49 protein-coding genes (1 of these 49 cut by a window edge) are annotated in these 56,698 nt (G+C 71.2%); 19 read left to right on the forward strand and 30 right to left on the reverse strand.

Annotation, left to right across the window (positions count from 1 at the left end):
• Window positions 1-335: hypothetical protein (locus ACGFZA_RS26835; protein WP_393682416.1), on the forward strand; the 335-nt coding region annotated here is incomplete at its 5' end.
• A gap of 233 nt (window positions 336-568) precedes the next feature.
• Here ACGFZA_RS26835 and ACGFZA_RS26840 read toward each other — a convergent pair.
• Window positions 569-1,576: a stage II sporulation protein M gene (locus ACGFZA_RS26840; RefSeq protein WP_385289190.1), complete on the reverse strand. Its 1,008-nt coding sequence runs from the start codon at window positions 1,574-1,576 to the stop codon at window positions 569-571.
• A 120-nt stretch (window positions 1,577-1,696) separates the two neighbouring features.
• Between ACGFZA_RS26840 and ACGFZA_RS26845 the strand changes: the two genes are divergently transcribed.
• Window positions 1,697-2,704: an RDD family protein gene (locus ACGFZA_RS26845; protein WP_393682419.1), complete on the forward strand. Its 1,008-nt coding sequence runs from the start codon at window positions 1,697-1,699 to the stop codon at window positions 2,702-2,704.
• Window positions 2,705-2,881: 177 nt separating this feature from the next.
• Here ACGFZA_RS26845 and ACGFZA_RS26850 read toward each other — a convergent pair whose 3' ends face one another.
• Window positions 2,882-4,087 carry an IS701 family transposase gene (locus tag ACGFZA_RS26850; RefSeq protein WP_393682872.1) on the reverse strand — a complete coding sequence of 402 codons (1,206 nt, stop codon included), beginning with the start codon at window positions 4,085-4,087 and terminating at the stop codon, window positions 2,882-2,884.
• 284 nt (window positions 4,088-4,371) lie between these two features.
• Between ACGFZA_RS26850 and ACGFZA_RS26855 the strand changes: the two genes are divergently transcribed.
• A complete protein-coding gene (locus ACGFZA_RS26855) occupies window positions 4,372-4,593 on the forward strand; it encodes a hypothetical protein (protein WP_371604729.1) in 222 nt (73 codons plus the stop codon).
• A gap of 9 nt (window positions 4,594-4,602) precedes the next feature.
• Here ACGFZA_RS26855 and ACGFZA_RS26860 read toward each other — a convergent pair.
• From ACGFZA_RS26860 to ACGFZA_RS26900, 9 genes are all read right to left on the reverse strand, one after another.
• Window positions 4,603-5,534, reverse strand: a protein-coding gene (locus tag ACGFZA_RS26860) for an IS5 family transposase (protein ID WP_393682421.1) whose coding sequence is annotated in 2 segments (ribosomal slippage) — window positions 4,603-5,138 and window positions 5,138-5,534 — 933 coding nt in all. Because the reading frame shifts where the segments join, the coding sequence is not laid out codon by codon here.
• A gap of 239 nt (window positions 5,535-5,773) precedes the next feature.
• On the reverse strand, window positions 5,774-6,385 hold the full coding sequence (locus ACGFZA_RS26865; RefSeq protein ID WP_393682423.1) for a hypothetical protein: 612 nt from the start codon (window positions 6,383-6,385) through the stop codon (window positions 5,774-5,776).
• A gap of 214 nt (window positions 6,386-6,599) precedes the next feature.
• Complete coding sequence (ahcY, locus tag ACGFZA_RS26870) at window positions 6,600-8,057, reverse strand: adenosylhomocysteinase (protein WP_385285087.1); 1,458 nt, start codon at window positions 8,055-8,057, stop codon at window positions 6,600-6,602.
• A 252-nt stretch (window positions 8,058-8,309) separates the two neighbouring features.
• On the reverse strand, window positions 8,310-9,368 hold the full coding sequence (locus ACGFZA_RS26875; RefSeq protein WP_385285089.1) for a cation diffusion facilitator family transporter: 1,059 nt from the start codon (window positions 9,366-9,368) through the stop codon (window positions 8,310-8,312).
• 88 nt (window positions 9,369-9,456) lie between these two features.
• Complete coding sequence (manA, locus tag ACGFZA_RS26880) at window positions 9,457-10,647, reverse strand: mannose-6-phosphate isomerase, class I (RefSeq protein WP_393682426.1); 1,191 nt, start codon at window positions 10,645-10,647, stop codon at window positions 9,457-9,459.
• 227 nt (window positions 10,648-10,874) lie between these two features.
• Window positions 10,875-12,011, reverse strand: coding sequence for an SIS domain-containing protein (locus ACGFZA_RS26885; RefSeq protein ID WP_385285092.1), 1,137 nt, complete (start codon window positions 12,009-12,011; stop codon window positions 10,875-10,877).
• Window positions 12,012-12,062: 51 nt separating this feature from the next.
• Window positions 12,063-12,245 carry a Trm112 family protein gene (locus tag ACGFZA_RS26890; protein WP_359142944.1) on the reverse strand — a complete coding sequence of 61 codons (183 nt, stop codon included), beginning with the start codon at window positions 12,243-12,245 and terminating at the stop codon, window positions 12,063-12,065.
• Between the two features lie 335 nt (window positions 12,246-12,580).
• Window positions 12,581-13,960 (reverse strand): phosphomannomutase/phosphoglucomutase, encoded by a 1,380-nt coding sequence (locus ACGFZA_RS26895; protein ID WP_393682429.1) that lies wholly within the window; start codon window positions 13,958-13,960, stop codon window positions 12,581-12,583.
• Between the two features lie 84 nt (window positions 13,961-14,044).
• Window positions 14,045-14,422 carry a DUF3499 domain-containing protein gene (locus tag ACGFZA_RS26900; protein ID WP_206309556.1) on the reverse strand — a complete coding sequence of 126 codons (378 nt, stop codon included), beginning with the start codon at window positions 14,420-14,422 and terminating at the stop codon, window positions 14,045-14,047.
• Window positions 14,423-14,744: 322 nt separating this feature from the next.
• Here ACGFZA_RS26900 and ACGFZA_RS26905 point away from each other — a divergent pair, with 322 nt between their 5' ends.
• Window positions 14,745-15,173, forward strand: a complete 429-nt coding sequence (locus tag ACGFZA_RS26905; RefSeq protein WP_385285096.1) for a metallopeptidase family protein — start codon at window positions 14,745-14,747, stop codon at window positions 15,171-15,173.
• A 301-nt stretch (window positions 15,174-15,474) separates the two neighbouring features.
• Here ACGFZA_RS26905 and ACGFZA_RS26910 read toward each other — a convergent pair whose 3' ends face one another.
• From ACGFZA_RS26910 to ACGFZA_RS26920, 3 genes are all read right to left on the reverse strand, one after another.
• The gene (locus tag ACGFZA_RS26910; protein ID WP_393682431.1) at window positions 15,475-17,007 is read right to left on the reverse strand and encodes a DUF5719 family protein; all 1,533 of its coding nucleotides are present in this window, start codon (window positions 17,005-17,007) and stop codon (window positions 15,475-15,477) included.
• Window positions 17,004-20,942: a glycosyltransferase gene (locus tag ACGFZA_RS26915; protein WP_393682433.1), complete on the reverse strand. Its 3,939-nt coding sequence runs from the start codon at window positions 20,940-20,942 to the stop codon at window positions 17,004-17,006. The genes ACGFZA_RS26910 and ACGFZA_RS26915 overlap by 4 nt, the downstream gene beginning before the upstream one ends.
• 436 nt (window positions 20,943-21,378) lie before the next feature.
• The gene (locus ACGFZA_RS26920) at window positions 21,379-21,642 is read right to left on the reverse strand and encodes a WhiB family transcriptional regulator (protein WP_018103995.1); all 264 of its coding nucleotides are present in this window, start codon (window positions 21,640-21,642) and stop codon (window positions 21,379-21,381) included.
• A 703-nt stretch (window positions 21,643-22,345) separates the two neighbouring features.
• Here ACGFZA_RS26920 and ACGFZA_RS26925 point away from each other — a divergent pair.
• From ACGFZA_RS26925 to ACGFZA_RS26935, 3 genes are all read left to right on the forward strand, one after another.
• On the forward strand, window positions 22,346-22,837 hold the full coding sequence (locus tag ACGFZA_RS26925) for a cysteine dioxygenase (RefSeq protein ID WP_385285100.1): 492 nt from the start codon (window positions 22,346-22,348) through the stop codon (window positions 22,835-22,837).
• Window positions 22,838-23,036: 199 nt separating this feature from the next.
• Window positions 23,037-23,993 carry a 2-phospho-L-lactate transferase gene (cofD, locus tag ACGFZA_RS26930; RefSeq protein WP_385285102.1) on the forward strand — a complete coding sequence of 319 codons (957 nt, stop codon included), beginning with the start codon at window positions 23,037-23,039 and terminating at the stop codon, window positions 23,991-23,993.
• A complete protein-coding gene (locus tag ACGFZA_RS26935; RefSeq protein WP_385285104.1) occupies window positions 23,990-25,309 on the forward strand; it encodes a coenzyme F420-0:L-glutamate ligase in 1,320 nt (439 codons plus the stop codon). Before cofD ends, ACGFZA_RS26935 begins: the two co-directional genes overlap by 4 nt.
• A 99-nt stretch (window positions 25,310-25,408) precedes the next feature.
• On the opposite strand, the gene ACGFZA_RS26940 is transcribed toward ACGFZA_RS26935, so the two are convergent.
• The 3 genes from ACGFZA_RS26940 to ACGFZA_RS26950 form a co-directional block, all read right to left on the reverse strand.
• On the reverse strand, window positions 25,409-26,392 hold the full coding sequence (locus ACGFZA_RS26940) for a DNA-3-methyladenine glycosylase family protein (RefSeq protein WP_393682436.1): 984 nt from the start codon (window positions 26,390-26,392) through the stop codon (window positions 25,409-25,411).
• A gap of 89 nt (window positions 26,393-26,481) precedes the next feature.
• Window positions 26,482-27,573: a sugar phosphate nucleotidyltransferase gene (locus ACGFZA_RS26945; RefSeq protein WP_385285108.1), complete on the reverse strand. Its 1,092-nt coding sequence runs from the start codon at window positions 27,571-27,573 to the stop codon at window positions 26,482-26,484.
• Window positions 27,574-27,874: 301 nt separating this feature from the next.
• Window positions 27,875-29,227: an N-acetylmuramoyl-L-alanine amidase gene (locus ACGFZA_RS26950; RefSeq protein ID WP_393682439.1), complete on the reverse strand. Its 1,353-nt coding sequence runs from the start codon at window positions 29,225-29,227 to the stop codon at window positions 27,875-27,877.
• 138 nt (window positions 29,228-29,365) lie between these two features.
• Here ACGFZA_RS26950 and ACGFZA_RS26955 point away from each other — a divergent pair, with 138 nt between their 5' ends.
• The 4 genes from ACGFZA_RS26955 to ACGFZA_RS26970 all read left to right on the forward strand — a co-directional run bounded on the left by ACGFZA_RS26955 (window position 29,366) and on the right by ACGFZA_RS26970 (window position 35,547).
• Window positions 29,366-30,115 (forward strand): TIGR03089 family protein, encoded by a 750-nt coding sequence (locus tag ACGFZA_RS26955; RefSeq protein ID WP_393682441.1) that lies wholly within the window; start codon window positions 29,366-29,368, stop codon window positions 30,113-30,115.
• Window positions 30,116-30,385: 270 nt separating this feature from the next.
• Entirely contained in the window at window positions 30,386-31,771 is a 1,386-nt protein-coding gene (locus tag ACGFZA_RS26960) for an LCP family protein (RefSeq protein WP_385285115.1), read from the forward strand.
• A 223-nt stretch (window positions 31,772-31,994) separates the two neighbouring features.
• Complete coding sequence (locus ACGFZA_RS26965; protein WP_385285117.1) at window positions 31,995-33,785, forward strand: LCP family protein; 1,791 nt, start codon at window positions 31,995-31,997, stop codon at window positions 33,783-33,785.
• A gap of 49 nt (window positions 33,786-33,834) precedes the next feature.
• On the forward strand, window positions 33,835-35,547 hold the full coding sequence (locus tag ACGFZA_RS26970) for an LCP family protein (protein ID WP_393682444.1): 1,713 nt from the start codon (window positions 33,835-33,837) through the stop codon (window positions 35,545-35,547).
• Window positions 35,548-35,745: 198 nt separating this feature from the next.
• Here the strand turns inward: ACGFZA_RS26970 and ACGFZA_RS26975 are convergent, their stop codons facing one another.
• Entirely contained in the window at window positions 35,746-36,777 is a 1,032-nt protein-coding gene (locus ACGFZA_RS26975) for a glycosyltransferase family 2 protein (protein ID WP_385285121.1), read from the reverse strand.
• 284 nt (window positions 36,778-37,061) lie between these two features.
• Between ACGFZA_RS26975 and ACGFZA_RS26980 the strand changes: the two genes are divergently transcribed.
• Window positions 37,062-38,426: an LCP family protein gene (locus tag ACGFZA_RS26980; protein WP_385285122.1), complete on the forward strand. Its 1,365-nt coding sequence runs from the start codon at window positions 37,062-37,064 to the stop codon at window positions 38,424-38,426.
• A 180-nt stretch (window positions 38,427-38,606) separates the two neighbouring features.
• On the opposite strand, the gene ACGFZA_RS26985 is transcribed toward ACGFZA_RS26980, so the two are convergent.
• Entirely contained in the window at window positions 38,607-39,155 is a 549-nt protein-coding gene (locus ACGFZA_RS26985; RefSeq protein ID WP_385285124.1) for an acyl-CoA thioesterase, read from the reverse strand.
• 119 nt (window positions 39,156-39,274) lie between these two features.
• Here ACGFZA_RS26985 and ACGFZA_RS26990 point away from each other — a divergent pair, with 119 nt between their 5' ends.
• Window positions 39,275-40,570 (forward strand): LCP family protein, encoded by a 1,296-nt coding sequence (locus tag ACGFZA_RS26990; protein WP_393682447.1) that lies wholly within the window; start codon window positions 39,275-39,277, stop codon window positions 40,568-40,570.
• A gap of 187 nt (window positions 40,571-40,757) precedes the next feature.
• On the opposite strand, the gene ACGFZA_RS26995 is transcribed toward ACGFZA_RS26990, so the two are convergent.
• The 4 genes from ACGFZA_RS26995 to ACGFZA_RS27010 all read right to left on the reverse strand — a co-directional run bounded on the left by ACGFZA_RS26995 (window position 40,758) and on the right by ACGFZA_RS27010 (window position 43,389).
• Window positions 40,758-41,564 (reverse strand): class I SAM-dependent methyltransferase, encoded by an 807-nt coding sequence (locus tag ACGFZA_RS26995; protein WP_385285128.1) that lies wholly within the window; start codon window positions 41,562-41,564, stop codon window positions 40,758-40,760.
• Window positions 41,561-42,037, reverse strand: coding sequence for a hypothetical protein (locus ACGFZA_RS27000; RefSeq protein ID WP_385285130.1), 477 nt, complete (start codon window positions 42,035-42,037; stop codon window positions 41,561-41,563). The genes ACGFZA_RS26995 and ACGFZA_RS27000 overlap by 4 nt, the downstream gene beginning before the upstream one ends.
• 76 nt (window positions 42,038-42,113) lie before the next feature.
• Complete coding sequence (locus tag ACGFZA_RS27005; protein WP_385285132.1) at window positions 42,114-42,569, reverse strand: hypothetical protein; 456 nt, start codon at window positions 42,567-42,569, stop codon at window positions 42,114-42,116.
• A 364-nt stretch (window positions 42,570-42,933) separates the two neighbouring features.
• Entirely contained in the window at window positions 42,934-43,389 is a 456-nt protein-coding gene (locus tag ACGFZA_RS27010; protein WP_393682450.1) for a hypothetical protein, read from the reverse strand.
• Between the two features lie 624 nt (window positions 43,390-44,013).
• On the opposite strand from ACGFZA_RS27010, the gene ACGFZA_RS27015 reads away from it, so the two are divergent.
• Both ACGFZA_RS27015 and ACGFZA_RS27020 read left to right on the forward strand, forming a co-directional pair.
• The gene (locus ACGFZA_RS27015) at window positions 44,014-45,024 is read left to right on the forward strand and encodes a helix-turn-helix domain-containing protein (protein ID WP_393682452.1); all 1,011 of its coding nucleotides are present in this window, start codon (window positions 44,014-44,016) and stop codon (window positions 45,022-45,024) included.
• Between the two features lie 87 nt (window positions 45,025-45,111).
• Window positions 45,112-45,756 carry a DNA alkylation repair protein gene (locus ACGFZA_RS27020; RefSeq protein ID WP_393682876.1) on the forward strand — a complete coding sequence of 215 codons (645 nt, stop codon included), beginning with the start codon at window positions 45,112-45,114 and terminating at the stop codon, window positions 45,754-45,756.
• Between the two features lie 24 nt (window positions 45,757-45,780).
• Here ACGFZA_RS27020 and ACGFZA_RS27025 read toward each other — a convergent pair whose 3' ends face one another.
• Together ACGFZA_RS27025 and ACGFZA_RS27030 are read right to left on the reverse strand one after the other, a co-directional pair.
• Window positions 45,781-46,563, reverse strand: coding sequence for an isoprenyl transferase (locus tag ACGFZA_RS27025; RefSeq protein WP_393682454.1), 783 nt, complete (start codon window positions 46,561-46,563; stop codon window positions 45,781-45,783).
• Window positions 46,564-46,861: 298 nt separating this feature from the next.
• A complete protein-coding gene (locus tag ACGFZA_RS27030) occupies window positions 46,862-48,019 on the reverse strand; it encodes an acyl-CoA dehydrogenase family protein (RefSeq protein ID WP_385285185.1) in 1,158 nt (385 codons plus the stop codon).
• A 174-nt stretch (window positions 48,020-48,193) separates the two neighbouring features.
• Here ACGFZA_RS27030 and ACGFZA_RS27035 point away from each other — a divergent pair, with 174 nt between their 5' ends.
• The gene (locus ACGFZA_RS27035) at window positions 48,194-49,537 is read left to right on the forward strand and encodes a UDP-glucose dehydrogenase family protein (protein ID WP_385285138.1); all 1,344 of its coding nucleotides are present in this window, start codon (window positions 48,194-48,196) and stop codon (window positions 49,535-49,537) included.
• A 101-nt stretch (window positions 49,538-49,638) separates the two neighbouring features.
• Window positions 49,639-50,010, forward strand: coding sequence for a VOC family protein (locus tag ACGFZA_RS27040; RefSeq protein ID WP_385285140.1), 372 nt, complete (start codon window positions 49,639-49,641; stop codon window positions 50,008-50,010).
• Between the two features lie 27 nt (window positions 50,011-50,037).
• Here ACGFZA_RS27040 and ACGFZA_RS27045 read toward each other — a convergent pair whose 3' ends face one another.
• Genes ACGFZA_RS27045 through ACGFZA_RS27055 form a run of 3 tightly spaced genes read right to left on the reverse strand, consistent with a single transcriptional unit; the run spans window position 50,038 to window position 52,915 of the window.
• Window positions 50,038-51,234 carry a dipeptidase gene (locus ACGFZA_RS27045; RefSeq protein WP_393682457.1) on the reverse strand — a complete coding sequence of 399 codons (1,197 nt, stop codon included), beginning with the start codon at window positions 51,232-51,234 and terminating at the stop codon, window positions 50,038-50,040.
• A 5-nt stretch (window positions 51,235-51,239) separates the two neighbouring features.
• Window positions 51,240-51,779, reverse strand: coding sequence for a 5-(carboxyamino)imidazole ribonucleotide mutase (gene purE, locus ACGFZA_RS27050; RefSeq protein WP_385285144.1), 540 nt, complete (start codon window positions 51,777-51,779; stop codon window positions 51,240-51,242).
• Window positions 51,776-52,915 (reverse strand): 5-(carboxyamino)imidazole ribonucleotide synthase, encoded by a 1,140-nt coding sequence (locus ACGFZA_RS27055; protein ID WP_385285146.1) that lies wholly within the window; start codon window positions 52,913-52,915, stop codon window positions 51,776-51,778. Before ACGFZA_RS27055 ends, purE begins: the two co-directional genes overlap by 4 nt.
• A gap of 200 nt (window positions 52,916-53,115) precedes the next feature.
• On the opposite strand from ACGFZA_RS27055, the gene ACGFZA_RS27060 reads away from it, so the two are divergent.
• A complete protein-coding gene (locus ACGFZA_RS27060) occupies window positions 53,116-53,691 on the forward strand; it encodes a GtrA family protein (protein WP_393682460.1) in 576 nt (191 codons plus the stop codon).
• A 4-nt stretch (window positions 53,692-53,695) separates the two neighbouring features.
• Here the strand turns inward: ACGFZA_RS27060 and ACGFZA_RS27065 are convergent, their stop codons facing one another.
• Both ACGFZA_RS27065 and ACGFZA_RS27070 read right to left on the reverse strand, forming a co-directional pair.
• Window positions 53,696-54,961 carry an ATP-binding protein gene (locus tag ACGFZA_RS27065; protein WP_385285150.1) on the reverse strand — a complete coding sequence of 422 codons (1,266 nt, stop codon included), beginning with the start codon at window positions 54,959-54,961 and terminating at the stop codon, window positions 53,696-53,698.
• 37 nt (window positions 54,962-54,998) lie between these two features.
• A complete protein-coding gene (locus ACGFZA_RS27070) occupies window positions 54,999-55,676 on the reverse strand; it encodes a response regulator transcription factor (RefSeq protein ID WP_018524728.1) in 678 nt (225 codons plus the stop codon).
• 477 nt (window positions 55,677-56,153) lie between these two features.
• Here ACGFZA_RS27070 and ACGFZA_RS27075 point away from each other — a divergent pair, with 477 nt between their 5' ends.
• Window positions 56,154-56,698, forward strand: the 5' portion of a protein-coding gene (locus tag ACGFZA_RS27075) for a peptide MFS transporter (protein ID WP_385285153.1). The gene runs 952 nt beyond the window's last position; the window shows 545 of its 1,497 coding nt (coding positions 1-545); its start codon is at window positions 56,154-56,156; its stop codon lies beyond the right edge, outside the window.

The following is a 56,698-nucleotide window of genomic DNA, read 5'->3' on the forward strand; positions in this document are numbered from 1 at the left end:
ACCTGCCGAAGCAGGTCGGGGTATCAACATATCTGGCGTTGACTTTTGGCACGCTGTTGAGTTCTCAAGGAACGGACGCTTCCTTTGTACTCACCCGCAGAACATTTTCTGGGGCTTTCCTCCGGGCGCTTCCCTTCGGTCTTGCGTTTCCGACTCTATCAGACTCTTTCGTGTCCGATTCCCGGTCGAAGCGGGCCTCGCATTTTCGCTTTCCAGTTCTTCGCTCTCGCGTTTTCCCTTTCCAGCGGCTCCAACCTTACCAGACCCATTTCGTTCCGTTTCCGGTCCGAATTTTAGTTCTGGTGGCCGTCGGAATAGCCTTGCCTTTCGGCTGATTCGACTTTATCAGAAGCAATAACGCCGAACTGAGTCGGCTTCATGTTCCAGAGAGTGGGAATCAATGGCTCTGCGGAAATTAAAATCTCCGGTGAGAGCGGGGTAAATCTAACGGTTGAGCTCGAACCTGTCCAGTTCGAGGCAACTAGTCGAATCTACCTCCCCCAGTCCGCCGTGTCAACGGTTTTTGGGGCGAAGGAGACAGTAGCAGGCCGGGTCGGCCCTCCGCACATCAGGCGGCCACCGGCAGTTCGGCGCTTCGTTCGGCTGCGTCGATGTCGCCCGCGTCGCCGGCTCGGGCCGCCCTGCCGCCCAGGATGTAGACGTAGGCGAGGAAGGCCAGCTCGGCAGCGAGTCCGATGGTGATACGAGCCCAGGTCGGAAGGCCTGAAGGGGTGACGAAGCCTTCGATGACGCCGGACACGAACAGGACGAGGGCGAGTCCTATGGCCATGCCGATGGCTGCCCGCCCCTGTTGTGCCAGAGCCGTACGCCGGGTGTGCGGGCCGGGGTCGATGACCGTCCAGCCCAGGCGGAGTCCCGTACCGGCCGCGACGAAGACCGCGGTGAGCTCCAGCAGGCCGTGGGGAAGGATCAGGCCGAGGAAGGTGTCGAGCCGGCCCGCCGACGACATCAGGCCTATGCCCACCGCGAGGTTGAGCACGTTGACGAAGAGGATCCAGATCACCGGTACGCAGAGGAACGCGCCCAGCACCAGGCACATGGCGGCGGCCTGGGCGTTGTTCGTCCAGACCTGGGCGGCGAACGAGGCTGCCGGGTGACTGGAGTAGTAGGTCTCGTACTCCCCTCCCGGGCTGGTCAGCCGCCGGAGGTCCTCCGGCGCGGCGATGGCCGACTGAACCTCTGGATGGGCGCCGATCCACCAGCCCATCACTGCGGCCAGGACCACGGAGAGGACCGCGGTGGGTATCCACCAGTGCCTGGAGCGGTAGACCGCTGCGGGAAAACCTGCCGAGAGGAAGTGCGCGGCGTCACGCCAGGAAGCGCGGCGGGTGCCCGTCACCGTTGAGCGGGCGCGGGCCACCAGCTGAGTGAGGCGCGCGGTGAGCAGCGGGTCGGGCGCGCTGGACTGGATCAGGGAGAGGTGGGTCGCCGTGCGCTGGTAGAGGTCGACGAGCTCGTCGGCCTCCGCGCCCGTGAGCCTGCGCCCGCGGTGCAGGAGGTGGTCCAGACGGTCCCACTCGATGCGATGGGCGTTGACGAAGACGTCGAGGTCCATGGTCGGCTGCTGCTCCTGGCATGGGTGTGTACGGGTGCGTACAACTGCGGCGCGTTGCGGGTCAGCTTGGCAGACTGTGGCCCCGAGGGGCAGGGATGGTCGGCGAAGGGCGGGGCGGCGATGAGTGAGCTTGTGACCGGGGACGCGGTCGTACTGGGGTTGCGGACGGCGAAACTGCCGAGCCGGGCCCTGGCTCTGGCCATCGATCTTGTCGTGGTCGGGACGGTCTTCGTGCTGGTGTCGATCGCGTTGGCCCTCGCGACGGCCACGCTCGACGACGCGGCGGTGGCGGCGGTGACCGTCGCGAGCTTCCTGCTCGTTCTGGTGGGAGCACCGATCGCGGTGGAGACGCTCAGCCACGGCCGTTCGCTCGGGAAGCTCGTGTGCGGGCTTCGGGTGGTGCGGGACGACGGGGGCCCGATCCGGTTCCGGCATGCGCTGGTGCGCGGGGCGATGGGGGTCGTGGAGATCCTCGCGACACTCGGTGTGATCGCCTCCATCGCGTCGCTGGTCTCGGTTCGCGGGCGGCGGATCGGGGACGTCTTCGCGGGAACGCTCGTCGTACGGGAGCGGGTTCCGGCAGGCAGGGCGGCAGCCGTACCACCACCGCCGCCCTGGCTGGTCGGGCGGTTCGCCGGACTGGATCTGTCGGCTGTGCCCGACGATCTGTGGCTTGCGGTGCGGCAGTACCTGACGCGGATGCACCAGTTGGACGGTGGCGTGGGGCGGGCGATGGCGGAGCGGCTGGCCGGTGAACTGGCCGCGCGGACCGGGGTTCCCGCGCCGCGGGATGTGCCTCCCGCCGCGTTCCTGGCCGCCGTGGTGAACGAACGGCAGGCGCGGGATGCCCGCCGGTCGTCCGCCGTTGCCCCCGGCGTTGTCGGCGGCCCCGTCGTGGCGAAGCCGCAGGCCGGGATGCCGGATGTGGCCGGCGTGTACGGACCGGTCGGTGCGGGTGCGGAAGCACCGTGGGGCGCGGGCTTCGCTGCGGCCCCGGTGACTCACCCCGCTCCGGTGACCTCTGCCCCGCGCGCGCAGGTGGCCCCTGCTGGGGCGAGCGGTGGGGCAGCGGCTCCGGAAGTGGATTCGGCGCCGCCCTCCGCTACCGGATTCGCGCCGCCCGCCTAGTACTCCAGCCGGACTTCGGTGTATGTCCTGGTCAACGGCTTGCGCGTGGGGATGTTAGCGGGGTGGTGCCGGGTGTGGGGCGGGTTCGCCCGGCCTGTCCCGCGAAGGAGTGACCGCGCCGTGTGTAGTGACAGCGGCGGGCCCGGGCCTGGTGTCGGCGGCGCCATCTCGACCACTTCATTGCATGGTTGCCCTGTCGAGCAGGACGTCGGTGGGTAGTTGCCAGTAGACGGCGGATCTCGGCCGGGGTGAGGTCCACGAGGTCGGGTGTGTCGTGACCGGGTCCCCCTTTTGGCGCTCTTGGGCGGCGGTGACGGCGAGAAACGCGTGGGCGAGCATGGCGAGGGTGATGTGCCGGTGCCAGCCGACGTAGCGGCGGACTTCGTACTGGTCCAGGCCGCATTCGTTCTTCGCGCTCTGGAAGCACTCCTCGATCTTCCAGCGGCACCCGGCGACCTGAACGAGATCGGCGACGGTGGCGTCCAAGGGGGCTGATGCGAGGAAGTAGGCGAGCTCGTCGGGCTTGGTGACGCTGCGGCGGGCGAGCATCCAGCGTTGTCGGGTGGGCTCGTAGCCGTCGAACTCCCAGACGGCCGGCAGGCGGGCGGCAGCCCAGTCGTAGAGCCGAGGCCCTTTGGCGCCGTCGCCGCAGGAGAGCCGCTGCCATGCCTCGTCGGGGGCCTGGCCGATGAGGTGGTCGATGCGGGGGCCGTGGACCTGCTGGGATTTGGGCACTGCCATGACGTAGGACAGGCCGGCGTCTTCCAGGAAGCGTCGGAAGCGGGAGTCCTGTCCGTAGGCGGCATCGGCCGCGACCCAGGTGACGGGCAACGGCGAGGCAAGAGCTCGTAGGACCATGGTGCGGGCCAGCTCGTTCTTGGTCGCGAATGGGCGATTTTCGGGGATGCGGGCTGTGCGGCAGCGTTCGGGGTCGTCGGTCCAGGACTTGGGGAGGTAGAGCTCGCGGTCGACGAGAGCGTGGCCGCGGGTGGTGGCGTAGGCGGCGAAGACGCCGATCTGGCAGTTCTCGGTGCGGCCGGCGGTTCCGGAGTACTGCCGTTGCACCCCGGCGGAGGTGGTGCCTTTTTTGACGAATCCGGTGTCATCGATGATCAGGATGCCCTCGTCGGTGCCGAGGTGTTCGGCGACGTATCCCTGCAGGTCGTCGCGTATCCCGTCGGCCTCCCAGCGGCTCTTCGCCAGGAGGTGCTGCAGCCCGTCAGGGGTGGGGTGCCCGGCGAACTCGGCCAGTTGCCAGGAGTTCTTGCGCCCCACGGGCCCGAGCAGTCCTCGCACGTAGTCCCGCATCCGGCGTCTGGGCTCGACGCGGGGGAAGCGGTGTCCGATCCGCAAGAAGAGTTCTGCCAGCTCTTGTTCCCACACGGAGGCGGGTACGTCATCGATCACATGCGATGGCTGTCCCCGCCGCTGTCACTACACACGGCGCGGTCACTCCTTCGCGGGACAGGCCGGGCGAACCCGCCCCACACCCGGCACCACCCCGCTAAAATCCCCACGCGCAAGCCGTTGACCAGGACATACACCGAAGTCCGGCTGGAGTACTAGGACTTGTCCGGTCGATCACCGTGCCGTCTGTTCCGGATGAGCCGCCTCGCCCTGCCATCGCTGGCTGACCGGCCGATGGCAGGTCTTACGATCGGTCCGTGATGGATAAGCCGACGCATTGGACCGTGCGCCACTTCTCGCAGGCCAACCCCGCTGGCCCCGGCTGCGACAGTGTTCCGGCACTCTTGCGGCGGCTGGCCGATTCCATCGAGGCGTTGGGCCCAGCCGAGATCCAGGACGTGGTCATCGCGTCGGAGATGACCGAGCACGGCCCCTGGCGGTCGGGGACCGTTTACTTCCACCTGCCTGAGGATGAGGATTGATGCTGGCCCTCACGAACGGAGCCAGATAGCAAGGGCTGCGGCAGTCGCGGTCCCAAGGAAGACATAGCCGCGCTTGTCGTAGCGGGTGGCCACAGCTCTGGCGTGCTTGAGCTTGTTGATGGCCCGTTCGACGGTGTTGCGTTTCTTGTACCGCTCTTCGTCGAAGCCCGGTGGCCGTCCGCCGCGTGAACCTTTGCGCAGGCGGGCGGCCTGGCTGTCGATCTTCTCCGGGATGGTGTGCCGGATGCCCCGGCGCCGCAGGTACTCACGGCACGGCCCGTTGCTGTAGGCCCTGTCCGCCGCGAGGCTGTCAGGCTTCTTCCGCGGCCTGCCCAGCCCGATCCGCGGGACGCGAATCTTCTCCAGCACGGGCATGAACTGCGTGCAGTCCGCCCGCTGTCCGGGTGTAATGATCAGGGACAGCGGGCGGCAGCGGCCGTCCGCGCTCAGGTGGAGCTTCGTGGTGAACCCGCCACGCGAACGGCCCAGGCCCTCACCTCCTGCACCACCTCCACCAGGCGGGCGACGAGGCTCTGCCACGGCGTCTCGCCCTGGCGTTCTGCCGCTGCGTCCCCCTTTAAGGCGGGCGCCGGCGGCGGTTCAGTGCGGGCGCCGGCGGCGTGCTGATGTGCCCGCACGATGGTGGAGTCGACCGAGATGTCCCAGTCGATCTCCCCAGCCGCGTCGGCCTCGGCCTGGACCTGCCGGAGCAGGCGGTCCCAGGTTCCGTCGGCCGACCACAGGCGGTGGCGTTCATAGACGGTCTTCCACGGCCCGAACCGTTCGGGCAGGTCACGCCACTGCACGCCGGTCCGCACCCGGTGCAGAATCCCGTCGATCACCTGCCGATGGTCCCGCCACCTGCCACAACGCCCACTGCTAACCGGAAGGAACGGCCGCAGCCGTTCCCACTCGGCATCCGTCAGATCGCCCCGCCCCATGTCCACATCAACGACACGGCTGCGTAGTAGTCACATGATCGGCCGGACAAGTCCTAGCCAAGGGCTGCCCGGTTGGATCATGCCGGGCGCACGTCGACAGCTACGGGCACAGCTACGGCACCTCGCCGCGTGCCGGAACGCCCCACACTCCAGATTGCGGACGCCCTTCCGCCCTGCGCCGCACCGCATCCGGCGCCGGGCGGGCCCAGGACTCTCCGTCAACCCTGGCGGGACAGCCCTCAGCGGTCCGAGGGCGGGGATTCCAGCTCTTCGAGCTCGATGCCGGGGGCCGAGAGAACTACGTCGCCGGCGATGTGGACGGTGTGCTGCTCGCCGGTGTCCAAGGCGCTGACCTGGTACGCGTCCACGGTCAGGGGGCCGTTGTCAGTGGGGTGCGCTTCACTGTTCACCAGGGCCCAGGACTGGTCGACGGTACGGGGCGCGAGCACGGGGTCCGTGAAGGTGACGACGCGGAGCCGGGTCGGCGGGGAGGCGGAGGTGAGGCGCAGCATCCGTGCGGTGGCGATGAGGAAAGCGGGGGACGTGCCGCTGAAGGCGTGGGCGCGGACATTGCCTTCGGTGGCGTGAGTGCCGGTCGGGTCGGTGCGCACCCAGGTGACGCCTTCGAGGGCGGCGCCGCGGACCTGCCAGCTCGCGGCATGGAGTTCGAGACGGATGGGGCGGCCGAGCTCGTCGAGGGTGAGGTCGACGGATCCGAGGTGATCGCCGGACGGGGCGGTCGTCTGGGAGACGTAGCGCCAGCCGGAGGGGCCGGGTGCGCAGTGGAAGTGCTCTTCACCGAGGGGGGTGTGGTCGTGGAGATCGTGGAGCGAATATCGGCCGCGGGGCATGGGGTCCTTCGGGTTCCTCGGGCTGTGCGGGTGCGGTACGGCGCAGGCCCCCGACACGGGGGTGCGGGGGCCTGCGTTCGTAGCTGCTGCTGAGTCACCGGGTCTGCGGACGCGCGCGCGTCCGCAGACGCCGCGGGGTCTGCCGGTGGCCGGTCGTCACCGACCGGTGGTGGAGTGACCGGTCACCGGCGGACCTTCGCGAGCGGTGCCGCGATCAGTAGCGGTAGTGGTCGGACTTGTACGGCCCCTCGACCTCGACGCCGATGTACGCGGCCTGCTCGGGGCGGAGCGTCGTCAGCTTCACGCCGAGCGCGGCGAGGTGGAGTCGGGCGACCTTCTCGTCGAGGTGCTTGGGCAGCACGTAGACGTCGGTCGGGTACGCCTCGGGCTTGGTGAACAGCTCGATCTGGGCCAGGGTCTGGTCCGCGAACGAGTTGGACATCACGAACGAGGGGTGGCCGGTGGCGTTGCCCAGGTTCAGCAGGCGGCCCTCGGACAGCACGATGAGGACCTTGCCGTCGGGGAACGTCCAGGTGTGGACCTGCGGCTTGACCTCGTCCTTGACGATGCCGTCGATCTTGGCGAGACCGGCCATGTCGATCTCGTTGTCGAAGTGGCCGATGTTCCCGACGATGGCCTGGTGCTTCATCCGGGCCATGTCGGTGGCCATGATGATGTCCTTGTTGCCCGTCGTGGTGACGAAGATGTCGGCCTGCTCGACGACGTCGTCGAGGGTGGCGACCTGGTAGCCGTCCATCGCCGCCTGCAGCGCGCAGATCGGGTCGATCTCGGTGATGATCACTCGGGCGCCCTGGCCGCGCAGGGACTCCGCGCAGCCCTTGCCCACGTCGCCGTAGCCGCAGACGACGGCGGTCTTGCCGCCGATCAGGACGTCGGTGGCGCGGTTGATGCCGTCGATCAGCGAGTGGCGGCAGCCGTACTTGTTGTCGAACTTCGACTTGGTGACCGCGTCGTTGACGTTGATCGCCGGGAACAGGAGGGTGCCGTCGCGGTGCATCTCGTACAGCCGGTGCACACCGGTCGTGGTCTCCTCCGTGACACCACGGATCTCGGACGCCAGCTGGGTCCACTTCTGCGGGGCCTCGCCGAGGGTGCGGTTCAGCAGGGTGAGGATGTAGGCGTACTCCTCGCTGTCCGCGGTAGACGGGTCCGGGGCCGCGCCGGCCTTCTCGAACTCGACGCCCTTGTGGACGAGGAGGGTGGCGTCACCACCGTCGTCGAGGATCATGTTCGGACCACCGGTGGGGGTGTTCGGCCAGGTCAGGGCCTGCTCCGTGCACCACCAGTACTCCTCCAGCGACTCGCCCTTCCAGGCGAAGACCGGGACGCCGGCGGGGGCCTCGGGGGTGCCCTCGGGGCCGACCGCGATGGCCGCGGCCGCGTGGTCCTGGGTGGAGAAGATGTTGCAGGAGGCCCAGCGGACCTCGGCGCCGAGGGCGACCAGGGTCTCGATCAGCACGGCCGTCTGCACGGTCATGTGCAGCGAACCGGTGATGCGGGCGCCGGCCAGCGGCTGCGCGGCGGCGTACTCCTTGCGGATGGACATCAGGCCGGGCATCTCGTGCTCGGCGAGGGTGATCTCCTTGCGGCCGAAGGCGGCGAGGGAGAGGTCGGCGACCTTGAAGTCCTGTCGATTGGCGACCGTCGTCATAACGGGCTGCTCCTCGTGATGGGTCGAGGGTGGGTAGGGCGGCTCTGCGGCACGCAGGCGGGCACAGGAATGCCCGAGCGGTTCGCAGCGCAGTCCGTCGGAGGCCCTCTCTCCCTCGGCCGGTCCGGCGTACGGACCGATCGACCGCCATCAGCAGCGACGTCTGACTCTGCCGACGAATCTACACCGAACGGCCCAGCCGCTCCCAGTCCACCGGGTCCGGGAGCGGCCTCATCGGCTTGTCGGATGCGTTCAGTGGCTGGATTCCGTGGGGTCGGCCGGGGTGTCGGGGGCACCGCCGGGCGTGCCTTCGGCCGTCGGTCCGGCCGGTGCTCCGCCCAGATCCTCGGCCGGCTTCTTGGCGGGCTCCTTGGCAGGGTTGGTGCCGGCCGCGGCAGCCGCGGCGTTGTAGATGTCCGGCTCCAGGTAGATGACACGCGCGATCGGGACCGCCTCGCGGATGCGGGACTCGGCGGCGTTGATGGCGTTGGCGACCTCGGTGGCGGTGTCGTCGTGCTGGACCGCGATCTTGGCGGCGACCAGCAGTTCCTCAGGGCCGAGGTGGAGCGTACGCATGTGGATGACGCCGGTGACGGTGTCGCCGTCGACGACCGCGGCCTTGATCTTCTCGACCTGGTCGGTGCCGGCGGCCTCGCCGAGCAGCAGCGACTTCGTCTCGGCGGCCAGGACGATCGCGATGACGATCAGCAGGATGCCGATGCAGAGGGTGCCGATGCCGTCCCACACACCGTCGCCGGTCCCGAGCGCCAGGCCGACGCCGGCGAGGGCCAGGACCAGACCGATGAGCGCGCCGAAGTCCTCCAGCAGGACGACGGGGAGCTCCGGCGCCTTCGCCCGGCGGACGAACTGGGTCCAGGTGAGCGAGCCGCGGGTCTCGTTGGACTCCCGGATCGCCGTACGGAAGGAGAAGCCCTCGGCGATGATCGCGAAGACCAGGACGCCCACCGGCCAGTACCAGGCCTCGATCTCGTGCGGGTGCTTGATCTTCTCGTAGCCCTCGTACACCGCGAACATGCCACCGACCGAGAACAGGACGATGGAGACGAGGAAGGCGTAGATGTAGCGCTCGCGCCCGTACCCGAAGGGGTGCTGGGGGGTGGCCTCGCGCTGGGCCTTCTTGCCGCCGAGCAGCAGCAGGCCCTGATTGCCCGAGTCGGCCAGCGAGTGGACGCTCTCCGCGAGCATCGACGACGAGCCACTGAACAGGAACGCCACGAATTTGGCCACTGCGATCGCGAGGTTGGCGCCGAGTGCCGCCACGATCGCCTTGGTTCCGCCTGACGCACTCATGGGTGCCTGGTGTCCCTTCGTAGGTGCTGCGGCTCCGGCGGCCGCGGTACGGCCGGACATTGTTGCAGTCGCTGGTGCGGACGGTACGTCAGGCCACCACAGTGGCGCGGAACAGCGTGCCCGCACCGGACACTTCGGCCTTCTCCCCGGCCGGCACGAACACCGAGTCGCCCGGCACGAGGCCGAGCTCCCCCGCCTTCGGCGCACCCGCCGTGCAGAGCAGGATCTGGGGCGTGGCCGCGGTCAGGTCGACCGGGGCGGCGCCCGGCGAGAGGTCGAAGCGGGAGAGCCGGAACTCGTCGACCGGCGTCTCGTACACCTCCTCGCCGGACGGCGACGCCTCGGGGCGCAGGATCCCCGGTTCGGTCGCCTCGAAGCGGACGATGCGCAGGAGTTCGGGTACGTCGATGTGCTTGGGCGTCAGTCCGCAACGCAGCACGTTGTCCGAGTTGGCCATGATTTCGACGCCGAGGCCGTCGAGGTAGGCGTGCGGAACACCGGCGCCGAGGAACAGCGCCTCTCCGGGCTGGAGTTGTACGTAGTTCAGCAGCATGGCCGCGATGACCCCGGCATCGCCGGGGAAGTGGTGGGCGATACGGGCGTACGGGGCGTAGGCGCCGCCGATCCGTCCGGCGGCGGCCGCCGCGGCCGCGACCGTCTCGGCCATCTCCACCGGGTCCGCGCTGAGGATCGCGGTGAGGACCTCGCGCAGGGCGGCCTCTTCCGGGCGGGCGCGCAGCAGATCGGCGTACGGCTTGAGGGAGTCGACGCCCAGTCCCTCCATCGCCTCGGCCGCCTCTTCGGGCCGGCGGAAACCGCACAGGCCGTCGAAGGGGGTGAGCGCGCAGATCAGCTCGGGCTTGTGGTTGGCGTCCTTGTACGTGCGGTGGGCGGCGTCGATCGGTACGGACCGGCGCTCCTCGTCCGCGTACCCCTCCTGCGCCTGGGCGAGGTCGGGGTGGACCTGAAGGGAGAGCGGGGCTCCGGCGGCGAGGAGCTTGAGGAGGAAGGGCAGTCGGGGGCCGAACTTCTCGACGGCTGCCTGCCCGAGTTCGCCGGTCGGGTCGGCGGCGATGACGTCGGTGAGGGCTTGCTCGGAGGAGTCCGAGGAGTCCGACGGGGTGGCACCGGTGCGGGTTATCCGGGAGGGGGCTCCGGGATGAGCGCCCATCCACACCTCCGCCTGGGGCTCGCCGGTGGGGGCGGTGCCGAGCAGGGCCGGGATGAGCGTGGTGGAGCCCCAGGCGTACGGGCGCACGGTGTTGGAGAGCCGGTCCATGGAATTCGTCCTCGTGCTGTGTGGGATGCGTGCTGTGTGAGATGCGCGTTGCTGGAGATGTCCGCCGTGCGGGATACGTGCCGTGCGGGATACGTGGTGTGTGGGCTGCGTGCTGTGCGAGATGCGTGCTCTGGGTGGTGCGGGTCCGGTCCGTGCGGTCGATGTGGGGCTTCCCGGTCGCGGGGTGCCATCGGGTGCGGCGCCGCGCGGGACCGGTGCCGCAGGGGTCAGGCGCGGACCGACGAGGCGAGGGACAGGTAGACGGCGGCGAAGTCGGTGACCGCGAGGAGTTCGGCGAGGGCTTCGAGACTGCTGCCCTCCTCCGGTTCCAGCTCGCTGATCGCCGTGTCGTGGCCGAGGGCGAGTTCGCGCGCCGCGGGGGCCGCGCTCAGGCCGCCGGTGGGCCGGTCGCGCAGCAGGACGACCCGGGCGCGGAGGGGTTCGGACTCCTCGACCCGGTCGCGGAAGAAGTCGTCGGGGTCGGCCCCGGCGGCGAAGGCCCCTGCCAGCAGGGCACCGTGGGCGGGGAGCGCCTCGGGAAGTTCGGCCGAGAGGGCAGGGCGGCCGGAGAGTTCGGCCAGGACCGCGGCGAACCGGCGCCCGACCGGGCCCGCGGCGTCGCCCTCCGTCCAGATGAGGGGCAGGGTGTCCGCGAGTTCGGCGGCGAGGGTCTTGGCCGGGTTGCTGTACGTGGCGACGGCCGGCCCGCAGCGCTCCGCCGTACGGTCCAGGCGGTCGGCCACGCTCTGCAGTGTCTCCGGGGGCGCGGTGACCAGGCCGACGCGGTCGAGGAGCGCGAGCAGCGGGGTGACCAGGGCCCAGAGGGTGCCGGGGCCGGCTGCCGAGGTCTCGGCGTCGTACTCGCCGTGCGGGGCGGAGGCCATCGGGACGACGAGGCCGTGCACCCCGTCGACCGCTTCGCGCAGCGGCGACTGCCGGGGCGCCACGGCCACGACCGTGCAACCGCGGCGGTACGCCTGCTCGGCGAGGAGGGCGAGACCCGGTTCGGACCCGTCCGCCGTGGCGATGAGGAGCAGGTCGACGGAGCCGGCCCAGCCTGGCAGCGTCCAGCGCATCGCGCCCGCGGCGGGGGCGACGCCGGTCGGGTGGATGCGCGTGACCGGGGCGAAGGCTCCGGCCAGAGCCGCGATCAGGTCGGCGACGCCGGACGCGGCGGTACCGGAGCCTGCGACGAGGACGCCGCGCGGGCGGCCCTCCGGGTTCAGCTCGCTGATCCCGGCCTCCGTCGCCTGGCGTGCGGCGGTACGGACCCGGGCCCCGGCCTCGGCGGCGCCGCGGAGCAGGCCGCGGCGGTCGGCTCGGGCCAGGGCCTCCGGGGCGTCGAGCAACGACTCGTCGAGCATGGGGACGGTCCTCCGATCACGTGCCGATCACCGTGCGGGGTGGGGCCAGGTCTACGCGGGGCGGCGTGCCTCGTCGACGAGAAGGACGGGGATGCCGTCCCGTACGGGGTAGGCCAGGCCGCAGTCCGTGCCGGTGCAGATCAGTTCGGGGCTTTCGGCCGCCGACCGGTCGTCGAGGGGGGAGTGGCAGGCCGGGCAGGCCAGGATCTCCAGGAGGCCGGCTTCGAGCGGCATGGGGTGGGTCCCTTCGGGCGGTCCGGCGGTCGGGCGCGGAGTGGGTGGTGCGTGTGCGTGTTCCGGCTGTGCTGTTGATCTTGTTCGTGCCCCATGGATCGGGCGAGGTCAGCCTACCGCCGGGCCGACGGGGGCGCGGCCCGGCCCGGCCGGTGTGAGCCGTGGGTTCACGGGGTGAGCCGTGGGTTGACGAGGTGGATGCGGCGAGCCTTCCCCCTTCTCACCCTTCGCCCGCTCCTTCCCGCCCCCTTCGGGTGTCCGCGGACCGCGCTCCTCAAACTCCGGAGGGGCAGGAGCGGGCGGAGGGACCGGAGGGGCCGGAGGGGCCGGAAGGCTCAGGACCGGCCGGAAGGCTTGCGGATCAGCGCCAGGACCTCGTCGCGTACCGCCGTCATCGTCTCCTCGTCGCCCGCCTCGACGTTCAGGCGCAGCAAGGGTTCCGTGTTGGAGGGGCGGAGGTTGAACCACCAGTCCGGGGACGTGACCGTGAGGCCGTCCAGGTCGTCGGTGGTCACGTGCTCGCGGTCGGCGAAGGCCGCCCGCACATCCGCGGTGCGGGCCTGCTGGTCGTCGACCGTGGAGTTGATCTCGCCGGAGTCGGTGTAGCGGTCGTACTGGGCCACCAGGGCCGAGAGGGGTTCGTCCTGGCCTCCGAGTGCGGCCAGGACGTGGAGGGCGGCGAGCATGCCCGTATCGGCGTTCCAGAAGTCGCGGAAGTAGTAGTGCGCGGAGTGTTCGCCGCCGAAGATCGCGCCGTGGGCAGCCATCTCCGCCTTGATGAAGGAGTGGCCGACCCGGGTACGGACGGGGGTGCCGCCGTGTTCGCGTACGACCTCCGGTACCGAGAGGGAGGAGATCAGGTTGTGGATGACCGTGCCCCGGCCGCCGTTGCGGGCCAGCTCCCGGGCCGCCACCAGCGCGGTGATCGCCGAGGGCGAGACGCCCGCGCCCCGTTCGTCGACGACGAAGCAGCGGTCCGCGTCACCGTCGAAGGCCAGGCCGAGATCGGCGCCCTCGGCCACCACGCGGGCCTGGAGGTCGACGATGTTCTTGGGGTCGAGGGGGTTGGCCTCGTGGTTCGGGAACGAACCGTCCAGCTCGAAGTACATCGGTACGAGTTCCAGCCGCAGGCCCGCGAAGACGGTCGGGACCGTGTGGCCGCCCATGCCGTTGCCCGCGTCCACGACCACCTTCAGGGGGCGGATCGACGACAGGTCGACCAGGGACAGCAGGTGGGCGGCGTAGTCGGTGAGCGTGTCGCGTGCGGTGACCGTGCCGGGGGTGGCGGCCGGCTGCGGTGCGCCGGTCTGCGACCACTTCTCGACCAGGGTGCGGATGTCGGCGAGGCCGGTGTCCTGGCCCACCGGAGCCGCGCCGGCCCGGCACATCTTGATGCCGTTGTACTGCGCCGGGTTGTGCGACGCCGTGAACATCGCGCCCGGCAGGTCCAGCGATCCCGACGCGTAGTACAGCTGGTCGGTCGAGCAGAGGCCGATCAGCGTGACGTCGGCTCCGCGGGCTGCCGCGCCCCGGGCGAAAGCTCCCGACAGGGCGGGGGACGTGGGGCGCATGTCGTGACCGATCACGATCGCGTCCGCGGACGTCACCTCGACGAACGCCGCCCCGAACAGCTCGGCCAGCCCCTCGTCCCACTGGTCGGGCACGACACCGCGCACGTCGTACGCCTTCACGAGCTGCGACAGATCTGCGGTCACGGGCCGGGCCTCCTGGGGTCTCTTCGGACCGCCAAACTACCCGGCAGCCCCAAGCGCCTCATGCTCCGGGGATACGGTCCCGGTTCAGGAGTCGGGCGAGCGCAGCACGCGGAGGTGGCCCCTGCGGGCGACCTCCATCGGGTCCGCGGTGCGCGGACCGCCGCCCCTGGGGCCGTCCCCGCGGTCCTGCGGACGCGCTGCTTCCCGTACGGCGTTGGCCAGCGCTTCGAGGTCGTCACCACTGGGCCGGGTGGGCGCGGAGGGGTCGGAGAGCCGGACGACCTCCCAGCCACGGGGCGCGGTCAGGCGCTCGCTGTGCTCGGCACAGAGGTCGTAGCAGTGGGGCTCGGCGTAGGTGGCGAGCGGGCCGAGGACCGCAGTCGAATCGGCATAGACGTACGTCAGTGTCGCGACGGCAGGGCGGCCGCACGCGGTGCGCGAACAGCGACGTACAGGGCTCACGATGTTGGACGGTACCGCACTCTTGAGCGGGCTGCGACGACTCTCCCCCGGCTCACCCCACCGTGTCGCCCTGTGACTTCCGGCACAGGCCCGTGCCGGGCAACTCCCCTGACCTGCACGGGAGGAGGGGGAATCAGGTCAGGACGGCAACGATTCCGGTCATCACTCGGCGCAAAAGCTGTCATACGGCAGGGAATCAGCGATCGGGAGCGGGTCCGGAAACGGGTCGTCGCATGGCCGGATCGTTCAGGAACGGACAGGTCGACTCCGTCCCGGACAGTCGCGGGCCGCTCACCCGGCGGAGGGTTACGCTGCGTCAGTGATGGACAGTCCCGTACCGCCCCACCCGTCCGAGCCCCGCCCGCGGCGCCGAGACCGACACGGCCGCGGCATGCGTGGCCCCGTCGCGCCTCCCCAGGTGCCGCTCTCGGCCAGCCGGGCGGACAGCTTCCGCGATCTGGTGCAGGACTCGGTGGAACGGCTGGAACGGCGTTGGCCGCAGCTGGCCGAGGTCGACTTCGTGGTCCTCGACGTGCCGGGGACCGTGGAGGAGACGGTGCCGCTGGGGAGCGCGTTGTCCGCCGAGAAGGAGCGGCCCGCCCAGATCGTCGTCTACCGGCGCCCCGTCGAGATCCGCACCAAGAATCGTGACGAGCGCGCGCTGCTGGTGCACGAGGTCGTGGTCGAGCAGGTCGCGGAGCTGCTCGGGCTCTCGCCGGAGTCGGTCGACCCCCGGTACGGGCAGGAGTAGGCGGCCGCGTCCCCGGCGGGAGCGTCCCCGGCGGCCGCCCGTCCCCAGCAGGAGCGTCCCCTGCGGCCGCGTCCCCGGCGGGAGCGTCCCCGGCGGCCGCCCGTCCCCAGCAGGAGCGTCCCCCGCAGGAGCGTCCCCTGCGGCCGCGTCCCCGGCAGGAGCGGGCCGGAGCGGACGGCACCTACCGGAGGGGGCGGGCCTGGTTCACGGCCCGCCCCCTGTGCGCTCGTCGGAGCCGGTACTCACGCACACCCCCCAGAGCCCGGCACGTGCCCGCCCCCTGTGCGCTCGTCGATGCCTCTCAGTCGTCCAGGACCGACAGGTCCTGTTCGGCGGCCGGCACCTCGACCGTTCCCCGGTCGTCCGGCAGGGTCTGCACCGTGAACATCGGGATGCCGCCCATCGGGAGCGTCAGCGTGCGGGCGGCGTGGACCGGGCCGCCCGACTGCGTCTCGACGGTCAGCGCGTACGTGCCCTTGAGTCCTGCCGGTACGGGCGGGGTGACCGCGACGGTCGTGCCGGCGTCGACCTCGTACGTCTTGCTGACCGGGGTGCCGCCCTTGCTGCCCGCGGACGCGGTGACCTTCACCGTGCCGGCCGCGCCCGGGGCGGTCAGCGAGAGGACCGACCCCTTCGCGCGGTTGTCGGCGGCCGTCGCCTGCGCGCCCACCGGGCCGGTCGCCGGGATGTAGCCGACCTCCTGTTTGTCACCCTTGCCCCGGACCACCCGCAGCGCGGCCACCACCGGGGTGGCCTTGTCGTCGTCGGCGGGGCTCAGGAGCAGGGAGCCCGCCTCGCCCCTGGTCAGGTTCTTCAGGTCGACGCCGGCGGTCATCCGGGACTTGACGTGGAGGTCCTCGTGGCCCACCGGTGAGATCGCGCCCGTCTTGCCGAGCAGTTTCACCGTGAGGTCGGCGTCGTCCTCGCCGGGGGCGAAGGCCACGAGCCGCACCGAGGTGGCGTCCGCCGGGATGCCGGGCAGGACGAGGGTGCCCGTCGGCTCGGTGGAGGCGGCGAGCCAGTCGCTGCCGGTCTTGCTGTCCGCGGACCTGACGACCGCGCCGACCCGGCCGGTCCGGGTGGTGACATGGACGGTCACGTCGTCCACGGCCTTGCTGGTCAGCGTCGAGATGAGGACGCGGACCCCGGACCCTGCGGGCACCGTGATGCCTTCGCCCACGTCGGACTTGAGCGTGCCGTCGGGGCCGTACAGCTCGATGTCGGCGACGGCTGCGGTGTCGTCCGGGTTGGTGAGGTAGACGTAGTCCTCGCGGGACTTCGCCGTGCTCGCGGCCGGGAACCAGAAGTCGGTGTCGGGTGCGGTGCAGCTGACCCCGAGCAGGCCCCGGGCGTCGCCGGCCTCCACGGTGGTGGTCTGCTGGGTGGTCCAGCCGGGGGCCAGCGGACCGGTGGCGGTGCCGACGAGGGCGGGGGCGTCCGCGCCGGACGCCTCGGCGGTGGCCGGCTTGCCGGGCTGCTTGAGGAGGACGACCGGCTTGGCCGGGTCCGCCTTCCCGGTCTTCTTGCCCTTGCTCTTCCCGGAGTCCTTCCCGTCGGCCTCGGCGGCCGTGGACGACAGGAGTTCGGCCGTACCGGCCGGTTCCGCCGCGTCACCGCTCTTCTCGGCTGCCGGGGTGAAGGAGGTGTACTGCGTCTCCGCGAGGTCGGACAGGCCGGGGGCCGGGCAGAGCAGGCTGGAGCGCTCCACGGGCAGCCGCGCGGCTGACTTCGTCACCGTGGCGCCCCCGTCGTCCGGCGCGGTGACCGCGGCGAATCCGGTGACGGCTGCGAGGGCGACGGCCCCGGCGATGAGGGACAGGCTGGTGGACTTCACTCGGACTCGCCTCGCGATGCGTTACCGGTCGGCCACGGGTTCTGGCCCGGGGCGGTGTTCCCGTCGGGGTTCTCGTCGGGGTTCTGCGGGTCGTACGCGCCCTGGGTGCCGTACTGGTCCGCGCCGTACTGGCCGGTGCCGTACTGACCGGGGTCGTACGAAGCATTGCCGTACTGGGCGTTGGGGTCGTACTGCCCACTGGTGTCCTGCGGGGCGTTGCCGTACTGGTCCTGGGCGTACGGGGCGTATTCGCCCTGCTGCTGATAGCCGTACGGGTCGTAGCCGGCGGCGCCGTCGGGCTGCGGCTGCGGCGCCGCACCGTACTGACCGTCCTGGTACTGGCCCTCCTGGTACTGGGGGTAGTCGGCGCCCTGGTACTGCTGCGCGTCCCAGTCCCCGTACTGCTGCTGGGGCACCGCCGCGTACTGGCCCGTGTCGCCGTCGGGCTGCTGGGGCACCGCCGCGTACTGGCCCGTGTCGCCGTCGGGCTGCTGGGGCACCGCCGCGTACTGGCCGGTGTCACCGTCGGGCTGCTGGGGGACGAAGACGTCCTGGCCGTCGTCGGCGTCGAGCGGTTCCGGGGCCGTCTGCCGGTCGGGGACGTGTTCGCCCCACTCCCCCGCTTCCGCGGACTCGGGGGCGTCGAAGCCCTCGCCGTCGTCGCCCTCGGCCAGCGCGGCCGCGCGCAGCCTGCGGGCCCGGCGTCCCTCGCCGGCGACCGGCTCGGCGGGAACCGCCACGTCCTCCTCGGGCAGGTCGTCGTCGATCTCCCGGCGGCGGCCCGGCAGCGCCAGGACCAGCAGGACCACGGTGAGCGCGGCCTGGACCCAGATCCACACGGAGTGCGTGAAGGGCGTCTCGTACGTGAGGTCGAGCCTGCCGCCCTCGGTGGGGAGTTCGAAGCCCTGCGCCCAGCCGTCGACGGTCTTGCGGGTCAGCGTCCGTCCGTCGAGCGTGGCCTGCCAGCCGGGGTCGGCGGCATCGGCGATCCGCAGCACGCGGCCCGCCTTGCCCTCCGGGATCGTGGTGTGCGCCTCGACGGGCTGGGAACCCACCGGGAGCGGCTCGTCACCGGCGGCCGACGGGACGATCATGACCCGGGCGACCTGGCGGTCCACCCGCCACAGCGCGCTTCCGTCCAGCTGGCTGAGGCGGCTGAGGCCGGGGGTCGCGTCGAGGACCCGGCTCATCTGCTTCGGCGCCCCGTCCCGCACGAGCACGTAACGGATGGCGAAGCCGCTGAGCTGGCTGCCCTGGTCGGCGCCGGAGCCCGCGACCAGGTTGGCGACGACCTTGTCGAGGTGGCTGTTGCCGCCGCCGGCCGCCGCCAGTTCGGCATCGCCCAGCCGCGCGCCGGAGCCACGAACCAGGGTGTACGCGACGGAGGCCGGCGACGTGCCGCCGAGCACCAGCGTGCGCGGCTGGTCCCGGGTACCGCTCTCCTCCGCGACGAACGCGGGCACCTGCACCGGGTCGCGGCGCTCCAGCGGTCCCGCGGCGCCGCCGATCATCCAGCCGACGGCGGCCAGCACCGGGGCGAACCCGGCGGCCAGCGCGATCAGGACCGCGACCGGCTGGCGCCAGCCGAAGCTGAGCTCGGCCACGCGGATCCGGGCACCGTCCGCGCCGACCAGGGCGGCCGCGATGAGCGCGGCGCCGTAGACGAGGGTGGCGGGTCCCGCCCAGCCCGAGCCGTTGGCGAGCCCCGCGAAGGCCAGGGACACCAGCGCGACGACCCAGGCGGTCCGGGCGGCGAACTGCCGCTCCCCGCGCAGCAGCGCGGCCAGTGCCGCGAGCACGATGCCGAGGAGCAGGACGCCGCCGGCCGCCTTGGGCCCGCCGGGGCTGATCCCGAGCAGGTCCAGTGCGGACGCCGAGCCCGAACCGGTGTCGAGACCCGCTTCGTCCAGGAAGGCGGAGGGGCTGGACAGGAGCGAGAGCGACCAGGGCGCGAGGACCAGCAGCGGGGTGCCGACCGCGGCCAGGAAGCGCAGCCCGTAGGCCGTGATGTCGTTGCGGCGCAGCGCCAGCACCCCGACGCCGAGGACCACGGCGATCGGCCAGACGAGGGGGGTGAACGCCATCGCGAAGGTGAGCAGCAGGGTGTACGCCCAGGTGGCGCGCCAGCTGCCGCGGCTGGTGCCGCCGCCCCGCATGCCGTGGGCGGACACGGCCGCGCGCGCGATCAGCGGGAGCAGCACGGCCAGGACAGCGGTGCCGAGGCGGCCGGTCGCCAGGGCGCCGGTCGCGGCGGGCAGGAAGGCGTACGCGATGCTTCCCCAGGCCCGCAGCAGCCGCGAGGGGAGCAGCGGGCGGGAGACGAAGTACGCGGTGAGTCCGGCGAGCGGAACCGAGCAGACCAGCAGCAGCGTGAGTGCGAAGCCGGTGGAGCCGAGGAACAGCGCGGACAGGGCCGAGATCACGGCCAGGTAGGGCGGGGCGGTCTGGGTGCCGCCGGTGCCGATGGTGTGCCAGCCGTCCGCGTAGCGGCCCCACAGGTCGGAGACGTCGCCGGGAGCGGGCAGCAGGGCGCCGCCGGCCAGGGCGCCGCCGCCGAGGAGGCTGCGGCAGGCGACGAGGGAGACCAGGAGCAGGACGGCGAAGAGCACCGGGCCGGGCTTGCGGCCGACGCGCTTCAGCCGGGCGAACTGGTCGATCTCCAGGAAGTCGGCGTCGTCGCCGCCAGGGCCGGACTCGACGGCGCCGTGCCGCGAGCCGCCGGCCTCGGTCTCCGCGCCGCCGCCGAAGTTGCCGGCGACCTGTTCGACGGTCGCCCTGACGGTGGCGCCGGGTGCGGGGAAGAGCCCGCGCATCTCGGCCGGATCGACGACTCCCTTGCCGCGGGTGCGCCGTGCGCCGAGGATGCGGCCGGGGCGCAGCAGGGTGCCGAGGAGGCCGGTGACCTCGTCGAGCGCCTGGCCCGGCACCTTGCCGACGAGGTAGGCGAGCGTACGCAGCAGCGTGCCGAGCAGGAGCCGGAGCAGGACCCAGGGCAGCCGTTTGCCGGGGGCGTTGACCAGCATGGTGTAGACGGCGCCGGCCTTGTCGACGCGGTGCGGGCTGGAGACCGAGCGGCCGGCGCAGTCGATGGGCCGGCGTTCGCGGGCGGACGCCTCGGCGTGCCGCAGGACGGCGTCGGGGGCGACCAGCACCCGGTGCCCGGCCATGTGGGCGCGCCAGCACAGGTCGACGTCGTCACGCATCAGGGGCAGCCTGCGGTCGAAGCCGCCGAGCTCCTCCCAGACGTCCCGGCGGATCAGCATGCCCGCGGTGGAGACGGACAGGACGGTACGGACCTGGTCGTGCTGGCCCTGGTCCTGCTCGCGCCGGTCGAGTCCGGTCCAGCGGCGTCCGCTGTTGGCGATCGAGACGCCGACTTCGAGGAGCTGGCGGCGGTCGTACCAGCCGCGGAGCTTGGGTCCGACGATCGCGGCGTGCTGGTCGTTGTCGACGACGCGGAGCATCTCGGCGAGGGCGTCGGGTTCGGGGGCGCAGTCGTCGTGGAGCAGCCAGAGCCACTGCACCGGTTCGCCGTGCGGCAGTTCGGGCAGGTCGTAGGCGTCGTCGCGCCAGGACCTGGTGACGGGGTCCCAGCCGCTGGGGCGCTTCAGGTACGGCAGGTCGTCCGGGGTGAGGACGCCGGCGGTGCGGCTCGCCTCGTCGACGGCGGTGCCGAAGCTCGTACGCCGCGCGAGGTGCAGGACGCGGTCGGCGCCGAGCGCCTCGGTGACCAGGCGCGCGGAGTCGTCGGCGCTGCCGGTGTCGGCGGCGACGACGTTCTGTACGGGGCGTTCCTGGCCGAGCAGCCCGGCGAGCGCGTCGGGCAGCCAGCGTGCGCCGTCGTGGGAGACGAGCACGGCGGTGACGACATGCCGGGGGAACTCTGGGGCGGCGGCGGCCGCGTACGGCGCCGTTGCTTGGCTGTGCACGGACATCGAGGTACGGGCCCTCCGGCCGGGTCCGGGGGGTGTCCCCCGGGGGCTGCATCGGTGTACACGCGCGCCCTGTCGGGTCGTTGGCGCGTCTCGGACGGGGCCCCACACTAACGGTACGGATAACCGGGGTGGCGCGGAGCGGTTGCCCGAGGGCGGCGGCGCAGCGGTGGAGGGCGGCCGGCGGCCGGGTACGGCACGGCTGCAGCGGGGTGCCGGGAGCGGGTCCCCGGCACTCCCGGGCGCGGGGGCCGGGGGGTCGGGGGTACGGCAATGGCCCGCCGCCTGCGGGCCGGATGCAGGCGGCGGGCCATGGCGGCCGTTCCAGGGGCAGCCCTCAGGCCCTGGGGTTCAGCTTCGTGCGGCCGGGGGCGTTCCCGGAGGAGAGCCCCTGGGGTCCGGCTTCAGGCGGCCGGGGGCGTTCTCGGAGGAGCCGGGGTCAGACCGCGGCCTTCTTCAGGCGCCGTCGCTCACGCTCGGAGAGACCGCCCCAGATACCGAATCGCTCGTCCTTGGAAAGGGCGTACTCAAGGCATTCGGACCGGACTTCACAGGCGAGGCAGACCTTCTTGGCCTCGCGGGTGGATCCGCCCTTCTCGGGGAAGAAGGACTCGGGATCGGTCTGGGCGCACAGTGCGCGCTCCTGCCAGCCGAGTTCCTCGTCCGCGTCCTCGACCAGCAGTTGCTGGAACAGCTCGGTCATGTGCGCCCCTCGTCTGTCTCTTGCGTCCCCGTGATGCGACCGTTATCGAATCAGCCGAACGACACGAGTGAAATTACAAGTGTGTATCTCCGGTCCGGTCAAGCTCAGATCTGCTATTGGGCCCGGTATTCACTCTGCGGAACCAAGCGTATGCGTAAAGTGTGCAAATCACCAAAACCACGACATATGCCACCGGCTCCCCGCGTCCACATCCGCTACGGATGAAGAACTCCCGGGAGGACGGACACGTTGCGATTCGGTCACCGAAGCGATCAAGATCACAGTCGGGTCACAGGGGCGCGATCACGTTTGCCGCCGCGGTTGTTGCGCCACCTCTCCGGCGCGGAGACTGCATAAACCTTTCTCCGCATGGAGTAACCGGATGAGGTGAAACATTACCCCCAAATCGGGCATTGGGTTGACAGTCGGAGATTCTCCGGTTCTCCTTGATGTCATGCCAGCGACCTCAGCCATGCGCACCACCCACATCCGTGGGTTCCGCAGCGCTGTCCAGGCTCGCTGTTGCTGTTCAAGCTGTCTCAGCTGTTGAAGCCCCCGCGCTCCAGCCCGACACAGCTCATCCCGGACCCCCGGACCCCCCACGCGGCTTCGCGCCGCTTCGGCCACCCGGTCTCTCAGGTCCTGCGACACCCCTGCATCCGCACTGCACGATCTGCACCCCTGCCGAGGAACCACCGCACCCATGAACAGCGACAGCGACCTCCAGATCGCCGGCGACCTCCTAGAGGTCCAGCACCTCCTGCGTCCCGCCCGTGAGCACCCCGCCACGGTGGCGGAATTCGTCGGGCTCGCCCGCACCATCGCCGCCGACCGCGCCCAGTGGGCCCCGCTCGTCCGGTACGACACCACCACCCGCTGGTACCACCGGCTCCGCACCGGACCCGGCTACGAGATCTGGCTGCTCAGCTGGGTCCCCGGCCAGGGCAGCGGCCTGCACGACCACGGCCCGTCCTCCGGCGTACTGACCGTCCTGGACGGCGAACTGACCGAGCGTACGGAACGCGGCAAGCGGACGCTGGACGCCGGCGCGCAGCGCGTCTTCGCCCCCGGCTACGTCCACGAGGTCGTCAACGACTCCCTCGAACCGGCTGTCAGCCTGCACGTCTACTACCCGGGCCTGACCGACATGCCGATGCACACCGCGCAGTGCGCCGCGGTCCCCGCCACCGTCTGACCACCCGTCTCCCTCCCGGCGGCCCGCCGCCACCGACCAGGCTCCGCCCGACAGTCCCGCCCGTCACCTCCGCGACACCGACCGGGCCCCGCCCGTCACCCGCCACCACCCCGACAACGATCAGGCTCCGCCTGACAGTCCCACCCGTCACCCGCCACCACCCCGACAACGATCAGGCTCCGCCTGACAGACTGTTTGCATGCGCATTGTGGTTCTGGCCGGCGGTATCGGTGGTGCTCGTTTCCTGCGTGGCCTCAAGGAGGCCTCGCCCGACGCGGACATCACGGTGATCGGCAACACCGGTGACGACATCCATCTGTTCGGCCTCAAGGTCTGCCCCGACCTCGACACCGTGATGTACACCCTCGGCGGTGGCATCAACGAGGAGCAGGGCTGGGGCCGTACCGACGAGAGCTTCCACGTCAAGGAGGAACTCGCGGCGTACGGCGTCGGCCCCGAGTGGTTCGGGCTCGGCGACCGCGACTTCGCCACCCACATCGTCCGTACGCAGATGCTCGGCGCGGGCTATCCGCTGAGCGCCGTCACCGAGGCGCTCTGTGCGCGCTGGAAACCGGGCGTCCGGCTGCTGCCGATGTCCGACGACCGGGTCGAGACGCATGTGGCGGTCGACGTCGACGGCGAGAGCAGGGCCATTCACTTCCAGGAGTACTGGGTGAAGCTGCGCGCCTCCGTCCCGGCGCAGGCCATCGTGCCCGTCGGCGCCGAGCAGGCCAAGCCGGCGCCGGGCGTCCTGGAGGCCATCGCCGGGGCCGACGTCATCCTCTTCCCGCCGTCGAACCCCGTCGTGTCCGTCGGGACCATCCTCGCCGTGCCCGGGATCCGCGAAGCCATCGCCGAGGCGGGGGTACCGGTCGTCGGCCTCTCCCCCATCGTCGGTGACGCGCCGGTGCGCGGGATGGCCGACAAGGTGCTCGCCGCGGTGGGCGTCGAGTCGACGGCCGCGGCGGTCGCCCAGCACTACGGTTCCGGGCTGCTGGACGGCTGGCTCGTCGACACCGTGGACGCGGGCGCCGTCGCCGAGGTCGAGTCCGCGGGCATCCGCTGCCGCTCGGTACCGCTGATGATGACCGACGTCGCCGCCACGGCCGAGATGGCGCGGCAGGCACTGGTTCTCGCGGAAGAGGTACGCGCGTGAGCACCACCGTCCCGGACGCCGCACCCTCCTTCCGGGTGTGGGCGCTGCCCGGCATGCCCGAGGTGCGGGCCGGGGACGATCTCGCGAAGCTGATCGCCGCCACCGAGCCCGGACTGGCCGACGGCGACGTACTGCTCGTCACCTCGAAGATCGTCTCCAAGGCGGAGGGCCGGATCGTCGAGGCCACCGACCGCGAGGCCGCGATCGACGCCGAGACGGTACGGGTGGTGGCGCGGCGCGGCACGCTGCGCATCGTGGAGAACCGGCAGGGCCTGGTGATGGCCGCCGCCGGGGTCGACGCGTCGAACACCCCGGCCGGGACCGTCCTGTTGCTGCCCGAGGACCCGGACGCCTCGGCGCGGACGATCAGGGAGGGGCTGCGGGACGCGCTCGGCGTCGATGTCGGCGTGGTCGTCACGGACACCTTCGGACGGCCGTGGCGCAACGGGCTGACCGACGTCGCCATCGGCGCGGCCGGGGTGCGGGTGCTCGACGACCTGCGGGGCGGCACCGACGCGTACGGCAATCCGCTGAGCGCGACCGTGGTCGCCACCGCGGACGAGCTGGCCTCGGCCGGTGACCTCGTCAAGGGCAAGGCGGACGGGCTGCCCGTCGCGGTCGTCCGGGGGCTGGGCCATCTCCTGGATCCGGCGGATGAGGACGGGGCGCGCGCGATGGTGCGGGTCGCGGCCGACGACATGTTCCGGCTGGGGACGTCCGAGGCGGTACGGGAGGCGGTGACCCAGCGGCGTACGGTCCGCGAGTTCGCCGACGAACCAGTGGACCCGGGGGCGGTGCGCCGGGCCGTGGCCGCGGCCGTGACGGCTCCGGCGCCGCACCACACGACGCCGTGGCGGTTCGTCCTGCTGGAGTCCGAGGAGTCGCGGACCCGGCTGCTGGACGCGATGCGGGACGCGTGGATCGCGGACCTGCGGCGGGACGGCAGGAGCGAGGAGTCGATCGCCAAGCGGGTGCGGCGGGGCGATGTGCTGCGCCGGGCGCCGTATCTGGTGGTGCCGTGCATGGTGATGGACGGCTCCCACACGTACGGGGACGCGCGGCGGGACGGCGCGGAGCGCGAGATGTTCGTGGTCGCCGCGGGCGCCGGGATCCAGAACTTCCTGGTGGCGCTGGCCGGCGAGCGGCTGGGTTCGGCGTGGGTGTCCTCGACGATGTTCTGCCGGGATGTCGTGCGGGAGGTGCTGTCGCTGCCCGCGTCGTGGGATCCGCTGGGGGCGGTGGCCGTGGGGCGTCCGGCGGCGGCACCGTCCGCGCGGGCGGGGCGCGATGCGGAGGCGTTCGTCGCGGTGCGGTGAGGCCGTGCGGCGGGTGGGGGTTTCGGGGCTCCGCCCCCGGACCCCCGGTCCTCGATCGCCGGAAGGGCTTGGATCGGCCGCCCCGGTCCGCGAAAAGTGTCACAGACGGGCGATGTTGCGTGGCTGCATGCGCGGGGCGCGGCGTGGCGGGGTGTTGTCCGAGAGCATGATCAGGCGGGTCGCCCGGTGGCGTTGGCCCTCGTACGGGGCGAGCAGGGTCAGCATCTCCTCGTCGTCGGCGTTCCGGTTGCCGGCCAGTGCGTGGCCGACGATGCCGGGCAGGTGGAGGTCGCCGACCGTCACCGCGTCCGCCGCGCCGTTGGCCCGTTGCAGGGTCTCGGCGGCCGTCCAGGGACCGATGCCGGGGATCGCCTGGAGGCGGGCCATGGCCTCGGGCAGTTCCATGGCGGCCGCCTCCTCCATGCGGCGGGCCACCCGGACCGCGCGCAGGATCGTCGTCGAGCGCTTGCTGTCCACGCCCGCCCGGTGCCATTCCCAGGACGGGATCAGCGACCAGGTGCGGGCGTCCGGCATGACGTAGAGGCCGTACTCCTGCGGGCCGGGCGCGGGCTCCCCGTAGGTGCGCACCAGCAGCCGCCAGGCGCGGTACGCCTCGTCCGTGGTGACCTTCTGCTCCAGGACCGACGGGATCAGGGACTCCATGACCAGGCCCGTGCGCAGCAGCCGCAGGCCCGGGCGGCGGTGGTGGGTCACGGCGAGCAGGCGGTGGCGCGGGGTGAAGGCCGCCGGGTCGTCCGCCTCGCCGAGCAGCGTGGGCAGCTGGTCCAGCAGCCACGCCGCGCCCGGCCCCCAGGCCGCGGCCCGGATCCGGCCACCGTCGCGGGCGACGACGTGGAGCGTGCCGGGGCCCGCGGGGGTACGGCTGGCCCGGCGGACCGAGCCGTCGGCGGACATCCGGAACGTGGGGTCGGCGGGGCCGCGGCGCAGCGGGCCGAGGACGAGCCGCAGGTCGAGCGGGCCCGGCGGGGTCCAGTCGCGGGTCAGGGGCGCCGGTACGGGCGTCGCCGCCTGGTGCGGGACGGCCGCGCGCGGGGCGCTGCGGGGAGCGAATCGTCCTGCCACGGGTGAGGTCCTCGGTAGTCGGGGCTGCCTGTCGAGGGTACGGCTGATTCCGGCCACTCGGGGGGACCGCGAGGCGGTGGCCGGTCCGGTCATTCGTCCGAGGAGAACCTCACCGACGCGGCGGGCAGGTGGGCCCCGCACCAGATGCGGACGCCGTCGAGCAGTTCGTTGTCGGCGCCGACCTTGGCCCCGTCGCCGATGACCGCGCCCCTCAGCACCGTACGGCTGCCGATCCTGGCACCGGCTCCGACCAGGGAGTCCGTGATCACTGCGCCCGGTTCGACGATGGCTCCCGCGAGCACGGTGGAGCCGTCGATCCTGGCGCCCGCGCCGATCACGGCGTCGGCGCCGATGACCGTACCGCCGGAGAGTTTGGCGTCGGGGGCGACGGAGGCGGTGGGCAGCACGAGGCGGTCGCCGCACCGGCCGGGGACGGCCGGGGAGGGGGCGCGGCCGAGGACGAGGTCGGCGGAGCCGCGTATGAACGCCTGCGGGGTGCCGAGATCCAGCCAGTACGTGGAGTCGACCATGCCCTGGAGGTGGGCGCCGTCGGCGAGCAGTCCGGGGAAGGTCTCGCGTTCCACGGAGACCGGGCGGCCCGTCGGGATCGCGTCGATGACCGACCGGCGGAAGATGTACGCCCCGGCGTTGACCTGGTCGGTGACGATCTCCTCGGGTGTCTGCGGCTTCTCCAGGAAGGCGGTGACCCGGCCGGTGTCATCCGTCGGCACGAGGCCGAAGGCGCGCGGGTCGTCGACCCGGGTCAGGTGGAGCGAGACGTCGGCTCCGGAGTCGGCGTGCGTGGTGACCAGGGCCCGGATGTCGAGGCCGGTGAGGATGTCGCCGTTGAAGATCAGGACCGGTTCGTCCGGGCCGGAGGTGAGCCGCCGGGCGACGTTGCGGATGGCTCCGCCGGTGCCGAGCGGTTCGCGTTCGGTGACGTACTCGATGTGCAGGCCGAGCGACGAACCGTCACCGAAGTACGGCTCGAAGACCTCCGCGAGGTACGACGTCGCGAGGACGATGTGCTCGACCCCGGCGGCCCGGGCGCGCGCCAGCTGGTGCGTGAGGAAGGGGACGCCCGCTGCCGGAACCATGGGTTTCGGTGTGTGCACCGTGAGCGGGCGCAGCCGGGTTCCCTTGCCGCCGACCAGGAGGATCGCTTCTTTTGCCTCTGTCACAGCACTGTCTCTGCTTCCTGCTGGGGCCGGGCCTGGTGAGAAGCTGTTGTCCGATCTCCGCAGGATCGGCGAAGGGCGTCGGGCCCGGTCGGTCGCGGGGCTCCGGAGTGTCCTCATGGCGGAGCCATTCGGGCACTTCGGCACCGCCGCGAGCGGCCGCGCCCGACGCCCCGCACCCTGCGGAGATCGGACAACAGCTTCTTCGGCTGGCCAGTGTATGCAGACCGGTGGAGGGTCCCTCGGTCAGCAGCCGGCAGCAGGCCTCCGGCGCGGGCGGCGCCGGTGCACGGCTCCGTTCGCGTCAGCGGCCCTGCAGTTTGGCCGAACTCGTCCGGGCCGTGCCGAGCTTCTTGTAGAGACGCGCTCCGGGGCATTCGGTTGCGAATCCGTCCCGATGTCCGGAGATGACGTTGAGCTTGACCTTCCTGCCCTTCTTGTACTTGTTGCTGCCGCCCGAGGTCAGGGTCACCTTTCCCTTCGGGTTGGCGCCGAACAGGCCGAGCTTCCAGGCGGTGAGCTTGGAGACGGCGTTGACGGCGGCGGCCGGCGGGTTCGAGCTGGTGAACGTCCCGAGGACGGCGATGCCCATGGTGTTGGTGTTGAAGCCGAGCGTGTGCGCGCCCATGACGGCCTTCGTCACGCCTCCGGCGCGGCCCTCGTAGATGTTTCCGCACTTGTCGACGGCGAAGTTGTAGCCGATGTCGCGCCAGCCGCTGCTCTTGACGTGGTAGCGGTAGATGCCGCGCAGCACGGAGGGTGCCTGCGAGCACGTGTAGTTGTTGCCGGTGGCGCTGTGGTGGATGAAGGCCGCCTTGACGGTCTTCGTGTACGCGAAGCCGCTCTCGCGGAGCTTCTCGTCGGCGCCCCAGCCCTTGCGGGTGATGATGCGCGGCCGCGGTCCGATGTACGGCTTGGCGGCGGGCGCGAAGCCTGCGGCCTCGTCGGTCGCGGCCCTGCTCAGGGCGGGGAGTACGGCGGCACCGAGCGCGGAGGCGCGGTCGGTGCCCGCGGCTCCGGTGACGGGCGTCTGCGCCTGGCCGGTGCCGGCCGCCTCTTGCGGGTCCTCGCCGGGGTCGACGAGTTCGAGGTGCAGTCCGGCGGGCAGCGGTACGGGCGCCTCGGCGGCCTCGCCGGGGCCGGGGGCCTCGGGGCGTACCCGGACCTCGACGCCGTCGGAGTCGCCGACCCAGAGCGGGGCGGTGGAGCCGCGGGCCGCGCCGGATTCGCGTTCGGCGGTGCCGGCGTCGGCGGAGTGCTCGGCGTTGTGCGTCTCCAGGTCCTGCCAGTCGGACCAGTGGCCGGTGCCGGTGGCGCGGGTGCGGACCTGGGCGGTGCCGTGCAGTTCGGTGTTGACGTCGTCCCAGACGACGCCGACCAGGGAGAACGGCTCGACGTCGCGCTCGGGCAGCCCCTGCTCGGCGGCCGCGGCGGCGGGTGCGCCGGTGGCCCGTACGGAGGGGGAGGCCACCGGGTTCAGGGCCAGGGACTGCGTCGAACCGGGCACGCGGGCCGGGTCGGACGCCTCGGCGGGAACGGATCCCGCGGTGGCCGGGTGGACGGGGGTGTCGGGGGCGGCGCCCGCGGGCGCGGCGAGCGGCAGTACGAGAGCTGCCGCGCAGGTGACACCAATGGAGGATGCAATGAAGGCACGCATACATATGATCCTGGGCATAAGCGGACTACTCCGGCGACTGGGGTTTCCCGGGGCAATTGACGGCCCGTCTGCCGAACCGGTGTACCCGGCACCCGCGAGAACCGGCCCCTCCCGGCGCCGCCGCGTACCCTTCTGCGAATGAACGCCAGCGACCGCACCCCTGCCGACCTGCTGCGTTCCGCGCTCGCCGCGGACCCGGCCCGCCCCATGGTCACTTTCTACGACGACGCCACCGGAGAGCGCGTCGAACTGTCGGTGGCCACCTTCGCCAATTGGGTGGCCAAGACGGCGAACCTGCTGCAGGGCGACCTCGCCGCGGAGCCCGGTGACCGGCTCGCGCTGCTGCTGCCCGCGCACTGGCAGTCCGCGGTCTGGCTGATGGCCTGCGCCTCGGTCGGCGTGGTCGCCGACGTCCAGGGGGATCCCGCCACCGCAGACCTCGTCGTCTCCGGGCCGGACAGTCTGGACGCCGCGCGGGCCTGCCGCGGTGAGCGGATCGCGCTGGCGCTGCGCCCGCTGGGCGGGAGGTTCCCGCAGGCGCCCGAGGGCTTCGCGGACTACGCCGTCGAGGTGCCGGGCCAGGGCGACCGGTTCGCCCCGTTCGCGCCCGTCGACCCGGACGCGTCGGCGCTGACCGTGGGCGGCGCCGGGTTCACCGGGGCCGAGCTGGTCGCGCGGGCCCGGGAGGACGGTGCGGCGCTGGGCCTCGGCGCCGGTTCGCGCCTGCTCTCGGGGCGTACGTACGACACCTGGGACGGCCTCAGCGCCGGGCTCTTCGCGCCGCTCGCCACCGGCGGTTCCGTGGTGCTGTGCCGGCACCTCGGGCAGCTGGGCGAGGACGCGCTGGCCCAGCGCGTCGAGAGCGAGCGGGTCTCCGCGACCGTGTGACGGCCGGGCGGCGCACCGGGCTCGCACCTCCACCGCCCGGTGCCCCGTCCGCCCGCGCGCGTCCACCCCTCTTCAACCACGCGGTACGACAAGCGGCCTGAGGGCCACCCGTCCGGCCCAGCCTGGGCCGAGCCCTCCCGCCTGAGCGCCAACTCCGGTACATGATCTGCGGTACAGACCACTCAAGGCACAACCAAGCGTGAGGTTCAGCCGTCTACTTCTGCGACCGGCAGCCCCTCGCGCTGCCGCACACGAAGGATGGACGCAGACGTGACCGAAAGCGCCGGCCCGCCGCCGGACCCCGACGACCCGGCCACGGGCGGGGACCAGACGCCGGACCACTCGGCCGCGGAAGAGGGCCGGGCGCCGGACGGGCCGTCCGGCGGGGGATCCGCCGAGGGGCCCGGCGAGAAGCACGCGCCGGGCGGCGGACCCGGGGGCGCGCCGGGCGGTGAGACGCGCAGCGGGTCGGGCAGCGGCCCGTCGCACGGACCGCTGCCCGAGGACCCCGAAGCGGGCACGACCCTGGACATCGTCGTCAAGCGCAAGCGTCACTGGCTGCGTTGGACCGCGCTCGGCGCCTCGTTCGTCGTCCTCGTCGCCGCGGGCGCCGGCTGGTGGCTGTACAAGAAGCTGGACGGCAACATCAAGACGGACACCTCCGCGGCCGCCGAGCTCAAGGCGTACGAGAAGGAGCGCCCCTCCTCCGTCGTCCATGACGCGCAGAACATCCTGCTCATCGGCTCCGACAGCCGGGCCGGGGACAACCGCAAGTACGGCCGCGACGACGGCGGCAGCCAGCGTTCGGACACCACGATCCTGCTGCACCTGGCGGCGGACCGGAAGAGCGCCACGGCCATGTCGCTCCCGCGCGACCTGATGGTGAACATCCCGGAGTGCCACAAGTCGGACAAAAGCGTGAGCAAGCCGCAGTTCGCACAGTTCAACTGGGCCTTCGAGTTCGGCGGGACCGCCTGCACCATCCGCACGGTCGAGAAGATGACCGGCATCCGCATCGATCACCACATGGTCGTCGACTTCAACGGCTTCAAGAACATGGTCGACGCGGTGAACGGGGTCGAGATCTGCCTCAAGAAGCCGATCAACGACAGCGCCGCCCACCTCAAGCTCCCCTCGGGCCGCCAGAAGCTCAACGGCGAGCAGGCCCTGGGGTACGTACGGGCCCGCAAGTCCATCGGCAACGGCAGCGACACCGAACGGATGGACCGCCAGCAGCAGTTCCTGGGCGCGCTGGTGAACAAGGTGCAGAGCAACGGGGTCCTGCTCAACCCCACCCGGCTCTACCCCGTACTGGACGCGGCCACCAAGGCGCTGACCACCGACCCGGGGCTGGACAGCCTGAAGGACCTCTACGACCTGGTGCGCGGGATGCGCAACGTACCGACCGACAAGGTGCAGTTCCTGACTGTCCCCCGGCAGCCGTACGCCGCCAACCGGAACCGGGACGAACTGGTGCAGCCCGACGCGGACAAGCTCTTCAAGCAATTGCGCGACGACAAACCCGTCGCCGTCGTGCCCGCGGACCAGCTGAAGGATGACGGCGGGAAAAACGCTGACGCCTCCGACGCCTCCGGTCCGACCCCCACACCCACCTACTCGGGGAACAATGCTGCGACCGACCTGTGTAAGCAGTAAAGCAATGGCCAAGCGCAGAAGAACGTTCGGCGTGCAATGGGAAGAATGCCCGGTTGTAAGGGCCGTGGAATATGTCACGCCCGTCGCTCGACGGCGAACGGGACGGATAGTGTGACGCGATCCGGTGCTTCCGGCCACCCGGCCGCGCACTTCCGGAGCGAAAGACTGAGCGCCTTATCGGGGGAGGCGCCTCGCGTGGCACCGACGGAGGACTCAAGCGACCGTGGATGCACAAGGCCGTGGGCGGGCGGAAGAAATCGATCCCGCAGACCAATGGGTTCTCAACCCGGACACCGGCGACTACGAACTGCGACTGAATCACTCCGGAGCGGATTCGGGCAGGGCGTCAGGGGTTTCGGCTCCGCGGAGTTCCGGGCGCAGAGGTGCCGTCCGTGACGGGGACGGCGAACGTCGTGGTGCGAACGCGGACGGCGAGCGTCGCGGTGCGGCGGGTGACGGCGCGCGCCGCAGCCGTGAGGTGCCGCGCCAGGGCGGCCGCCGTTCGGCGCCCGGCGCGCGCGGTCAGGATGCCGCCGGTCCCGCCGAGAACAGCGGCCGGCGCAAGCGCAAGGCCCCGAAGGCCCGCCGCAAGAAGGCGCTGCTCTGGACGGGCGGCGTGATGGCCTTCCTCCTCGTCGGCGCCTCGGCCGGCGGGTACTGGCTGTACCAGCACTTCAACGGCAACCTGAGCACCGTGGACATCGGCGACCGCGGCAACAAGGACGTCGTCACGGCCAACGCGCCGCTCAACATATTGGTCATCGGTACGGACAAGCGCACCGGCAAGGGCAACGAGGGCTACGGCGACAAGGGCAGCGCCGGCCACGCGGACACGAACATCCTGTTCCACGTGTCCAAGGACCGCACCAACGCCACGGCGGTGAGCATCCCCCGCGACCTCATGACCAACATCCCGGACTGCAAGACGAAGCAGGCGGACGGCTCGGAGACGACCGTCCCGGGCACCCAGAACGTCCGGTTCAACACCAGTCTCGGCCAGGACGGCCGCGACCCCGGCTGCACGATGGACACCGTCAAAGAGCTCACCGGCCTGACGGTCGACCATTTCATGATGGTCGACTTCAACGCGGTGAAGGAGCTGTCCACGGCGGTCGGCGGCGTCGACATCTGCCTGGCCCACGCGGTCAAGGACGAGAAGTCGCACCTGGACCTGCCGGCGGGACCGAGCACCGTCCAGGGCGAGCAGGCGCTGGCGTTCGTACGGACCCGGCACGCCTACGCCAACGGGAGCGACCTCGACCGGATCAAGGGCCAGCAGCAGTTCATCGGCTCGATGATCCGGCAGATGAAGTCGGACGACACGCTGACCAGCCCGACGAAGCTGTTCAAGCTGGCGGACTCGGCGACCAAGGCGCTGACCGTCGACTCCGCCATCGGCTCGGTGCCGAAGCTGACGTCGCTCGCCAAGGAACTCACCAAGATCGACACGAAGAACATCACGTTCGTCACGCTGCCGGTGATCGACAACCCGGCCGAGCCCACGCCGATCACGGTGGTCGTGGACCCGGTGAAGTCGCCCCAACTGCTCTCGATGCTGCAGGCGGACACCTCGCTGACCGAGGTGGCCGCGCAGAAGAAGGCCGCCAAGAGCAAGCAGGAGGCGCTCCTCAAGGGAACCAAAGCGGCGGCGGCCGACGTCCGTGTCGATGTCTACAACGGCGGCGAGGTCGCCGGCGGTGCCCAGCAGACCGTCAACTGGCTGCAGAACGACAAGGGCGTCCTGAAGTCCACGAACAAGGCCAACGCCCCGGCGAAGGCCGCCAAGACGACGCTCGAGTACGCGCCGAACCAGGCCGACCAGGCCCGTGCGCTCGCCGAGATGATGGGGCTTCCCGCCTCGGCGATGAAGCCGGGCACCAAGGACGCCGTAGGCCTGCAGGCGATGACGCTGACACTGGGGGCGGACTTCAAGGGCGCGGGCACTCCCATCACCGGCCCGGCGAAGATCGACATCCCGAAGGCCAGCGCCGACAAGGCAGAGTGCGCCAAGTGACACCGGGTCACTGCGCGATACCGCGAGTCTGAACAGCAGGGGGGTCCTGGTGGGACGGAGCAGTACGCCCGGGGAGGGGACGCGACCACGCGTCCGGCACGCGGACCAGCACGGCTGGGACGACGGCCTCTACGAGGGCGGGGGCGGTGACGGGGACAGCGGCGGGGACGCCGCGAAACCGGAGACCGGCAGGAGCGGGAGCGGGGGCGGCGGCCATCGCGCCGCGAGCCACGGCGCACGCCGCGGCCGGCCCCGCCGCGCCCCCAAGAAGAAGAAGCACCGCGTCCTGCGCTGGATAGCCTTCTCCCTCGCGTTCCTCATACTCGGCACCGGGGCGGCCGGTTATCTCTGGTACGAGCACCTGAACAGCAACCTCCGCAAGGGGGAGCGGAGTGCGGGCAACAGCGCGGCGAAGAAGAAGGCGCCGAACGCCGCGGGCCAGACCCCGCTGAACATCCTGCTGATCGGTTCCGACAGCCGGAACAGCAAGGAGAACCTGAAGCTCGGCGGCTCGAAGAAGAGCGTCGGCAACACCCCGCTCGCCGATGTGCAGATGCTGCTCCACGTGTCGGCCGACCGGAAGAACGCCTCGGTCGTCAGCATCCCACGGGACACCCGCGTCAACATCCCGGCCTGCGAGAACCCCGACACCCACCAGAAGTACCCCGCCAGCAACGGCATCATCAACGAGTCGCTCCGCGGCGGCCCCGGCTGCACGCTGGACACCTGGGAGCAGCTCACCAAGGTCTACATCGACCACTGGATGATGGTCGACTTCGCCGGTGTGGTGAACATGGCGGACGCCGTGGGCGGCGCCTGGGTGTGTGTGAAGCAGAACGTCAACGACGTGTCCAAGCCCGGCGTGCCCGGTGGCTCCCACCTGCGGCTGACGAAGGGCCGGCACAAGATCCAGGGCGAGGTCGCCCTGCAGTGGCTGCGCACCCGGCACGCCTTCGAGAGCGACTTCGGCCGGTCCAAGGCCCAGCACATGTATCTGAACTCGGTCCTGCGCGAGCTGAAGAGTCAGAACGCGTTCACGGACACCGGGCGACTGATGAACCTCGCCGAGACCGGGACCAAGTCGCTCCAGGTCTCGGAGGAGATCGGCACGGTCAAGAAGCTGTTCGACCTCGGCATGCAGCTCAAGAACGTGCCGCTGGAGAAGATGAACATGCTGACGATGCCGCGGATCCCCGACCCGGACAACCCCGAGGCCCACGTCCTGCCGAAGCCCGGCGCCGCCGACAAGCTCTGGTCGCTGCTGCGCGACGACCAGTCGCTCGACCCGAAGGACCGCGCCAAGGCGGCGAAGAAGGCGAAGGCCGGACCGAAGGCCGGCGCCCCCGCTTCGCTCGGTGTGACCGTCGTCAACGGCACCCCCGGCGACGGCCAGGCGGCCACCGAAGGCCGGGCCGGGGCCATCCGGGACATGCTGAAGGCCAAGGGCTTCACCGAGGCCGACACCTCGACCGAGCTCGGGTCCGCGCTGACGACCGAGGTGACCTATCCGCACAGCGCCGGTGCCCAGGGCAAGTCGGACGCGCTGTCCGTCGCCAAGGCGCTGGGGCTGCCGACCAGTGCCGTGACGGAGACACCGGACGGAGCGGGGCTGACGCTCACGGTCGGCTCCGACTGGCGGAACGGCTCCACGTACCCGAAGAAGGTCGAGGACGACAGCGACCCGCTGGAGGGCACCGAGTCCGTCAACGGCGCCAAGACCGACGACTGCATGGACGTGTACTGGCCGTACCGCCAGATGTAGCGGACGCAGGGGACGTACGAGAGGGGGCGCCCGGTGATCCGGGCGCCCCCTCTCGTACGTCTGCGGGCGCTGGGCCGGGCCTGTACGTCTCCCGGAGCGGTGGCCCCGGCACGTACCTCCGCGCGGGCCGTGGGCCGGGCCCGCACGTCTGCGCGCGCTGGGCCGGGCTGTACGTCTCCCGGAGCGGTGGCCGGCTGCTCAGGCCACCGGGGCGCCCGGCTCACGGATCGCCGGGCGGCGGCTGGCGATGACGCGCTTCGCCAGGGAGCGCGGGCTGGTCAGGAAGCCGTAGCCCCAGCACATGTGCATGGTCGCCAGCGCCACGGGGATCTGCGCCCGCGCCTTGAGCGACAGCCCCTTGCCCGCCGGGAGGGAGCCCGCGACAATCGCCGCGACGTAACCGGCCGGGACGACGAGCGCCCACGGGGTGACGGCCGCGCCCACCACCAGACCGGCCGCGATCGCGACGACGGCGGTCGGCGGGGCCAGGTAGCGCAGGTTGATCGAGCCGGGATGGTAGCGGGCGACGACGTGGCGCCAGCGGCCGTAGTCCTTGTACTGCTTGGCGAGCGCCCGGACGGAGGGGCGCGGGCGGTACTGCACGCGCAGTTCGGGCGAGAACCAGATCAGGCCGCCGGCCTCGCGGATGCGGAAGTTCAGCTCCCAGTCCTGGGCGCGGATGAACTCGATGTTGTACCCGTCCGCCTGCTCCAGGGCCTCCCGGCGGAAGACGCCCAGGAACACGGTCTCCGCCGGTCCCGCCTCGCCGCCCGTGTGGAAGGCCGCGTTGCCGACACCGATCTTCGACGTCATGGCCGCGGCGACGGCGTCCTCCCAGGCGTTCTCGCCCTCGGCGTGCATGATGCCGCCGACGTTCTGCGCGCCCGTCTCCTCCAGGAGCCGGACGGCGGTCGCGATGTAGTTCGGCGAGAGCATGCCGTGGCCGTCGACGCGCACGACCACGGGGTGGTGGGAGGCCTTGATCGCGGCGTTGAGCGCGGCGGGGGTGCGGCCGGTGGGATTCGGCACGGTCTGGACCCGGGGGTCCTCCGCGACCAGCTCGGCGGCGATCTCGTCCGTACGGTCCGTGGACGGGCCGAGCGCGATCACCACCTCCATCTCGCCGGCGTACTCCTGTTCCAGGATGTGCCGGACGGAGTTCCGGAGGTGCCGCTCCTCATTGAGTACCGGCATGATCACGGAGACGGCGGGGTGCTGCGCGGCAGACATGTGGTCCTCGGGGGGTCCTCGGGGGCGCCGGGGGTCTCGCACCCCACCAGGCGGCGGTATTCGGCCGCCACGTTACCGCGAATGGGGGACAGCGGCGCGCGCCGCCCGTCCGCTGCCCGGGATGCAGATCGTATGGGCCTACTGTGCGAACGGTCCCCCTTGCACCGCGGAGGTGTCCCCCCGTGCCCACGCCGCACCGCTCCCCCCGTCCGCCGCGCCCCCGCGCCGCGCCCCCTCGGCGCGGACGGCCCAGGAAGAAGCAGGACGAGAGGCCCCGCTGGGGCATGCGGGTGGCGACCACGCTCTCCGTCCTGGTGCTCGGCGCGGGCGGCATCGGCCACGCCGTAGTGACCGATCTGGAGTCCGGGATCGACCGGATCGACCCGTTCAAGGACATGAAGAACCGGCCTGCGGGCGGCACCGGCATGAATCTGCTGCTGGTGGGCACCGACGGCCGCGACAAGATCACCGCGGAGGAGAAGAAGAAGTACCGGCTGGGCGGAGCGCCCTGCCACTGCACCGACACGATCATGCTGGTGCACCTGTCCGCGGACGAGAAGCGCGCCAGCGTCGTCAGCCTGCCGCGTGACAGCTACGCCGAGATCCCCGGGCACCGGGACGCGACGACGGGCAAGGAGCACGCGGCCCACCCGGTGAAGCTGAACGCCGCGTACGCCGAGGGCGGGCCGAATCTGACCGTGCGGACGGTCGAGCACATGACGGGCGTCAAGATCGACCACTACCTGGAGGTCGACTTCACCAGCTTCATGACGACGGTCGACACGCTCGGCGGCGTGAAGATCTGCACCGCCCGGCCGATGAAGGACTCCTACACCGGTCTGGATCTCGCGGCCGGCACCCATGAGCTGGACGGCGGCCAGGCGCTCCAGTACGTACGCTCCCGGCACATCGACGGCGCCGCCGACCTGGGCCGCATGCAGCGCCAGCAGAAGTTCATGGCCTCGCTGATCAAACAGGCAACGAGCAGCGGGGTGCTGCTGAACCCGGTGAAGTTCCGCGAGGTCGCCTCGACGATGCTGAAGTCCGTACGGGCCGACAAGGGCTTCGGTACGGAGCAGATGCTGGAGCTCGGCCAGGCGATGCGGGGCTTCTCCGCCGCCTCGTCCGAATTCACCTCGGTACCGATGGGGGACGTCGCGTACCAGGTGAAGGGCATCGGCTCGACGGTCAAATGGGACCCGAAGAAGTCGAAGCAGTTGTTCCAGGCGCTGCGGGACGACAAACCGCTGACCGTCGCGCGGCCGAAGCAGGCACCGGCGAAGAAGGTCGACGTCCCGCCGAAGCAGATCCGGGTCCAGGTCTACAACGGGACCCTCAAGGACGGCCTCGGCTCCACGGTCGACGCCGCGCTGCACGCCACGGGCTTCAACACCACCCGCGCCCCGCTCACCGCGCCGCAGCGCGACCTCAAGCACACCCTGGTCACGTACGACCCGCGCTGGGACCGGTCCGCGAAGTCACTGGCGGCGGCGCTGCCGGGGGCCGAGCTGAAGGCGGTGAAGGGGCAGGGCGGCACGATGAAGGTGACGGCGGGCACGGACTACCGGAAGGTGGAGCGGGTCCGGGCCGAGGAGCCCGATCCGGGCAGGTTCGGCGCGGTGAAGGGCGACGAGGTGGTCTGCCCGTAGGCGGCCTGCGAGGGCGGGCCGGGGCCCGCGCCGTTCAGTCCTCGATGCCGTCGACCCCGCTCGGTCCCGTTCAGTCCTTGATGCCGTCGGCCCCCGTTCGGTCCCGTTCAGTCCTCGATGCCGTCGGCCGCGCTCGGTCCCGTTCAGTCCTTGATGCCGTCGGCCCCCGTTCGGTCCCGTTCAGTCCTCGATGCCGTCGGCCGCGCGCTTCTCGCGCAGTTCCTTGATCGCGCGGCGCCGGGCGAGGCGGTGGGTGCGCCGGATCTGCGCCTCCTGGTAGCGCCGGTTGTCGCGCTCCGTCTCCGGGATCACCGGCGGCACCCGGCGGGGCCTGCCGTCCGCGTCGACTGCCGCGAACACCAGGTACGCGCTGCCGACCTGCTGGGCCGGGGTCGACTCGTTCCACCGCTCGGCCATGACCCGGACGCCGACCTCCATGGAGGAGCGGCCGGTCCAGTTCACCTGGGCGCGGACGTGAACAAGGTCACCGACCCGGACCGGCTCCAGGAAGACCATCTCGTCCATCGAGGCCGTCACCGCGGGGCCGCCGGAGTGCCGGCCGGCCACCGCGCCCGCCGCGTCGTCGACCAGCTTCATGATCACGCCGCCGTGCACCGTACCCAGCAGATTCGTGTCGCTGCCGGTCATGATGTGGCTGAGGGTGGTCCGGGAGGCTGCGGTGGGCTTGCCCGGAATGTCACATTCCGGGCTCGGGGCCTGATCTGTCATGCCCTCCACCTTATGCGGGGGCCCGGAGCGCGTCGCAATGCATCAGCTTCGCAACAGCCCTGGTCCGATTTCCCTCACACCCTGTAATAGCAGCGGCTCGGACCTGCACACTGGATCGCATGAACGATTGGCCCGAGGGCTGGAACGGCGACAACCGCAGCGGAGACCGCTACGGGCAGGGCAGCGCGAGCGACCGGCCCGAGAGCGCCCGCTCGATGCCGCACGTCCAGCGCCGTCCCGCCCCGCCCCAGCAGCGTCCGGCGCCGCCGAGGCAGCGGCCGGTGCCGCAGCAGCCCGGCGGCTACGACAACGCCCCCGAGTACGACAGCGGCTACAACACGGGCCAGGTCTACGGCGGCGGCCACGGCGGTGGCGGTCACCACGGCGGCGGTCGCGGACCCGGCGACGGCGGATACGTCCAGGGCCGGCCGGGAGCCGCGCCCGACTGGCGCCGCCGGATCAAGATCGGCGTACTGAGCCTCGTGGTCGTGGTGCTCGCCGTCTCCATCGGCACGTACTTCTGGGCCGACTCCAAGCTGAAGCGCGAGGTCGACCTCTCCAAGGTCATCGAGCGGCCGGATTCGGGCGACGGCACGAACTATCTGATCGTCGGGTCCGACAGCCGCGAGGGCATGACGGCCGAGGACAAGAAGAAGCTGCACACCGGCTCCGCCGAGGGCAAGCGGACCGACTCGATGATGATCCTGCACGACGGCTCCAACGGCCCGACGCTGGTCTCCCTGCCCCGCGACTCGAACGTCGAGATCCCGTCCTTCATCGGCTCCGACTCCGGCAAGAGGTACGAGGGCAAGGGCCGCACGACCAAGCTGAACGCCGCCTACGCCGAGGACGGCCCCGAGCTCCTCGTCCGTACCGTCGAGTTCAACACCGGGCTGCACATCGACCACTACGTCGAGATCGGCTTCGGCGGCTTCGCCAAGATCGTGGACGCGATCGGCGGCGTGGAGCTGGACATCCCGAAGGCGTTCAAGGACAAGTACTCCGGCGCCGACTTCCAGGCCGGCAAGCAGACCCTCGACGGCCAGCAGGCCCTCGCCTTCGTCCGCACCCGGCACGCCTTCACCTCCGACCTGGACCGTACGAAGAACCAGCAGAAGTTCCTCGCGGCGCTGGCGAGCCAGACGGCGACGCCGTCGACGATCATCAACCCGTTCAAGCTGTACCCGACGATGGGCGCCGGTCTCGACACCCTCGTCGTCGACAAGGACATGTCCCTCTGGGACCTGGGCCAGATGTTCTTCGCGATGAAGGGCGTCACGGGCGGTGACGGCGCGTCGCTGAACATCCCGATCTCCGGCTCCACCGGCGGCAACCTGGTCTGGGACAAGGCCAAGGTCAAGCAGCTCGTCGAGCAGCTCAACAACGACGAGAAGGTCACGGTCACCGGTAGCTGACCGTACACATCGGAGCATGACGAGGGGCCCGGACGGCGACCGTCCGGGCCCTGCGTCATGCTCCGCGCCCCTGAACCGAACCGCCCGGGCCCTGCGTCATGTTCCTTGCGCCTGAACCCAACCGTCCGGGCCGCACACCCGGCGCCGCGCGCCTGGACCGAACCCGTCCGGCCCTCGCGCCGCGCGCCTACACCTTCCCGTGGGCCAGCACCGCCACGTGCGGCAGCGCCAACAGCCCGTCCGCGCCGGTGAACTCCTGGCACATCACGTCGTACTCCCGCTTCGCGGCGGCCACCCCCTCCGGTCCGCGGCTGTTGACCAGCTGCCCGGTCGCGGCGACGCCCGACGCGGGCCCGGCCCACCAGTCGTCGGCGTCGACCCGGTGGTCCCAGGACAGCGACGCACCGCGTACATCACCGAGTCCGGCCGCCGTCAGCAGGGCGCCCAGCCCCTCCGGGGTGCGCGGGAAGTTGTGTTCCGCGTCGACCGTGGCCAGCCAGTCGGGCCGGGTCAGTCCGGCGGCCTGGGCGGCACGTCCGATCAGCGCCTGGCCGGGGGCGTTGGGCACCTGCCAGATCGTGACGGCGATCCGGCCGCCGGGACGGGTGATCCGGCGCAGTTCGACGAGGGACTCCAGCGGGCGGCCGACGTGGTTGAGCACGAAGTTCGCCACGACGGCGTCGAACTCGCCGTCGGGGTAGGGCAGCTGGGGCAACGTGCCGGTGCGCGCCTCGACTCCGGGCGCCGCGCGCCGGGTGGCCGCGACCATGCCGGGTTCGGCGTCCACGGCCCGTACGACCGCGCCACGTCCGACGGCCGCCACCGTCACGCTGCCGCTGCCGCAGCCGACGTCGAGCAGCCGGGTCCCGGACCCGACGACCGCGGCGTCCAGCAGGGCGGGGACCGTATGGGCGCAGAGGCGGGCGTGGGTGCGGGCGTAACTCTCGGCCCGCCCACCCCAGATCCGTCGCTCACTCACGTCGAACGCGGTCATACGACACCTCCGGCCGGGCCTTGCGGCTCCACTTCGTACAGGTCCTCGTGGAGGGCGTCCAGAATCCGCCCTGTCGGCTTCCCCTCGGGCGACAGTTCGGTCAGACACCATCCGGGCAGCTGCGCCCCGGTCTCCGGGGGCAGCTCGCCGTCCATCGGATCGGACAGCCCGTAGAGGACACCGAAGACGGTCTCCCTCGCCACCTCCCGGGCTATCTCGCCCAGTTCGCCGGGGGTCAGCCCGAGCCGCACCGCCCGCTCCACGGCCCCGCTCGCCGGCCCTTCCTGCCGGTAGGCCTCGACCCAGTCCGGGGCCGCCGCGCTCCATGCGTCGATGTCCTGCCAGACCATGCGCAGGAACCGGTAGCGGGCCAGCTGAGGGATGTTCTCCTCGGCCTCGGAGTCGGCCCAGCCCGCGGCGTCGTCTGCCCCCAGCGCCTCGAACAGGCCGGTGAGCTTGTCGATGTCCGTCATGGAGAGGGAAGGTACGCCACCGGGCCGGGGAGCTCTCCTCCGGACCGGGTGTCGTCCACGCCGGCCGTCACCCGGTTCAGCCGAACATCGAGACGGCGATCAGCCCGACGACCACGGCGGCGGCACACACGAAGACGGTCGTCCCCCGTCTGCGCCCGCTCTTGCGGTAACCCTGCCTCGGCCGGCCGGCACGCGCGGGTGAGGACGCCGACGTCTCCGACGCCCTCGCGCCGGCCGTCTCGGCCAGCAGGCCCCGGCAGCAGGCCGCGAGACGGGCGATGTCGCCGTCCAGCGGGACGGTGGTCTCGGCGCGCGCCGGGGCGGTGGTGCCGCCGTCCAGGATGCGGCCCGCCCGGACCCTCACCCGGCCGCGACCGTGGGACGCGAGACTGATCCAGCGTCCGGCGTCCTCGCCGCGGATCACGACGGTGCCGTCGCGTTCGCGGTAGACGGTGTGCTGCCGCCAGAGCAGTTTCGCCAGCGGTCCGGGGAGGTCGGCCACCGTCGCGACCTGCCGTCTGTCGTCGCTCAACGGCATGGGCCCGCCTGACGGTTGTACCGCGCGGGCCGTCTTCGGGCCTCCACGGGGGCGTGAGCGTGTCGGTCATCCGGCCGGGGTCTGCGCCCCGGTATGTACGTGGTCAACTCGCCTGTCCTTTCGGGTCACGCCGGTCGGCGTGACCACCGCAGGATTGTAGGGGCGCGGCAACCATGCCCGCCCACAGGGCAGCTGACGGATCGTGAGTTCTGTGACGCCGGCCTGCCGGTGCAGAGGTCCGGAGGTCCGGAGGTGCGGAAGTGCGATGGTGCGGTGGGACTGTGGGGCCCGGACAGCCAGGAGGGCCGGTCGCGACCATTCGGCGGCCGGTTCCCGAACCCTCCCCCGGACGGCGGGCTCAGCTGCGGAAGTTGCGGGCCAGCCAGGGGCTGAGCATCGTGCGCGGGACGAGTTCCTTGTACGTCTCGTCACCGGGCAGCGGTACGACGAGCCACTGGCCGGGCGGGAAGAACTTCCCCTTCACGTACGCGATACCGCCGTACACGGAGCGCAGGAACGCGGGCACGGAGTCGCGGGGGACGTCGTCGAACTCGACGCCGTCGACGGTGATCTTCGCGTCGTCCTCGGGAAAGACCTGGACGGTGACGGCGGGCGCCCCACCCAGCTCGATGAACGCCTCGTGCGGCAGCGAGCCGTCCGTGTCGAGCACCGCGAACGCGCTGGCGGAGGTGCGGCGGGAGGTCTGGTCGGCACCGATGTCGTCGGTGACGGTCATCTCCAGGTTGTACGCGCGCGCGACCTCACGGACTGCGGCGACTGCGGTCTCCGTGCTCGGCAGACGAGGATGCCCCATGCGCCGCTCAGCCCTTCGCCGTGTACGCGGCGCGGGCCGCCCGGGCGGCCGGGTCACAGGCAGTACGGGGGCCCCGAACGCGCGTGGAGTCACGGACCTGGACGGTGTCCGGAGGCACGGAAGCAGCCCCGGCGGACGACTCGCGGATCATGTCTCTCCCAGCATGTGCTCGATGAAGGCCACCGGCTCCCGAGGACGGAGAGCCCCGGCCCGGATCATTCCATATCGCGGCTCAAGGAGTCGCAGCTCAAGGAGTCGGAGCCGCTTCGGACGACAGCCGCCGGACAAGCACGGGGCAGGCCCCGCCCGTGACCGATTGCACCGGGTCGCGGATGCCCACAACCCGGTGGACCACGACACGGTGGACCACGTCGCGGCCGCCCACGACGCGGCCGCCCGCGACGTCTAAAGGCTTTTAAAGAACCAGGGAAACAACCCGACCAAACCCGACCCCGCCCCCGTCCTGACCTGCATCACTCGCGCGAGTGAACAATGGCAACTGGGCTGGATTCGAGGCGGGTTGGCTGGCATATGCTCGCCGCGACAACCACAGACACGAGACGGCCCCGGCCGGGACTGAGAATCCCGCCCGAGGCCTGACCACGAGGAAGAAGAAGCTTCCCGATGGATACCCCGCAGGTTATCGCGCCCCCGCGCGCCCAGCCCGGCTCCCCCGGCACCCGGCCCGACGTCACGCCGACATCCGGCGTCATCCACGTCAGCATCCGCCACGTCTCCGGCTTCACGGTGATCGGCAACCACCTCGCCCAGCACGACGGCCTCTCGCTCATCGCCATCGGGCTCGCCGTCCACATCCAGTCGCTGCCCGCCGGGGCCAAGGTCGGCATCAGGGTCCTCACTGACCGCTTCCCGGAGAGCGAAGCCCGCATCACGGCCGCCCTGCGCGAGTTGGAAGCCTCCGGCTACCTCCACCGCAGCCGTGTGCGCCTCCCCGACGGGCGCGTCGTCTCCCGCACGGTCTCGTACAACCAGCCAGGCGCCACCGCGCCCCCGGTCGCCGTCGCGCCCCCACGGCAGCCCCGGCGACCAGCGCACACCGAGCCCGAACCCGCGCCCGCACCCGCACCCGCACCGGCCCCTCCGCCGGTCGCGGAACCCGCCGCGCCCCCGCTGCCCGCCCCCGTCCACGTACCGACACCCACCGCCCCCCGGACTCCGCCCCCGCCACTCCCCCGACCCCACAAGCCCACCGAAGAACTGCTCCGATCCGCAGCCGCCGTCCTCGCCGACCTGCGCCGTCACGCACCCCAACTCAGCCTCACCGAGGCCGACATCACCGCCCTCACCCCCGGCGTGGCCGCCTGGCTGGAACGTGACACCCACCCCGGCACCGTCCGCCACGCCCTCACCAGTGACCTCCCCACCCCCGTCAAACACCCGGCGAAGTTCGTCCGCCACCGGATCACCGCTCTCCTGCCGCCCCCGCTCCCCGGCACCGCGGACCTGGCACCCCCCGCCCGTCGCAAGGCCCTCGTCGTCCCGCTCCAGAACTGCGACACCTGCGACCGCGCCTTCCGCGCCACCGACCCCGGACACTGCCGCGACTGCCGAGCCGGTCTCCGAGAGGCCGCCCAGCAGGAACGTGACGACCCCGGCCTGCCCCGTTGCGCATGAGGCCGGGTGTCCGAACCCCGTCGTACGCTGAATCCGTTGCGCGAGGAACAGGAGGCTCCGGTGGCCGGGACGACAGTGGCCGAGGTGATGGCCGAGCTGGCCGGGCTCGAAGACCCGAGGGCGCGTGCGGTCAACGAGAAGCACGGCGACGACCACGGGGTGAACCTCGGCAAGCTGCGGGCGATCGCGAAGCGGCTGAAGACGCAGCAGGAGCTCGCGGTCGAGCTCTGGGCGACGGACGACACCGCGGCGCGGCTGCTGGCGCTCCTGGTCTGCCGCCCGAAGGCGTTCACACGTGACGAGCTGGACGCCATGCTGCGCGAGGCCCGGGCACCCAAGGTGCGGGACTGGCTCGTCAACTACGTGGTGAAGAAGAGCCCGCACGCCGAGGAACTGCGCCTCGCCTGGTCCGCCGATCCGGATCCGGTGGTCGCCGGGGCCGGCTGGGCGCTCACCACCGAGCGCGTGGCGAAGAAGCCCGAGGGCCTCGACCTCGCGGGCCTGCTCGACGTCATCGAGGCCGAGATGAAGGCCGCCCCGGACCCCCTCCAGTGGGCGATGAACCACTGCCTGGCCCAGATCGGGATCGAGCACCCCGAGCTCCGCGCCCGGGCCATCGGCATCGGCGAGCGCCTGGAAGTCCTCAAGGACTACCCGACCCCCCGGGGCTGCACGTCTCCGTACGCGCCTGTCTGGATCACCGAGCTCGTACGGCGGCAGGGCGACAAGTAGGAGGGGCCGCGGGCACGACGGCGGTCATTTGCCGAATCGGCGTTGCCGGCCGGCGTACGAGCGAATGGCGCGCAGGAAGTCCACGCGGCGGAATGCCGGCCAGTAGCAGTCCACCCAGTGCATCTCCGCGTACGCGGACTGCCAGAGCAGGAAACCCGACAGCCGCTGCTCGCCGGAGGTGCGGATGATGAAGTCGGTGTGGTCGGCGGTCGGCGAATAGAGGTGCCGGGAGATGTCCTCGACGTCGAACCGCTCGACCAGTTCGGCCAGGTCGCCACCGGCTGCCCGGTGCTCCTCGAAGGCGCTCTTCACCGCATCGACGATCTCCCGTCGGCCGCCGTAGCCGACCGCGATATCCACCTTGAGCCCGCCGCGCCCGGCCGTCGCGGCCGTGGCCTCCTTGAGTGCCTCGGCGGTGGCGCCAGGCAGCAGGTCGAGCGAGCCGATCACCTGGACCTCCCAGGGGCGGCCGACGGCCGTGATGCTCTGGATGGTCTGTTCGATGATCTCGATCAGCGGGCCGAGCTGATCGGCGGGGCGTCCGAGGTTGTCGTCGGACAGCATGAAGAGGGTCACCCGCTCGATCCCGGCGGCATCGCACCAGCCCAGGAACTCGGTGGCCTTCGCCCCGCCCGCCCGGTAGCCCTCCCGGAGATCCGTGTGGCCCGCCTGCCGGGCCCAGCGCCGGTTGCCGTCGAGCATGATCCCGACGTGCTGCGGGCGCGGCAGCCCCACGAGGGTGGCGGCCAGCCGGCGCTCGTACACCGCTTCTATCGGCCGCCGGAGGAACAGCGGGAGCAGCTTCACCGGACCAACTCCATCAGGTCGTCAGGTCGCCCATGGCTTCCGCGGACCATACCAGCGAGGTCGCGCACGTTCGTCGAGCGAGGGTGCCCTGCAGCGCTGCCTCGCAAGCCGGTCGGAGAGGGCTTCGGCCGCACAGCCTGCGTCAGGGCCCGATCACACCGCCCGACAGCCACCGGAATCACGCATGCGTCCCCCGACAGCCCCACCGGAACCACACGCGTCCCTCCGACAGCCATGGGAGCCACACGCGTACGGCCCCCGGCCTTGCGCCGGGGGCCGTACGCACATCGGTGCGGAGTTACGGCAGGTTGCGGGCCATCACGATCCGCTGGACCTGGTTCGTGCCCTCATAGATCTGCGTGATCTTGGCGTCGCGCATCATCCGCTCCACCGGGTAGTCACGCGTGTAGCCGTAGCCGCCGAGCAGCTGGACCGCGTCCGTGGTGATCTCCATCGCGACGTCGGAGGCGAAGCACTTGGCCGCGGCGCCGAAGAACGTGAGGTCGCCGTCGAGGCGCTCGGACTTGGCGGCGGCCGAGTAGGTGAGCTGGCGGGCCGCCTCCAGCTTCATGGCCATGTCGGCGAGCATGAACTGGACGCCCTGGAAGTCGCCGATCGGCTTGCCGAACTGCTTGCGCTCCTGGACGTAGCCCTTGGCGTAGTCGAGGGCGCCCTGGGCGACGCCGAGTGCCTGGGCCGCGATCGTGATGCGGGTGTGGTCCAGGGTCTTCATCGCGGTGGCGAAGCCGGTGCCCTCCTCGCCGATCATGCGGTCGGCGGGGATGCGGACGTTGTCGAAGTAGACCTCGCGGGTCGGGGAGCCCTTGATGCCGAGCTTCTTCTCCGGGGCGCCGAAGGAGACGCCCTCGTCGGACTTCTCGACGACGAAGGCCGAGATGCCCTTCGAGCGCTTGGTCGGGTCGGTGACGGCCATGACCGTGTAGTACTCGGAGACGCCCGCGTTGGTGATCCAGCGCTTCACGCCGTTGAGGATCCAGAAGTCGCCGTCGCGTACGGCCTTCGTCTTCATGCCGGCGGCGTCGGAACCCGCGTCCGGCTCGGAGAGGGCGTACGAGAACATCGCGTCGCCCTTGGCGAGCGGGCCCAGGTACTTCTTCTTCAGGTCCTCGGATCCGGAGAGGATCACCGGGAGCGAGCCGAGCTTGTTCACGGCCGGGATGAGGGAGGAGGAGACGCAGGCGCGGGCCACCTCCTCGATCACGATGACCGTGGCGAGCGCGTCGGCGCCGGCGCCGCCGTACTCCTCGGGGACGTGGACCGCGTGCAGGTCGGCGGCGGTGAGGGCGTCCAGCGCCTCCTGCGGGAAGCGGGCCTCCTCGTCGACCGCGGCCGCGAACGGGGCGATCTTCGCCTCGGCGAGCGCACGCACCGTCTCACGGAGCATGTCGTGCTCCTCGGCCGGACGGTACAGGTCGAAATCGGTCGAACCCGCCAAGACGCTCACTCCCCAAGATGCTAACTACCGTTAAGTAACCCAATTTTAGGCTCCCGGTCCGGCAAAGGCATACGCGTGCGGGCCGTGAGCTTCACGACAGCCGGAATGGGACGTTTCAAGGGCAGGACTATGCTCGTTCACCGCACGTCTGTCCGCATCTCACTGGAGCACTACATGGCCCTCAGGATCACTGTGATCGGCACCGGCTATCTCGGCGCCACCCACGCCGCGGCCATGGCGGAACTGGGCTTCGAAGTCCTCGGACTCGACATCGTGCCCGAGAAGATCGAGATGCTGTCCGCCGGCCGGGTCCCGATGTACGAACCGGGGCTGGAAGAGATCCTGAAGAAGCACGTCGCCGGCATCGAGGGCTCCACGGGACGGCTGCGGTTCACCACTTCGTGGGAAGAAGTGGCGGAATTCGGTGACGTGCATTTCGTCTGCACCAATACGCCGCAGAAGCACGGCGAGTACGCCTGCGACATGAGTTACGTCAACAGCGCCTTCGACTCGCTCGCCCCGCTCCTGACCAGGCCCGCCCTCGTCGTCGGCAAGTCCACCGTGCCCGTCGGCTCCGCGGCGCGGCTCGCGGCGCGACTCATCGAGCTCGCGCCGGTGGGCGAGGGGGCCGAGCTGGCCTGGAACCCGGAGTTCCTGCGCGAGGGCTTCGCCGTCAACGACACGCTGCACCCCGACCGGATCGTCGTCGGCGTGGAGAGCGAGCGGGCCGAGAAGCTGCTGCGCGAGGTGTACGCCGTGCCGGTCGCGGAGGGGTCCCCGTTCGTCGTGACGGACTTCCCGACCGCCGAGCTGGTGAAGACCTCCGCCAACTCCTTCCTGGCCACCAAGATCTCGTTCATCAACGCCATGGCGGAGGTCTGCGAGGCCGCCGACGGCGACGTGGTGAAGCTGGCCGAGGCGATCGGCCACGACGAGCGCATCGGGAAGAAGTTCCTGCGGGCCGGCATCGGCTTCGGCGGCGGCTGCCTCCCCAAGGACATCCGCGCCTTCATGGCGCGCGCCGGCGAGCTGGGCGCCGACCAGGCGCTGACCTTCCTCCGCGAGGTCGACTCCATCAACATGCGCCGCCGCGGTCACATGGTGGAGCTGGCCCGGGAGGCCGTGGGCGGCGACTCCTTCCTCGGCAAGCGGGTGGCCGTGCTGGGCGCCACCTTCAAGCCGGACTCCGACGACGTACGCGACTCGCCCGCTCTGAACGTCGCCGGGCAGATCCATCTCCAGGGCGGCCAGGTCACGGTCTTCGACCCGAAGGGCATGGACAACGCCCGGCGGCTCTTCCCCACCCTCGGCTACGCCGACACCGCCCTGGACGCCGTGCGCGGCGCGGACGTGGTGCTGCACCTGACGGAGTGGCGCGAGTTCCGCGAGCTGGACCCGGAGGCGCTGGGCGAGGTCACCGGCAGCCGCATCATCCTGGACGGGCGCAACGCGCTGGACCCGGCGGTGTGGCGCGAGGCCGGGTGGACGTACCGGGCCATGGGCCGGCCGAAGGCCTGACCCCACCGGGTCTCCCCACCGGGTCTCCCCGCCGCTTCTCCGCCGCTTCTCCGCCGACCAATCGGACCCGACCGATCAGACCCGACCGAGGAGGAAACGTCATGGCCATCGCCACACTGGGTGCCGTCGTCCTGGACTGTCCGGACCCCCTGGCCCTCGCCGGCTTCTACGCCGGGCTGCTGGGCGGAAAGGTCACCGTGATGGAGGAAGGCGACGACCGGTGGGTCGACCTCACGGGCGGCTTCGGCACGCCGCTCGCCTTCCAGGCCGCGCCCGGCTTCGTACCGCCGCGGTGGCCGAGTGCGGACGGCTCGCAGCAGGTGCACCTCGACCTGAAGGTGCCGGACCTGGACGCGGCGGAGCGGGAGGTGCTGGCCCTGGGGGCGACGGTGCTCGACGCGGCGGACCGCGAGCGGACGTTCCGGGTGTACGCCGATCCGGCCGGGCACCCGTTCTGCCTCTGCGCCTGCTGAGACACGGGCCGCCGACGCCCCGCGGGGTCAGGCCTTCGGGGCGTCCAGCTGCTCGATCGTGGCGTGGGACGGGCCGCACCGGGTCTGCAGGTCCCGGGCCACGTCCTCGGCGGCGCGCAGCACCCGCACCGCGTTCTTCCAGGTGAGCTTGGCCAGGTCGGCGGCGGACCAGCCGCGGCCCAGCAGCTCCGCGATCAGGTTCGGGTAGCCCGAGACGTCTTCGAGGCCCTGCGGGAGGAACGCGGTGCCGTCGTAGTCGCCGCCGATGCCGATGTGGTCGACCCCCGCGACCTCGCGCATGTGGTCGAGGTGGTCGGCGATCGTGGCCACGGTCGCCATCGGGCGGGGGTTCGCCGCCTCGAACGCGGCGTGGACCTTCATCCCGCGCTCGGTGGTGTCCAGGTGGTGCAGCCCGTGGGCGCGCATGTTCTCGTCGGCGGCGTTCGTCCAGGCGACGGCCTCCGGCAGCACGAACTTCGGGACGAAGGTCGCCATGGCGATGCCGCCGTTGGCCGCGAGCAGGGACAGGACGTCGTCGGGGATGTTGCGCGGGTGGTCGCAGACGGCCCGCGCCGAGGAGTGCGAGAACATCACCGGTGCGGTGGTGGTGGCGAGCGCGTCGCGCATCGTCGTCGCCGCGACGTGCGAGAGGTCCACCAGCATGCCGGTGCGGTTCATCTCCCGTACGACTTCGTGGCCGAACGGGGAGAGGCCGCCGACGCCCGGGGCGTCCGTCGCCGAGTCCGCCCACGCGATGTTGTCGTTGTGGGTGAGCGTCATGTAGCGGACGCCGAGGGCGTGCAGGGCGCGCAGTGTGCCCAGCGAGTTGTGGATGGAGTGGCCGCCCTCGGCCCCCATCAGGGACGCGATCCGGCCCTCGGAGCGGGCCGTCTCCATGTCGTCGGCCGTCAGTGCGCGGCGCAGGTCGGCGGGGTGGCGCTCCAGGAGTTCGGCGACCGCGTCGATCTGTTCCAGGGTGGCGCTCACGGCGTCGTCGCCCGCCATGTCGGACCGGACGTACACGGACCAGAACTGGGCTCCGACTCCCCCGGCGCGCAGCCGGGGGATGTCGGTGTGCAGGTGGGCCGACTGGTCGGTGGCGATGTCGCGGGCGTCCAGGTCGTAACCGACCTGTTCGCGCAGTGCCCACGGCAGGTCGTTGTGGCCGTCGACGACGGGGTACTCGGCGAGGAGTTCCCGGGCCTGCTCCAGTCGGTCCGTCACGGTTCCTACTTTCCGAAGCCGAAGGTGTCGGGGTTCCCGACCTTGCTGCGCAGGCGCTTGCCCTTCTCGGTGGCCTGGTCGTTCAGGTCCGAGAGGAATTCCGTCATGCGGGTCTGCAGCTCGGCGTCGTGCGCGGCGAGGATGCGGACGGCCAGCAGGCCGGCGTTGCGCGCGCCCGCGATGGAGACGGTGGCGACCGGGATGCCGGCGGGCATCTGGACGATGGACATGAGGCTGTCCATGCCGTCCAGGTACTTCAGCGGGACCGGTACGCCGATGACGGGCAGCGGGGTGACCGAGGCGAGCATGCCGGGCAGGTGGGCGGCGCCGCCCGCACCCGCGATGATCGCCCGCAGGCCGCGGCCCGCGGCGTCCTCGCCGTACGCGATCATCTCGCGCGGCATGCGGTGGGCGGAGACGACGTCGACCTCGTAGGGGATCTCGAACTCGTCGAGGGCCTTGGCCGCTGCTTCCATGACGGGCCAGTCGGAGTCCGAGCCCATGACGATGCCGACGACCGGCGCGGCTGAGGCGGGGGAAGTCATTCGGTGATCGTTCCTCGCAGGTAGTCGGCCGCGTGCCGGGCGCGCTCCCGCACGTCCGCCAGATCGTCGCCGTAGGTGTTGACGTGGCCGACCTTGCGGCCGGGCTTCACGTCCTTGCCGTACATGTGGATCTTGAGCTGCGGGTCGCGGGCCATGCAGTGCAGGTACGCCTGGTACATGTCCGGGAAGTCGCCGCCCAGCACGTTGGACATGACGGTCCAGGTGGCGCGGGGGCGCGGGTCGCCGAGCGGGAGGTCCAGGACGGCCCGGACGTGGTTGGCGAACTGCGAGGTGATCGCGCCGTCCTGGGTCCAGTGCCCGGAGTTGTGCGGGCGCATCGCCAGTTCGTTGACGAGGATGTGCCCGTCGCGGGTCTCGAAGAGTTCGACGGCGAGGTGGCCGACGACACCGAGCTCGGCGGCGATACGGAGGGCGAGCTGCTGGGCCTCACCGGCGAGCTGCTCGCTCAGGTCGGGGGCCGGGGCGATGACCGTGTCGCACACGCCGTCGACCTGGATGGACTCGACGACCGGGTAGGCGACGGCCTGGCCGTGCGGCGAGCGCACGATGTTGGCCGCCAGCTCCCGCACGAAGTCGACCTTCTCCTCGGCGAGGACCGGGACGCCGGCCCGGAAGGGGTCGGCCGCGTCCTCCTCGGAGCGGACCACCCAGACGCCCTTGCCGTCGTAGCCGCCGCGCACGGTCTTGAGGATGACGGGGAAACCGCCGACCTCCTCGGCGAAGGCCGCGGCGTCGGCCGGGTCCTTCACGATGCGGTGGCGGGGGCAGGGCGCGCCGATCTCGGTGAGCTTCGCGCGCATCACCCCCTTGTCCTGGGCGTGCACCAGCGCGTCGGGACCGGGGCGCACGGGGATGCCGTCCGCCTCCAGGGCCCGCAGGTGCTCGGTGGGCACGTGCTCGTGATCGAAGGTGATCACGTCACAGCCGCGCGCGAAGGCGCGCAGGGTCTCCAGGTCGCGATAGTCGCCGACGACGACCTCGCTCACCACCTGGGCCGCCGAGTCCTGAGCGGTGTCACTGAGGAGCTTGAACTTGATGCCGAGGGGGATGCCCGCCTCGTGGGTCATACGGGCGAGCTGACCGCCACCGACCATGCCGACTACCGGAAACGTCACTCCTCCAGGGTATCCGCACCGTCCGGGACCTCCCGACGATGCCCTGGGCGATGCCCCGCGGGCGGGCTGCGGGGCGCTCCGGGTGTCACGACCTCGCCACACCTGTCCCCGTACTCACAGGCAGCCGACGGGCCGCCTGGTTAGCATGGCTGGGTTGACGGAACCTGAAGCCGAACCGACAGACGGGCTGAGCGATCACCATGAGCGAACGGGGCGCACTGCGGGCCCGGCTGGATCTGCTGGCCCGGGAGGTCGCCAAGTTCGGCGTGGTCGGCGCGGTCGGCCTGGTCGTCAATATCGCCGTATCCAACCTGCTGTGGCGCTACACGGACATTCCGACGGTGCGGGCGGGTCTGATGGCGACGTTCGTCGCGATCCTCTGCAACTACGTCGGCTTCCGCTACTGGACGTACCGGGACCGCGACAAGAGCGGCCGGACCCGGGAGCTGACCCTGTTCCTGCTGTTCAGCGCGGTGGGTGCGGTCATCGAGACCGGTGTGCTGTACGCGGCGACGTACGGGTTCGGCTGGAACAGCCCGGTCCAGAGCAACGTCTTCAAGATCCTCGGCATCGGCATCGCGACGATGTTCCGCTTCTGGTCCTACCGGACCTGGGTCTTCAGGGCGCTGCCTGACAAAGACGTGGTCGTGAGCCCGCAGGACGCGGACGTGGTCGTGAGCCCGCAGGACGTCGCACGGGCGGCTCGTGGCGTCTCCGTGCCCGCTCCCGCTCCGGCCGCGGCGGTGCGGGTCGAGGCCGACACGGCCCGCACGTAGCGGGTCACCTCACCGGGCGTTCCGGCGCCTTCCTGTCCAGGGCCACCTGGCTGAGGAACAGCGCGAAGACCGGTGGCTGCTGCTGGAGCAGTTCGAGGCGGCCGCCGTCCGCCTCCGCCAGGTCGCGGGCGACCGCGAGGCCGATGCCCGTGGAGTTGCGGCCGCTGATGGTGCGCTCGAAGATCCGCGCGCCCAGGTCGGCGGGGACCCCGGGGCCCTCGTCCGTGACCTCGATGACCGCCTGGTTTCCGGTGACCCGGGTACGCAGTGCGACCGTGCCGCCGCCGTGCATGAGCGAGTTCTCGATCAGCGCGGCCAGCACCTGCGCGACCGCGCCCGGTGTGCCGACGGCGCTCAGTCCCTGCTTGCCGGAGCAGACGATGGCCCGCCCCTCGCTCCGGTAGGCCGGACGCCACTCCTCGATCTGCTGCTTGACGATCTCGTCGAGGTCGAAGACGACGGCGGAGCCGGTCCGCGGATCCCGGGCGTTGGTCAGCAGCCGCTGGACCACGTCCGTGAGCCGCTCGACCTGGGTGAGGGCGATGTTCGCCTCTTCCTTCACCGTCTCCGGATCGTCGGTGACGGAGATCTCCTCGATCCGCATGGAGAGCGCGGTGAGCGGCGTACGGAGCTGGTGGGAGGCGTCCGCGGCGAGCCGGCGCTCCGCGGTCAGCATCCGGGCGATCCGTTCGGCGGAGGAGTCCAGGACGTCGGCGACCCGGTCCAGCTCCGGCACCCCGTACCGCTTGTGGCGTGGGCGCGGGTCCCCCGAGCCCAGGCGTTCCGCGGTCTCGGCGAGGTCGGTGAGCGGCGAGGTCAGCTTGTTGGCCTGGCGTACGGCCAGGAGGACGGCGGAGACGATGGCCAGCAATGCCACCGCGCCGATGATCATCAGGGTGCGGCCGACCTCGCGGGTGACGGAGGTGCGGGACTCCTCGACGGTGACCTTCTCGCCGTGTTCACCCTCCTCCGTGGCGCTGATCACGCTGCCGCTGGGGCGTTCGCCGACCTCGATGGGGGCGCGGCCGGGCATCTTGACCAGGGCGTAGCGCTGGTCGTCGATCTGTTCGTCCAGCACACCGGGGTTGATCCGCTCGGCGCCCAGGAGCCGGCTCTCGATCACGCTGATCAGCCGCAGCGCCTCGGAGTCGACGCTCTCCTGGGCGCTGCTGCTGATGGTGCGGGTCTCCACGATGACGAGGGAGACGCCGAAGACGGCGATCACCACGAGCACCACGGCGAGGGTGGAGTTGATCAGGCGTCTGCGCATGACTGCTTGTGTACGTCAGCTCTGCTCGTTCCGCACGTCAGCTCTTCTCGAAGCGGAAGCCGACGCCCCGGACGGTGGCGATGTAGCGGGGATTGGCGGCGTCGTCTCCGAGCTTCTTGCGGAGCCAGGAGATGTGCATGTCGAGGGTCTTGGTGGACGACCACCAGGTGGTGTCCCAGACCTCGCGCATGAGCTGGTCGCGGGTGACGACCCGGCCCGCGTCCCGGACCAGGACCCGCAGCAGGTCGAACTCCTTCGCGGTGAGCTGGAGTTCCTCGTCGCCCATCCAGGCCCGGTGCGACTCGACGTCGATCCTGACCCCGTGGGTGGCGGGCTGCGGGGCGGGCTCGGTGGCGCCGCGGCGCAGGAGGGCCCGGACCCGGGCGAGGAGCTCGGCCAGCCGGAAGGGCTTGGTGACGTAGTCGTCCGCGCCGGCGTCGAGGCCGACGACCGTGTCCACCTCGTCGGCGCGGGCGGTGAGCACCAGGACCGGCACGGTGTGGCCTTCGGCACGGAGCCGGCGGGCGACTTCGAGGCCGTCCATCCCGGGCAGCCCCAGGTCGAGCACGACCAGGTCGATTCCGCCCTGGAGGCCGGCGTCGAGAGCGGTCGGGCCGTCTTCGCGGACCTCGACCTCGTAACCCTCCCGACGCAGGGCGCGGGCCAGCGGCTCCGAGATGGATGCGTCGTCCTCGGCGAGCAGTACACGGGTCATGCAGTGATGGTAGTCCGCGCGGACGACAAGGAGTGAGGTGATCCAAAAGCCCTGCGGGTCTACGACCCATTCATGTCCAGACCTTCGAATGTGGGAGTGTGGTTGCACCTGGACCTGTGATCCATGTCTCAAGTCCTTTCATATCCCGCTCAGTCGTGTCGTATGGTGTTTCAACGCCTGTTGCACTACTCAAGGACCTTTGGGCAGCCATGAGCGCCCGGGAGGGTGCTGAGGATCCTGTCGCAATCCCGGTCAGGATCCACGGAACCTCCTCAGGGTCCTTTTGCATGTGCGGGGCTGGTACCCGCCAGTCCGGAATTTTCAGTGAATGACCTGTGGGCCGGGCCCGGAACGCCGATGAGGGCGCTCCGGGCGTGGATCCCGACACGGTGGGCGTACCCGTGTCGGTGCCGGCCTCCCCCCACCGGGCGCGTACCGCTGACGAGGCGGCGCGTCCCGAGCAAGCAAGGATCGATCATGGCGTCCAGCCTGACGAAGGACCCGGCGAGCACCGCGGGTGGCGAGAAGACCTTCTTCGGCCACCCCCGCGGCCTGGCCACGCTCTTCATGACCGAAATGTGGGAGCGCTACAGCTTCTACGGCATGAAGGCACTGCTCCCGCTGTACCTGATCGCGCCCGGCGGCATGCACATGAGCGCCACCACGGCGACGGCGATCTACTCCGTCTACATGGCGATGGTCTACCTGCTCGCCATGCCGGGTGGCTGGATGGCAGACCGCTTCTGGGGGCCGCGCAAGACGGTCGCCATCGGCGGCGGTGTCGTCATCCTCGGCCACATCACGCTTGCTGTGCCCAACTCGGCGACCTTCTTCGCGGGTCTCGTGCTCGTCGCGCTCGGCTCCGGCCTGCTGAAGGCGAACATCTCCACGATGGTCGGCCACCTCTACAAGGGCCCGGAGGATCCGCGCCGCGACGGTGGCTTCACGCTCTTCTACATCGGCATCAACATCGGCGCCTTCCTCGCCCCGCTGACCATCGGCACCGTCGGCGAGAACGTGAA

The organism is Streptomyces sp. NPDC048211, from assembly GCF_043202315.1.
Classification (GTDB): Bacteria; Actinomycetota; Actinomycetes; order Streptomycetales; family Streptomycetaceae; genus Streptomyces.

Excerpts from the sequence above, each read along its gene's own strand:
- ACGFZA_RS26840 (WP_385289190.1), bottom strand. The coding sequence starts at position 1,576 with ATGGACCTCGACGTCTTCGTCAACGCCCATCGCATCGAGTGGGACCGT.
- ACGFZA_RS26845 (WP_393682419.1), top strand. The coding sequence starts at position 1,697 with ATGAGTGAGCTTGTGACCGGGGACGCGGTCGTACTGGGGTTGCGGACG.
- ACGFZA_RS26855 (WP_371604729.1), top strand. The coding sequence starts at position 4,372 with ATGGATAAGCCGACGCATTGGACCGTGCGCCACTTCTCGCAGGCCAAC.
- ACGFZA_RS26865 (WP_393682423.1), bottom strand. The coding sequence starts at position 6,385 with ATGCCCCGCGGCCGATATTCGCTCCACGATCTCCACGACCACACCCCC.
- ahcY (WP_385285087.1), bottom strand. The coding sequence starts at position 8,057 with ATGACGACGGTCGCCAATCGACAGGACTTCAAGGTCGCCGACCTCTCC.
- ACGFZA_RS26875 (WP_385285089.1), bottom strand. The coding sequence starts at position 9,368 with ATGAGTGCGTCAGGCGGAACCAAGGCGATCGTGGCGGCACTCGGCGCC.
- manA (WP_393682426.1), bottom strand. The coding sequence starts at position 10,647 with ATGGACCGGCTCTCCAACACCGTGCGCCCGTACGCCTGGGGCTCCACC.
- ACGFZA_RS26885 (WP_385285092.1), bottom strand. The coding sequence starts at position 12,011 with ATGCTCGACGAGTCGTTGCTCGACGCCCCGGAGGCCCTGGCCCGAGCC.
- ACGFZA_RS26890 (WP_359142944.1), bottom strand. The coding sequence starts at position 12,245 with ATGCCGCTCGAAGCCGGCCTCCTGGAGATCCTGGCCTGCCCGGCCTGC.
- ACGFZA_RS26905 (WP_385285096.1), top strand. The coding sequence starts at position 14,745 with ATGGACAGTCCCGTACCGCCCCACCCGTCCGAGCCCCGCCCGCGGCGC.
- ACGFZA_RS26915 (WP_393682433.1), bottom strand. The coding sequence starts at position 20,942 with ATGTCCGTGCACAGCCAAGCAACGGCGCCGTACGCGGCCGCCGCCGCC.
- ACGFZA_RS26920 (WP_018103995.1), bottom strand. The coding sequence starts at position 21,642 with ATGACCGAGCTGTTCCAGCAACTGCTGGTCGAGGACGCGGACGAGGAA.
- ACGFZA_RS26925 (WP_385285100.1), top strand. The coding sequence starts at position 22,346 with ATGAACAGCGACAGCGACCTCCAGATCGCCGGCGACCTCCTAGAGGTC.
- cofD (WP_385285102.1), top strand. The coding sequence starts at position 23,037 with ATGCGCATTGTGGTTCTGGCCGGCGGTATCGGTGGTGCTCGTTTCCTG.
- ACGFZA_RS26950 (WP_393682439.1), bottom strand. The coding sequence starts at position 29,227 with ATGCGTGCCTTCATTGCATCCTCCATTGGTGTCACCTGCGCGGCAGCT.
- ACGFZA_RS26955 (WP_393682441.1), top strand. The coding sequence starts at position 29,366 with ATGAACGCCAGCGACCGCACCCCTGCCGACCTGCTGCGTTCCGCGCTC.
- ACGFZA_RS26975 (WP_385285121.1), bottom strand. The coding sequence starts at position 36,777 with ATGTCTGCCGCGCAGCACCCCGCCGTCTCCGTGATCATGCCGGTACTC.
- ACGFZA_RS26980 (WP_385285122.1), top strand. The coding sequence starts at position 37,062 with ATGCGGGTGGCGACCACGCTCTCCGTCCTGGTGCTCGGCGCGGGCGGC.
- ACGFZA_RS26985 (WP_385285124.1), bottom strand. The coding sequence starts at position 39,155 with ATGACAGATCAGGCCCCGAGCCCGGAATGTGACATTCCGGGCAAGCCC.
- ACGFZA_RS26990 (WP_393682447.1), top strand. The coding sequence starts at position 39,275 with ATGAACGATTGGCCCGAGGGCTGGAACGGCGACAACCGCAGCGGAGAC.
- ACGFZA_RS26995 (WP_385285128.1), bottom strand. The coding sequence starts at position 41,564 with ATGACCGCGTTCGACGTGAGTGAGCGACGGATCTGGGGTGGGCGGGCC.
- ACGFZA_RS27000 (WP_385285130.1), bottom strand. The coding sequence starts at position 42,037 with ATGACGGACATCGACAAGCTCACCGGCCTGTTCGAGGCGCTGGGGGCA.
- ACGFZA_RS27010 (WP_393682450.1), bottom strand. The coding sequence starts at position 43,389 with ATGGGGCATCCTCGTCTGCCGAGCACGGAGACCGCAGTCGCCGCAGTC.
- ACGFZA_RS27015 (WP_393682452.1), top strand. The coding sequence starts at position 44,014 with ATGGATACCCCGCAGGTTATCGCGCCCCCGCGCGCCCAGCCCGGCTCC.
- ACGFZA_RS27020 (WP_393682876.1), top strand. The coding sequence starts at position 45,112 with ATGGCCGAGCTGGCCGGGCTCGAAGACCCGAGGGCGCGTGCGGTCAAC.
- ACGFZA_RS27035 (WP_385285138.1), top strand. The coding sequence starts at position 48,194 with ATGGCCCTCAGGATCACTGTGATCGGCACCGGCTATCTCGGCGCCACC.
- ACGFZA_RS27040 (WP_385285140.1), top strand. The coding sequence starts at position 49,639 with ATGGCCATCGCCACACTGGGTGCCGTCGTCCTGGACTGTCCGGACCCC.
- purE (WP_385285144.1), bottom strand. The coding sequence starts at position 51,779 with ATGACTTCCCCCGCCTCAGCCGCGCCGGTCGTCGGCATCGTCATGGGC.
- ACGFZA_RS27060 (WP_393682460.1), top strand. The coding sequence starts at position 53,116 with ATGAGCGAACGGGGCGCACTGCGGGCCCGGCTGGATCTGCTGGCCCGG.
- ACGFZA_RS27065 (WP_385285150.1), bottom strand. The coding sequence starts at position 54,961 with ATGCGCAGACGCCTGATCAACTCCACCCTCGCCGTGGTGCTCGTGGTG.
- ACGFZA_RS27070 (WP_018524728.1), bottom strand. The coding sequence starts at position 55,676 with ATGACCCGTGTACTGCTCGCCGAGGACGACGCATCCATCTCGGAGCCG.